This is a genomic window from Shewanella sp. 10B (assembly GCF_023475885.1).
Taxonomy (GTDB): Bacteria; Pseudomonadota; Gammaproteobacteria; order Enterobacterales; family Shewanellaceae; genus Shewanella; species Shewanella mangrovisoli.
Genome location: NZ_JAMDJO010000008.1, coordinates 57,672 through 115,342, shown reverse-complemented (window position 1 = coordinate 115,342; position 57,671 = coordinate 57,672). Strand labels below are relative to the sequence as shown.

The 57,671-nt window shown below is 45.7% G+C and carries 55 protein-coding genes and 2 pseudogenes (2 of these 57 cut by a window edge); 54 read left to right on the top strand and 3 right to left on the bottom strand.

The window, feature by feature from the left end:
• From M0415_RS19020 to M0415_RS18820, 42 genes are all read left to right on the top strand, one after another.
• Positions 1-500, top strand: the final stretch of a protein-coding gene (locus M0415_RS19020; protein WP_088212006.1) for a flagellar basal body P-ring protein FlgI. The gene continues 592 nt to the left of window position 1, outside the view; the window shows 500 of its 1,092 coding nt (coding positions 593-1,092); its start codon lies off the left edge, out of view; the stop codon is at positions 498-500.
• 17 nt (positions 501-517) lie between these two features.
• Complete coding sequence (gene flgJ / locus M0415_RS19015; protein ID WP_249554524.1) at positions 518-1,672, top strand: flagellar assembly peptidoglycan hydrolase FlgJ; 1,155 nt, start codon at positions 518-520, stop codon at positions 1,670-1,672.
• A gap of 40 nt (positions 1,673-1,712) precedes the next feature.
• Positions 1,713-3,638, top strand: coding sequence for a flagellar hook-associated protein FlgK (flgK, locus tag M0415_RS19010; RefSeq protein WP_249554525.1), 1,926 nt, complete (start codon positions 1,713-1,715; stop codon positions 3,636-3,638).
• An 11-nt stretch (positions 3,639-3,649) separates the two neighbouring features.
• Positions 3,650-4,861, top strand: coding sequence for a flagellar hook-associated protein FlgL (gene flgL / locus M0415_RS19005; RefSeq protein WP_088212003.1), 1,212 nt, complete (start codon positions 3,650-3,652; stop codon positions 4,859-4,861).
• A gap of 94 nt (positions 4,862-4,955) precedes the next feature.
• Positions 4,956-5,777 carry a flagellin N-terminal helical domain-containing protein gene (locus M0415_RS19000; RefSeq protein ID WP_088212002.1) on the top strand — a complete coding sequence of 274 codons (822 nt, stop codon included), beginning with the start codon at positions 4,956-4,958 and terminating at the stop codon, positions 5,775-5,777.
• A 260-nt stretch (positions 5,778-6,037) separates the two neighbouring features.
• The gene (locus M0415_RS18995; protein ID WP_088212001.1) at positions 6,038-6,856 is read left to right on the top strand and encodes a flagellin N-terminal helical domain-containing protein; all 819 of its coding nucleotides are present in this window, start codon (positions 6,038-6,040) and stop codon (positions 6,854-6,856) included.
• 131 nt (positions 6,857-6,987) lie between these two features.
• Positions 6,988-7,374, top strand: coding sequence for a flagellar protein FlaG (locus M0415_RS18990; RefSeq protein WP_088212000.1), 387 nt, complete (start codon positions 6,988-6,990; stop codon positions 7,372-7,374).
• A 42-nt stretch (positions 7,375-7,416) separates the two neighbouring features.
• Entirely contained in the window at positions 7,417-8,787 is a 1,371-nt protein-coding gene (gene fliD, locus M0415_RS18985; RefSeq protein WP_088211999.1) for a flagellar filament capping protein FliD, read from the top strand.
• A 29-nt stretch (positions 8,788-8,816) separates the two neighbouring features.
• The gene (locus tag M0415_RS18980) at positions 8,817-9,137 is read left to right on the top strand and encodes a flagella biosynthesis chaperone for FliD, FliT (RefSeq protein WP_088211998.1); all 321 of its coding nucleotides are present in this window, start codon (positions 8,817-8,819) and stop codon (positions 9,135-9,137) included.
• A 6-nt stretch (positions 9,138-9,143) separates the two neighbouring features.
• Positions 9,144-9,554, top strand: coding sequence for a flagellar export chaperone FliS (gene fliS / locus M0415_RS18975; RefSeq protein ID WP_088211997.1), 411 nt, complete (start codon positions 9,144-9,146; stop codon positions 9,552-9,554).
• A gap of 288 nt (positions 9,555-9,842) precedes the next feature.
• The gene (locus tag M0415_RS18970) at positions 9,843-11,240 is read left to right on the top strand and encodes a sigma-54 dependent transcriptional regulator (protein WP_502957289.1); all 1,398 of its coding nucleotides are present in this window, start codon (positions 9,843-9,845) and stop codon (positions 11,238-11,240) included.
• Entirely contained in the window at positions 11,218-11,274 is a 57-nt protein-coding gene (locus tag M0415_RS21545) for a hypothetical protein (protein WP_502957290.1), read from the top strand. The genes M0415_RS18970 and M0415_RS21545 overlap by 23 nt, the downstream gene beginning before the upstream one ends.
• A 108-nt stretch (positions 11,275-11,382) precedes the next feature.
• On the top strand, positions 11,383-12,465 hold the full coding sequence (locus M0415_RS18965) for a sensor histidine kinase (protein ID WP_088211995.1): 1,083 nt from the start codon (positions 11,383-11,385) through the stop codon (positions 12,463-12,465).
• Entirely contained in the window at positions 12,458-13,798 is a 1,341-nt protein-coding gene (locus M0415_RS18960; protein WP_088211994.1) for a sigma-54-dependent transcriptional regulator, read from the top strand. Before M0415_RS18965 ends, M0415_RS18960 begins: the two co-directional genes overlap by 8 nt.
• Positions 13,799-13,975: 177 nt before the next feature.
• Complete coding sequence (gene fliE, locus M0415_RS18955) at positions 13,976-14,314, top strand: flagellar hook-basal body complex protein FliE (protein WP_011625692.1); 339 nt, start codon at positions 13,976-13,978, stop codon at positions 14,312-14,314.
• 45 nt (positions 14,315-14,359) lie between these two features.
• Positions 14,360-16,045 carry a flagellar basal-body MS-ring/collar protein FliF gene (gene fliF, locus M0415_RS18950; RefSeq protein ID WP_176399950.1) on the top strand — a complete coding sequence of 562 codons (1,686 nt, stop codon included), beginning with the start codon at positions 14,360-14,362 and terminating at the stop codon, positions 16,043-16,045.
• Positions 16,038-17,084, top strand: a complete 1,047-nt coding sequence (gene fliG / locus M0415_RS18945; protein ID WP_088211992.1) for a flagellar motor switch protein FliG — start codon at positions 16,038-16,040, stop codon at positions 17,082-17,084. Before fliF ends, fliG begins: the two co-directional genes overlap by 8 nt.
• Positions 17,071-18,018: a flagellar assembly protein FliH gene (gene fliH / locus M0415_RS18940; RefSeq protein ID WP_088212101.1), complete on the top strand. Its 948-nt coding sequence runs from the start codon at positions 17,071-17,073 to the stop codon at positions 18,016-18,018. The genes fliG and fliH overlap by 14 nt, the downstream gene beginning before the upstream one ends.
• On the top strand, positions 17,987-19,324 hold the full coding sequence (gene fliI, locus M0415_RS18935; RefSeq protein ID WP_088211991.1) for a flagellar protein export ATPase FliI: 1,338 nt from the start codon (positions 17,987-17,989) through the stop codon (positions 19,322-19,324). The genes fliH and fliI overlap by 32 nt, the downstream gene beginning before the upstream one ends.
• Before the next feature lie 11 nt (positions 19,325-19,335).
• Positions 19,336-19,782 carry a flagellar export protein FliJ gene (fliJ, locus tag M0415_RS18930; RefSeq protein ID WP_088211990.1) on the top strand — a complete coding sequence of 149 codons (447 nt, stop codon included), beginning with the start codon at positions 19,336-19,338 and terminating at the stop codon, positions 19,780-19,782.
• 159 nt (positions 19,783-19,941) lie between these two features.
• Positions 19,942-21,693, top strand: coding sequence for a flagellar hook-length control protein FliK (locus tag M0415_RS18925; RefSeq protein WP_088211989.1), 1,752 nt, complete (start codon positions 19,942-19,944; stop codon positions 21,691-21,693).
• Between the two features lie 82 nt (positions 21,694-21,775).
• Positions 21,776-22,300: a flagellar basal body-associated protein FliL gene (fliL, locus tag M0415_RS18920; protein WP_088211988.1), complete on the top strand. Its 525-nt coding sequence runs from the start codon at positions 21,776-21,778 to the stop codon at positions 22,298-22,300.
• A gap of 40 nt (positions 22,301-22,340) precedes the next feature.
• Positions 22,341-23,372 (top strand): flagellar motor switch protein FliM, encoded by a 1,032-nt coding sequence (gene fliM / locus M0415_RS18915; RefSeq protein ID WP_011716423.1) that lies wholly within the window; start codon positions 22,341-22,343, stop codon positions 23,370-23,372.
• Between the two features lie 12 nt (positions 23,373-23,384).
• Complete coding sequence (gene fliN, locus M0415_RS18910; protein WP_011716424.1) at positions 23,385-23,759, top strand: flagellar motor switch protein FliN; 375 nt, start codon at positions 23,385-23,387, stop codon at positions 23,757-23,759.
• A gap of 33 nt (positions 23,760-23,792) precedes the next feature.
• Positions 23,793-24,200 carry a flagellar biosynthetic protein FliO gene (gene fliO / locus M0415_RS18905; protein WP_088211987.1) on the top strand — a complete coding sequence of 136 codons (408 nt, stop codon included), beginning with the start codon at positions 23,793-23,795 and terminating at the stop codon, positions 24,198-24,200.
• The gene (gene fliP, locus M0415_RS18900) at positions 24,197-24,943 is read left to right on the top strand and encodes a flagellar type III secretion system pore protein FliP (RefSeq protein ID WP_011622079.1); all 747 of its coding nucleotides are present in this window, start codon (positions 24,197-24,199) and stop codon (positions 24,941-24,943) included. The genes fliO and fliP overlap by 4 nt, the downstream gene beginning before the upstream one ends.
• A gap of 17 nt (positions 24,944-24,960) precedes the next feature.
• A complete protein-coding gene (gene fliQ, locus M0415_RS18895) occupies positions 24,961-25,230 on the top strand; it encodes a flagellar biosynthesis protein FliQ (RefSeq protein ID WP_011622080.1) in 270 nt (89 codons plus the stop codon).
• 4 nt (positions 25,231-25,234) lie between these two features.
• Positions 25,235-26,032: a flagellar biosynthetic protein FliR gene (gene fliR, locus M0415_RS18890; RefSeq protein ID WP_088211986.1), complete on the top strand. Its 798-nt coding sequence runs from the start codon at positions 25,235-25,237 to the stop codon at positions 26,030-26,032.
• A gap of 17 nt (positions 26,033-26,049) precedes the next feature.
• Positions 26,050-27,180: a flagellar biosynthesis protein FlhB gene (gene flhB, locus M0415_RS18885; protein ID WP_088211985.1), complete on the top strand. Its 1,131-nt coding sequence runs from the start codon at positions 26,050-26,052 to the stop codon at positions 27,178-27,180.
• A 118-nt stretch (positions 27,181-27,298) separates the two neighbouring features.
• Positions 27,299-29,398 carry a flagellar biosynthesis protein FlhA gene (gene flhA / locus M0415_RS18880; protein ID WP_088211984.1) on the top strand — a complete coding sequence of 700 codons (2,100 nt, stop codon included), beginning with the start codon at positions 27,299-27,301 and terminating at the stop codon, positions 29,396-29,398.
• A gap of 11 nt (positions 29,399-29,409) precedes the next feature.
• On the top strand, positions 29,410-30,786 hold the full coding sequence (flhF, locus tag M0415_RS18875) for a flagellar biosynthesis GTPase FlhF (RefSeq protein WP_011622084.1): 1,377 nt from the start codon (positions 29,410-29,412) through the stop codon (positions 30,784-30,786).
• A gap of 4 nt (positions 30,787-30,790) precedes the next feature.
• Positions 30,791-31,672: a MinD/ParA family protein gene (locus tag M0415_RS18870; protein WP_011622085.1), complete on the top strand. Its 882-nt coding sequence runs from the start codon at positions 30,791-30,793 to the stop codon at positions 31,670-31,672.
• Positions 31,665-32,378 (top strand): RNA polymerase sigma factor FliA, encoded by a 714-nt coding sequence (locus M0415_RS18865; RefSeq protein WP_011622086.1) that lies wholly within the window; start codon positions 31,665-31,667, stop codon positions 32,376-32,378. The genes M0415_RS18870 and M0415_RS18865 overlap by 8 nt, the downstream gene beginning before the upstream one ends.
• Positions 32,379-32,425: 47 nt before the next feature.
• On the top strand, positions 32,426-32,809 hold the full coding sequence (gene cheY / locus M0415_RS18860) for a chemotaxis response regulator CheY (protein WP_007649667.1): 384 nt from the start codon (positions 32,426-32,428) through the stop codon (positions 32,807-32,809).
• Positions 32,810-32,822: 13 nt separating this feature from the next.
• Positions 32,823-33,560 carry a protein phosphatase CheZ gene (locus tag M0415_RS18855; protein ID WP_011622087.1) on the top strand — a complete coding sequence of 246 codons (738 nt, stop codon included), beginning with the start codon at positions 32,823-32,825 and terminating at the stop codon, positions 33,558-33,560.
• A 15-nt stretch (positions 33,561-33,575) separates the two neighbouring features.
• Positions 33,576-35,843, top strand: a complete 2,268-nt coding sequence (locus tag M0415_RS18850) for a chemotaxis protein CheA (RefSeq protein WP_088211983.1) — start codon at positions 33,576-33,578, stop codon at positions 35,841-35,843.
• 18 nt (positions 35,844-35,861) lie between these two features.
• Entirely contained in the window at positions 35,862-36,980 is a 1,119-nt protein-coding gene (locus tag M0415_RS18845; RefSeq protein WP_088211982.1) for a protein-glutamate methylesterase/protein-glutamine glutaminase, read from the top strand.
• A gap of 13 nt (positions 36,981-36,993) precedes the next feature.
• Complete coding sequence (locus M0415_RS18840) at positions 36,994-37,506, top strand: membrane anchored protein in chemotaxis locus (protein ID WP_441347617.1); 513 nt, start codon at positions 36,994-36,996, stop codon at positions 37,504-37,506.
• A 62-nt stretch (positions 37,507-37,568) separates the two neighbouring features.
• Positions 37,569-38,360 carry a ParA family protein gene (locus tag M0415_RS18835; protein ID WP_088211980.1) on the top strand — a complete coding sequence of 264 codons (792 nt, stop codon included), beginning with the start codon at positions 37,569-37,571 and terminating at the stop codon, positions 38,358-38,360.
• On the top strand, positions 38,344-39,351 hold the full coding sequence (locus tag M0415_RS18830) for a chemotaxis protein CheW (RefSeq protein ID WP_088211979.1): 1,008 nt from the start codon (positions 38,344-38,346) through the stop codon (positions 39,349-39,351). The genes M0415_RS18835 and M0415_RS18830 overlap by 17 nt, the downstream gene beginning before the upstream one ends.
• 7 nt (positions 39,352-39,358) lie before the next feature.
• Positions 39,359-39,853: a chemotaxis protein CheW gene (locus M0415_RS18825; protein ID WP_011073088.1), complete on the top strand. Its 495-nt coding sequence runs from the start codon at positions 39,359-39,361 to the stop codon at positions 39,851-39,853.
• Positions 39,854-40,007: 154 nt separating this feature from the next.
• The gene (locus M0415_RS18820; protein WP_011622093.1) at positions 40,008-40,406 is read left to right on the top strand and encodes a DUF2802 domain-containing protein; all 399 of its coding nucleotides are present in this window, start codon (positions 40,008-40,010) and stop codon (positions 40,404-40,406) included.
• Positions 40,407-40,431: 25 nt separating this feature from the next.
• Here the strand turns inward: M0415_RS18820 and M0415_RS18815 are convergent, their stop codons facing one another.
• Both M0415_RS18815 and M0415_RS18810 read right to left on the bottom strand, forming a co-directional pair.
• The gene (locus tag M0415_RS18815) at positions 40,432-40,743 is read right to left on the bottom strand and encodes an EscU/YscU/HrcU family type III secretion system export apparatus switch protein (RefSeq protein WP_374918424.1); all 312 of its coding nucleotides are present in this window, start codon (positions 40,741-40,743) and stop codon (positions 40,432-40,434) included.
• A gap of 12 nt (positions 40,744-40,755) precedes the next feature.
• A complete protein-coding gene (locus M0415_RS18810; RefSeq protein WP_088211978.1) occupies positions 40,756-42,849 on the bottom strand; it encodes a flagellar hook-length control protein FliK in 2,094 nt (697 codons plus the stop codon).
• A 221-nt stretch (positions 42,850-43,070) separates the two neighbouring features.
• On the opposite strand from M0415_RS18810, the gene M0415_RS18805 reads away from it, so the two are divergent.
• Both M0415_RS18805 and M0415_RS18800 read left to right on the top strand, forming a co-directional pair.
• The gene (locus M0415_RS18805; protein ID WP_086903716.1) at positions 43,071-43,856 is read left to right on the top strand and encodes an MlaA family lipoprotein; all 786 of its coding nucleotides are present in this window, start codon (positions 43,071-43,073) and stop codon (positions 43,854-43,856) included.
• 122 nt (positions 43,857-43,978) lie between these two features.
• A complete protein-coding gene (locus M0415_RS18800; protein WP_249554528.1) occupies positions 43,979-45,082 on the top strand; it encodes a response regulator in 1,104 nt (367 codons plus the stop codon).
• 192 nt (positions 45,083-45,274) lie between these two features.
• Here the strand turns inward: M0415_RS18800 and M0415_RS18795 are convergent, their stop codons facing one another.
• Complete coding sequence (locus tag M0415_RS18795) at positions 45,275-46,744, bottom strand: peptide MFS transporter (RefSeq protein WP_249554530.1); 1,470 nt, start codon at positions 46,742-46,744, stop codon at positions 45,275-45,277.
• Positions 46,745-47,216: 472 nt separating this feature from the next.
• On the opposite strand from M0415_RS18795, the gene rfaH reads away from it, so the two are divergent.
• The 10 genes and pseudogenes from rfaH to M0415_RS18745 all read left to right on the top strand — a co-directional run.
• The gene (gene rfaH / locus M0415_RS18790; RefSeq protein ID WP_011622099.1) at positions 47,217-47,717 is read left to right on the top strand and encodes a transcription/translation regulatory transformer protein RfaH; all 501 of its coding nucleotides are present in this window, start codon (positions 47,217-47,219) and stop codon (positions 47,715-47,717) included.
• 782 nt (positions 47,718-48,499) lie between these two features.
• A complete protein-coding gene (locus M0415_RS18785; RefSeq protein WP_249554533.1) occupies positions 48,500-51,013 on the top strand; it encodes an SLBB domain-containing protein in 2,514 nt (837 codons plus the stop codon).
• A gap of 140 nt (positions 51,014-51,153) precedes the next feature.
• Positions 51,154-51,587, top strand: a pseudogene (locus tag M0415_RS18780) (four helix bundle protein).
• Between the two features lie 202 nt (positions 51,588-51,789).
• Positions 51,790-52,764 (top strand): Wzz/FepE/Etk N-terminal domain-containing protein, encoded by a 975-nt coding sequence (locus tag M0415_RS18775; RefSeq protein ID WP_249554536.1) that lies wholly within the window; start codon positions 51,790-51,792, stop codon positions 52,762-52,764.
• Between the two features lie 191 nt (positions 52,765-52,955).
• Positions 52,956-54,311 carry a flippase gene (locus M0415_RS18770; RefSeq protein WP_249554538.1) on the top strand — a complete coding sequence of 452 codons (1,356 nt, stop codon included), beginning with the start codon at positions 52,956-52,958 and terminating at the stop codon, positions 54,309-54,311.
• Between the two features lie 170 nt (positions 54,312-54,481).
• Positions 54,482-54,720 (top strand): annotated as a pseudogene (locus tag M0415_RS18765) (ISAs1-like element ISSpu13 family transposase); the annotation flags it as partial.
• A 362-nt stretch (positions 54,721-55,082) separates the two neighbouring features.
• Positions 55,083-56,021, top strand: coding sequence for a glycosyltransferase family 2 protein (locus tag M0415_RS18760; RefSeq protein ID WP_249554540.1), 939 nt, complete (start codon positions 55,083-55,085; stop codon positions 56,019-56,021).
• Complete coding sequence (locus M0415_RS21475) at positions 56,002-56,685, top strand: CatB-related O-acetyltransferase (protein WP_283771405.1); 684 nt, start codon at positions 56,002-56,004, stop codon at positions 56,683-56,685. The genes M0415_RS18760 and M0415_RS21475 overlap by 20 nt, the downstream gene beginning before the upstream one ends.
• The gene (locus M0415_RS18750) at positions 56,654-57,403 is read left to right on the top strand and encodes a glycosyltransferase (protein ID WP_249554547.1); all 750 of its coding nucleotides are present in this window, start codon (positions 56,654-56,656) and stop codon (positions 57,401-57,403) included. Before M0415_RS21475 ends, M0415_RS18750 begins: the two co-directional genes overlap by 32 nt.
• Positions 57,400-57,671: the 5' portion of a glycosyltransferase gene (locus tag M0415_RS18745; protein WP_249554548.1), read on the top strand. 736 nt of this gene lie beyond the right edge of the window; 272 of the gene's 1,008 nt are visible here — the first part of the coding sequence; its start codon is at positions 57,400-57,402; the stop codon falls past the right edge of the window. The genes M0415_RS18750 and M0415_RS18745 overlap by 4 nt, the downstream gene beginning before the upstream one ends.

Sequence of the window (57,671 nt, the reverse complement as noted above, 5' to 3'; positions counted from 1 at the left end):
GTATGGCCGATGCAATCAATGACTTGCTTGGCCCCGATATGGCGCGGCCATTGGATGCGACCTCTGTGCAGGTCAGTGCGCCAAGGGATGTGTCACAACGGGTATCTTTTTTAGCCACGCTCGAGAATATCGAAGTGGAGCCTGCTGAAGAGTCTGCCAAAGTGATCGTGAACTCCCGTACAGGCACCATTGTGGTTGGGCAGAACGTCAAGTTATTGCCAGCCGCGGTAACACATGGTGGCTTGACTGTGACTATCGCCGAAGCGACTCAGGTATCTCAACCCAATGCGTTAGCGAATGGTCAAACAACGGTGACCAGCAACAGCACTATCAATGCGAGCGAAAGCAATCGCCGTATGTTTATGTTCAATCCTGGCACGACCTTAGATGAGTTAGTGCGAGCCGTAAACTTGGTGGGCGCGGCCCCTTCAGATGTACTTGCTATCCTCGAAGCGTTAAAAGTGGCAGGTGCTTTGCATGGTGAACTTATCATCATCTAATTTCTGTCGGGAAAATCATGGAAAAGCTTTCAAGTTCATCACATTTTCTTGATCTGGGCGGGCTCGACTCCCTGCGCGCCCAGGCTCAGAAAGATGAGAAGGGCGCCTTGAAAAAAGTCGCCCAACAATTTGAAGGCGTGTTCGTGCAAATGCTGATGAAGAGCATGCGTGATGCTAACGCAGTATTTGAATCCGACAGCCCCCTCAACAGCCAATACACTAAGTTTTATGAGCAAATGCGGGATCAGCAGTTATCCGTCGATTTATCGGATAAAGGTGTGCTGGGACTTGCAGACATGATGGTGCAGCAATTATCCCCCGAGTCGAGCCAGTTTACACCCGCATCCGTGTTGCGTAATGACGGCGGCATGAAGCTGCAACATGATGCGAAAGCGTTCAACATTCCCGCGCAAAGCTCATCAACTACAGACACCCAAAGCGCTGCTGCGCCAGTCGTTGCAGCCCAAGGCGTGCCAGTCTCGATTGCGCGCCCAAGTGTTGAGATGGATAACGCCGATGGCGTGACGTCTTCTTTAGATATTGATAGACCCGAGCGTTTGTTGGCCATAGATACGCCAAGGCCTACTTGGTCAGAACAGCCCTTATCGCCAATCGAACCTGTGATCAGCGGCCAAATCTTGCCGACGGCGGCATTTAGGGAGACGCAAAAGACCCTTAAGTTTGGTAGTCGGGAAGAGTTTTTGGCGACGCTCTACCCCCATGCGGAAAAAGCCGCCAAAGCCCTTGGCACTAAACCCGAAGTGTTATTGGCACAATCGGCCCTTGAGACGGGCTGGGGTCAAAAAATTGTCCGCGGCAATAATGGCGCGCCTAGCCATAACCTGTTCAACATTAAAGCCGACCGTCGTTGGCAAGGTGATAAGGCTAACGTGAGTACCTTGGAATTTGAGCAGGGTATTGCCGTTAGACAAAAAGCCGATTTTAGGGTGTATGCCGATTTCGAGCACAGTTTTAACGATTTCGTATCCTTTATTGCTGACGGTGAACGTTATCAAGATGCCAAGAAAGTGGCGGCGTCACCGACTCAGTTTATTCGTGCATTGCAGGATGCTGGCTATGCCACCGATCCTAAATATGCTGAAAAAGTCATTAAAGTCATGCAGTCCATCAGTGAAGAGCTGAAATCGATACTGCCAGGAGAAGACAAATGATCATTCTTCATAGGATGTTAGTGTTGGGGAGTATCGGCTGATGGCTATCGATCTATTAAATATCGCCCGTACCGGCGTGCTCGCATCTCAGTCGCAACTGGGCGTGACCAGTAATAACATCGCCAACGCCAATACCGCGGGTTATCACAGACAAGTGGCGACACAAACCACCTTAGAGTCTCAACGTCTTGGCAATAGTTTCTATGGCACAGGTACTTATGTTTCTGACGTTAAACGTATTTATAACGACTACGCCGCGCGTGAATTACGTATTGGCCAAACCACGCTGAGTGCGGCCGAAGCGAGCTATGGCAAGCTGAGCGAACTTGACCAAGTCTTCTCGCAAATCGGCAAAGTGGTGCCGCAGAGTTTGAACGATCTATTTTCTGGCCTTAACAGTTTAGCGGACTTACCTGCTGATTTAGGTATCCGTAGCTCGACCTTAAACGATGCCAAACAATTGGCAAACAGTTTGAACCAGATGCAGTCGACGCTAAACGGACAACTCAGTCAAACCAATGATCAAATTACTGGCATGACCAAGCGTATTAATGAGATCAGCACTGAACTTGCCAATCTTAACCTCGAGTTGATGAAGTCACCCAACCAAGACGCCATGTTACTGGACAAGCAAGATGCACTGGTGCAGGAGCTGAGTCAGTACGCGCAGGTGAATGTGATCCCCTTAGAAAATGGCGCCAAGAGTATTATGCTCGGCGGCTCTATTATGTTGGTTTCGGGCGAAGTCGCTATGTCAATGAGTACAGCGACAGGCGATCCATTCCCCAACGAATTACAGTTGATGTCGACTATTGGCTCGCAGAGTGTAAAGGCTGATCCGAGTAAGTTAGGTGGCCAGCTCGGTGCACTATTTGAGTATCGGGAGCAAACTTTAGTGCCTGCGAGTTTAGAACTCGACCAACTGGCACTCGGGGTTGCCGATAATTTTAACAAGTTGCAGGCCCAAGGATTCGACCTTAACGGCCAAGTGGGCGGCAATATCTTTAAGGATATCAACGATCCTCTGATGTCTCTGGGTCGTGTTGGTGGATTATCAGGTAACACTGGCAATGCAACTTTAGGTGTGAATATTGACGATACCAGCGCCTTATCGGGTGGCTCATACGAGCTGTCTTTTACAGCGCCAGCCACCTATGAACTCAGAGATACACAAACTGGCGCTATTACGCCACTGACTTTAAACGGCACTAAGCTCGAAGGCGGCGCGGGATTCTCGATTGATATTAAAGCCGGAGCCATGGCTTCGGGTGACCGATTTGCTATTCGACCCACAGCAGGTGCGGCGAATGGTATTGAAGTGGTGATGACAGATCCGAAAGGCATTGCCGCGGCTGCGCCCAAAATCACCCCTGATGCGGCAAACTCAGGCAATACTCAAGTGAAGGTAACGCAAATTACCAACCGTAATGCGGCAAACTTCCCGACAACGGGTAGCGAATTAACGATTCAATTAGATACCACTGCCGTACCGCCAACCTTTGAGGCCTTCGATGCCAATGGCACATCCCTTGGCGCGCCAGCGGCGTACACACCACCGAGCATTAGTGCGTTTGGCTTTACCTTTGAAGTCGATAGCAGTGCGGCGGCCGCGGGTGACAAGTTTACCTTCGATTTATCCTTTGCCGAAGGGGATAACACTAACGCCTTGGCAATGGCCAAACTCAGTGAAACCAAAGTGATGAATGGCGGTAAATCAACGCTTGCCGATGTGTTTGAACAGACCAAGCAAGATATTGGTAGTCAAACCAAGGCGGCGAGCGTGCGAGTCGATTCCGCCGAGGCCATTTATCAACAAGCTTATGCAAGAGTCGAGAGCGAATCGGGCGTGAACTTAGATGAAGAAGCGGCCAACTTGATGCGTTTTCAACAGGCCTATCAAGCGTCTGCGCGGATCATGTCAACCGCTCAGCAAATTTTTGACACCCTACTGACCTCAGTGCGTTAGGAGAAGTGACGATGAGACTATCAAGTGCGCAGCTCTTTAATCAAAGCATTAGTAGTGTGCTGCAAAAACAAACAGCCACGAGCAAAATTTTAGAGCAACTCAGCAGTGGCAAAAAGGTGAGTACTTCAGGGGATGACCCTGTTGCGGCTTTAGGTATCGATAACCTGAATCAACGCAATGCCTTAGTCGATCAATTTATGAAGAATATCGACTATGCCAATAACCGTCTCGCGGTGACCGAAAGCAAACTAGGCAGTGCCGAAGATTTAACGGCATCTATTCGTGAACAAGTGATGCGTGCAGTGAACGGCACCTTATCCGACTCAGAGCGGCAAATGATTGCCGATGAGATGAAAGATAGCCTCGAAGAGTTGCTTTCTATTGCCAATAGTAAGGATGAATCAGGCAATTATCTGTTTTCAGGATATAGCACAGACAAACAACCTTTTGCTTTTGATAATTCTACGCCGCCAAAGATCGTTTACAGCGGTGATTCTGGCGTGCGTGATAGCTTAGTTCAGTCCGGTGTGGCCCTCGGCACCAATGTACCTGGCGATCTCGCGTTTATGAAAGCGCCTAATGGGGTTGGCGATTATAGCGTCAATTATTTGGCCAGCCAGCAAGGTGGATTTAACGTTGATACAGCCAAAATAGTCGATCAGTCAACTTATGTTGCTGATACTTATACCTTTAATTTCTCTGACAATGGTTCTGGTGGTGTCAATCTACAGGTACTTGATTCTGCAAACAATCCTGTTGCAAACGTCGCTAACTTCGATGCCACTAACCCTGTAAGTTTTAATGGTATTGAAGTCAAGATCGACGGTAAACCCAGTGCTGGCGATAGTTTCAGCATGGCGCCACAGGCTGAAATCAGTATTTTCGATACGATCAATAATGCGATCGCTTTGATCGAAGATCCCAGTTCTGCAAATACACCTCAAGGTAAGGCGAAGTTGGCACAGATATTGAATAATATCGATAGTGGCGTCAATCAGATCAGTTCTGCCAGAAGTGTGGCGGGTAATAATCTGAAAGTCGTCGAGCGTTACAAGGATACTCATACAGAAGAGAAGGTGGTGAATACTTCAGCCCTTTCACTACTGGAAGATCTGGATTATGCGTCAGCGATTACGGAATTTGAAAAGCAGCAGCTTGCATTGAACGCAGTCTCTAACGTGTTTAGTAAGGTGGGTTCTGTTTCCCTGTTTGACTTTATTTAACAGAAAGCAAAGACCTAACCCTCTGTAAGATAAATTGTTAAAAATTTAGCCAAGCTCCAAGCCTTGGCAGTATAACTAGGAAGAGGAACTCAACATGGCTATTACCGTTAATACTAACGTGACTTCAATGAAGGCACAGAAAAATTTAAATACCTCCAATAGTGGTTTATCTACCTCTATGGAACGTCTATCGAGCGGTCTGCGTATTAACAGTGCTAAAGATGACGCGGCTGGTTTAGCAATTTCTAACCGTTTAAACAGCCAAGTACGTGGTCTGGAAGTCGGTATGCGTAACGCCAACGATGCAATTTCTATCGCACAGATTGCAGAAGGTGCAATGCAAGAACAAACCAACATGTTACAGCGTATGAGGGACTTAACTATTCAAGGAACGAATGGTGCCAATAGTACTGCTGATTTAGCTTCGATATCTGCAGAGATTTCACAATTGGCTAATGAAATTGAACAAATTGGTAAAACAACTGCTTTTGGTAATACAAAACTATTAAGTGGTGGATTTGCTGCTGGGAAGACGTTTCAAGTTGGGCATCAAAATGGTGAAAATATTAAAATCTCTGTAGGAAAAGTAGACGCAACTTCGTTATCGGTTCTTACATTATCTGCCGGTACATCTGCAGCCCGTAGTACAGCGTTAACTAAGATTGATGCTGCAATTAAAACTATCGATGGTCAGCGAGGTAAGTTAGGTGCAATTCAGAACCGCCTAGCGCACAATATTAGTAATAGCGCTAATACTCAAGCAAACGTAGCTGATGCAAAGAGCCGTATTGTGGATGTCGATTTTGCGAAAGAAACGTCAGTTATGACTAAGAATCAGGTATTACAACAGACCGGATCTGCGATGCTTGCTCAAGCTAACCAACTGCCGCAAGTGGCGTTGTCACTATTGGGCTAAGCTTAAGTTAGTGTATTTTTGTCGAGTACTTTTGCCTACTTTTTCTAGTTCTAGCCAAGGTTAGAAAAGTAGGCAAAGTTTTGTAATGGTAAATTTTTATCTATATGAAAAAAAAGATTTTTTATATAGATAAAAATTTTTGAAAAATAATTCTAAAGATAAAAAAGGTGCGGCCGTTAAATATACTGTAACCACTAAGACCCGCCTGGCTTATGTAGACAGGCAAGTTTAGACAAGCCAGGTATAAAGAGGAAACGATCATGGCCATTACAGTAAACACAAACGTTACATCTTTAAAAGCACAGAAAAACCTAAATACTTCAGCTAGCGGTTTGGCCACTTCAATGGAACGTTTATCCAGTGGTCTTCGCATCAACGGCGCAAAAGATGATGCTGCTGGTCTCGCTATTTCTAACCGTCTAAATAGCCAAGTTCGTGGTCTCGAAGTTGGCATGCGTAATGCGAATGATGCAATATCGATTGCGCAAATCGCTGAAGGCGCGATGCAAGAACAAACTAATATGTTGCAACGGATGCGTGATCTAACTATTCAAGGAACGAACGGTGCGAATAGTACTGCAGATTTAGCTTCAATCACAGCAGAGCTTACTCAGTTAGCTAATGAGATTGAAGAAATTGGTAAAACTACTGCGTTCGGTAATACCAAGCTATTGAGTGGTGGTTTTGGTTCAGGGAAGAAATTTCAAGTTGGCGCTCAAAATGGTGAAACCATCAGTATCTCTGTATCTAAAACTGACGCAACAGCATTATCGGTTAAGACGCTATCAGCGGGAACTTCTGCTGCTCGCAGTACTGCATTAACTAAGATCGATGCAGCGATAAAATCTATTGACACTCAACGTGGTAAGTTAGGTGCTATTCAAAACCGTTTAGCTCACAACATTAGCAACAGTGCTAACACTCAAGCTAACGTAGCCGATGCTAAGAGTCGTATTGTAGACGTCGACTTTGCCAAAGAAACGTCTCAAATGACTAAGAACCAAGTGTTGCAACAAACAGGCTCAGCAATGTTGGCGCAAGCTAACCAATTACCTCAAGTAGCCTTATCACTACTTTAATAACACACTGAAGTATAAGGTTATAAGGGAGGTTCGGTGACGGATCTCCCTTTGCCGCATAAATGGTCATTAAAGTTATAGTGTTTGTTTAGCTGTTATAAGACAAATGCTCCTGATGGTGAGGTATAGCTATGGATATCAATATAGCCAGTACATCAGCTCCGCTTCAAAGCAGGGTTGATTTAGCTCAAGTACCACTGAAAGCACCGACGGCGGATGTTGAAGTAAAAAGTGATGCTGCCGTATCCGTGGTTGAACAGTCTACAGAGCAAAGTGCTACAGAAAATGAACAAGAGCCAGGAAAGTTAACCCAAGTCGCGACTGAGCTTTCTGATATGATGTCAATGATGCGTAAAGGCTTGGCATTTAAAGTGGATGAAAACTCGGGGCAAGCAGTAGTAACAGTCCTAGATAGAGATACAGGTGATGTCATTAGACAGATGCCTAGTGAGGAAGCGCTTAAATTAGCTGAGAAACTGTCAGAAGTGACAGGTCTTCTAATGAAAACCGAGGCTTAAAGCTCGCACAGTAATTTACCCGTTGATGAGTGAGAGGTTTGTATGGCATTAACAGCGACAGGTATGGGTTCTGGTTTAGATATCACTAATATCGTAAAAGTGCTAGTCGATGCAGAGAAAACACCCAAAGAAGCGATGTTTAATAAAACTGAAGACAGCATTAAAGCTAAAGTTTCTGCGATGGGAACATTAAAAAGTGCACTGTCTACTTTTCAGGATGCCGTAAAAAAGCTTCAAACAGGCGATGCATTAAATCAACGGAAAATTTCTGTTAGTAGCGACTCTTTCCTAAGTGCTACAGCTGATAAAACGGCCCAAACGGGTAGCTATGGGATTAAAGTTGAGCAATTGGCTGTCAATCATAAGATAGCGGGAACCAATGTTACCGATCCCACTCTGTCTGTGGGTGAGGGAAGTTTAGCTTTTGATATTAATGGCGAAAGTTTTTCGGTCGACATTGCCGCAACAGACTCCTTAGCTGCTATAGCCAAAAAAGTGAATGAAGCTTCGGATAATGTTGGTGTCACAGCTACAGTGATTACCAGTGATGCAGGCAGTCGCTTAGTGTTTAGTTCAAATAAAACCGGTGAAGATAACCAGATAAACCTCACTGCCACGGATACGTCTGGCACAGGGCTCACAGATATGTTTGGTACTGGTAATACAACTACACTGCAAGATGCTAAAAATGCCGTGCTTTATATTGATAATCAAAAAGTTACTTCGCAAACCAATGAAGTGAAAAATGCGATTACGGGTGTGACATTGAATTTAACAGATGCCGATGTTGCTAAAACCACAACGGTAAAAATCGAACAAGATAACGACGCTGTTAAAACCAATGTGCAAGCCTTTGTTGACGCTTATAATAGTTTAGCGACAGCAATTGATAAAATGTCTTCTTACGATAAAGACAAGAAGACTGCAGCAGCACTGCAAGGTGATTCAATGATCCGTTCCATTGAATCTCAACTTCGAAGTATTGCCAGTGAGCGAATTCCTACTGAGGATGGTGGTTCCATCGCACTTTATGATATTGGTATTAAAACGGATAGATATGGAAAAATGTCTATTGATGATACTAAGCTGACTAAAGCGCTTTCTGAAGATATGCCTAACATCGAAGCATTGTTTTCAACGCCAGAACAAGGGCTTGCAAACCGTTTTTATGATCTTGCTGATAGCTATGTTAAATCTCGCGGTTTGATTGCCGATCGGGAAACAAGTTATACCAATCAACAGAATCGCTTAGATGACCAACGTGAAGCTTTTTCGCTTAAAATGGACCAGCTGACTGCTCGCTTAACTAAACAGTTTAATGCTATGGACCTTGTAGTTGGTCAACTAAATCAACAGAGTAGCGGTTTAGTTGATCGTCTAAACTCATTACCTGGCGCGGTTAAAAAGAGCTAAATCGATTTATGTAAGTTAAGGGGGCGTTTGTGAAGCAACTCGATGAGCTGAATGTGGCACTGGAGCAAGTGCTAGAACAGTTAAGACGAATTCCTGCAGAAGATGTTCGAACCGATGACTTGGTCTCAAACTTGCTAAGCATGGTAGAAGAGCGTCAACTTTTACTCAATGTATTAGTCGCCGATACCAATATGACGGATGCTAATTATCTTCATAGTCAGCTTGCTCATACTCAGGCCTTTTCAAAAAAGGCGAGTATTATCATGGCTGACAGGCAAGCATTATTACATGCAAGCAGTAAGAATAAGCGCCAGATAAGTGTTTATGAGACTATAGATTCAAATAGGTAGGTGTTTATGAGAGGGTCACTGCAATCATATCGTAAGGTTTCACTAGAAAGTGAAATTACCGTTGCTTCCCCACATCGAATCATTCAGTTAATGTTTGCTGGTGCGTTACAACGTTTAGCACAGAGTCGCTATGCAATTGAACAAAACGACTTACCAAGTAAAGGCATTTACATTAACAAGGCCATTGGTATTATTACTGGATTAAATAACAGCTTGGATATGGATGCAGGCGGGCAAATTGCTAAAAATCTCAGCGATCTTTATGATTTTATGCTGCGTAAGATTTCCGAAGCTAACCTCAATAATGATGTAAAAGCGATTGATGATGTGTGCGATATTTTACGTACCATCAAAGAAGGCTGGGATGCCATTCCTGCCGATAAACACAATATGTCTTCGCATTCAGAAGCTCGTTAATTGTGTTATAGATCAACAGGAAAAAGGACGCACAGAGTGCGTCTTTTTTTTGGCTTTCGTCAATTTATTGACATAATTGACTAGAATCATGGGATAAATGAACTAAAATCAATTCAGTTTGGCATAATCCGCATTCGAAGCTTGCTTCTCGACTGCTGATAATACAATATTCATCACAGTAGTGATGGTGGCACAGATTGTTACATTGAATTTGTTAAGCTTTTACAGCAACTAATCATAAATAATTAATGCGAATTGATACCTAATTAGCGCTTTACGGCCTACTGAATGATGCAAACAGATCAACGAATTTTACTTGTCGGAACCCCATCAGAGCGATTAAATCGCCTGTGTTGCATTTTTGAATTTTTGGGCGAGCAAATCGAGATTGTCGCCATCGAAAAATTAAGCACTAGCCTCCAAGATACCCGTTATCGCGCTTTGGTGATCAGCACAGAGACTGTGTCCGTTGACGAATTAAAGTCGATCGCGAATCAGTATCCATGGCAACCTATCTTGTCCTTTGGCAATGTGGGCGAGTTACAGGCTGCAAATATCCTAGGTCAAATCGAAGAGCCATTAAACTATCCGCAACTCACTGAGCTGCTGCATTTTTGCCAAGTGTATGGCCAGGTTAAGCGTCCACAAGTCCCAACGAGTGCGAATCAAACCAAATTATTCCGTAGTTTAGTGGGCCGCAGTGAAGGCATCGCGAATGTTCGTCATTTGATCAGTCAGGTTGCGACGTCTGATGCGACGGTGTTGGTGCTCGGGCAGTCAGGCACGGGTAAGGAAGTGGTTGCTCGTAATATCCATTACTTGTCTGAACGTCGTGATGGTCCCTTTATTCCGGTTAACTGTGGCGCGATTCCGCCAGAACTACTCGAAAGCGAATTGTTCGGTCATGAGAAGGGCTCTTTTACGGGGGCTATTAGCTCACGTAAGGGCCGTTTCGAGCTTGCCGAAGGTGGCACACTGTTTCTCGATGAGATCGGTGATATGCCTTTGCAGATGCAGGTCAAGTTACTGCGTGTGTTGCAGGAGCGTGTTTTTGAGCGTGTTGGTGGCACTAAGACTATTAATGCCGATGTCCGCGTTGTAGCTGCAACCCACAGAGATCTTGAAAGTATGATCACGGGTAATGAGTTCCGTGAAGATCTGTATTATCGTCTCAACGTCTTTCCGATCGAGATGCCAGCACTAAGCGATCGCAAGGATGACGTTCCCTTACTGTTGCAAGAGCTGGTAAGCCGAGTCTATAACGAAGGCCGTGGCAAAGTTCGCTTTACTCAACGGGCGATTGAATCGTTAAAAGAACACGCTTGGTCGGGTAACGTGCGAGAACTGTCTAACCTTGTCGAGCGTTTAACGATTTTATATCCGGGCGGGTTAGTCGATGTGAATGACTTGCCTATTAAGTATCGTCATATCGATGTGCCCGAATACAGTATCGAACTCAGTGAAGAACAACAGGAGCGTGATGCATTAGCATCCATCTTCACCAGTGAAGAGCCGGTTGAAATCCCTGAAACCCGTTTCCCGAGCGAGTTACCGCCGGAAGGGGTCAACCTTAAGGATCTGTTGGCTGAGCTTGAAATCGACATGATACGCCAAGCGTTAGAACAACAGGATAACGTGGTTGCGCGCCGCCGAGATGCTAGGTATTCGCCGCACGACCTTAGTTGAGAAAATGCGTAAGTACGGAATGACGAAAGAATAGTCATATTCCAGTTGTTTATCCTATTGTTTTACCTATCTAAATTCATTTCTTAATTTGGCATAGAATCTGCAAGCACTCCGTCAGAAGCAATTTTTTGACGGAGTGACTATGTCAGCCCATCCACTAGCGCAACTTGAAACATTCAAGCACACTAGCAAACAATGGAACCAACTGCGTGAGGCCGCCAATATGTCCAATCGAATGGAGCATATTTTACAGGCTATGCCCTCTGGCGTGGTGATTTTGAACGGTGATGGTATTGTCACCGATGCAAACCCTGTTGCCGTGGAATTGCTGGAGCAGTCGTTATGCGGCGTGCGCTGGATTGATGTGATCCATACGGCGTTTGCACCGCAGGACGATGACGGCCATGAGGTGTCATTACGTAATGGCCGCCGAGTCAAATTAGCTATTACCCCATTAACGCCGGAACCAGGCCAATTAATTGTGCTGACGGATCTGACCGAAACCCGTCTACTGCAAAAAAATCTGTCCCATCTGCAGCGCTTATCAGCCCTCGGAAAAATGGTCGCGACGCTGGCGCATCAGGTGCGTACGCCACTGTCGGCTGCACTGCTCTATGCTGCGAATCTGGCCAGTCCCAAATTATCTGAATCTGCTAAGGCAAAATTTCAGCAAAAATTAGTCGATAGACTCAATGAGCTTGAACGCCAAGTTAACGATATGCTGTTGATGGCTAAAGGGCGGCAGGATGAATTGGGCGAGTTAGTTAACCTTGATGAGGTGATTAATACTGTTATGGCGAACTGTGAGCCGATTGTGGCTCAGCGCGGCGCAGCATTGACCGTCACCAATGCGTCCAATGGCCTAATGCTGGCGAATGTGAACGCGCTCAGTTCCGCCGTGAATAATCTGGTGATGAATAGCCTTGAAGCCGGAGCAACGCAGATCCAAATCGTCGCTAATGATATCGGCGAGCAGCTAGCCCTCAATGTGGTCGACAATGGTAAAGGGCTGGATGCCAAGATGCAACAAAAAGTGTTGGAGCCTTTCTTTACCACCAAAGCGCAAGGAACGGGCCTAGGCTTAGCCGTTGTGCAGTCGGTGGTGCGCAATCATGGCGGACAAATCCAATTGAGTTGTATGCCTAATAAAGGTTGTACTGTGTCGCTGACGTTCCCGCAGGCGAAATCGGCGACTGTATTGCCGCTGGAGAAACCCTATGTCTGAAGCCAAATTACTCTTAGTCGAAGACGATGCATCCCTGCGTGAGGCTTTGCTCGATACCTTGATGTTGGCGCAATACGACTGTATCGATGTGGCCTCCGGCGAGGAAGCCATTATCGCCTTGAAGCAACATCAGTTTGATTTAGTGATCAGCGATGTGCAGATGCAGGGTATTGGCGGCTTAGGCTTATTAAATTACTTACAGCAGCATCACCCTAAGCTGCCAGTGTTATTGATGACGGCATATGCCACCATTGGCAGTGCGGTGAGTGCAATTAAATTGGGCGCCGTCGATTATTTGGCTAAGCCCTTTGCTCCAGAGGTGTTGCTCAACCAAGTTTCCCGCTATTTACCGCTCAAACAAAATAGTGATAAGCCAGTCGTTGCCGATGAAAAGAGTCTCGCGCTCTTGTCTCTGGCGCAGCGAGTGGCGGCATCCGATGCCTCAGTGATGATCCTTGGGCCAAGCGGCTCAGGTAAAGAAGTGTTAGCCCGTTATATTCATCAGCACAGCAGCCGTGCCGATCAAGCATTTGTGGCCATTAACTGTGCGGCTATCCCCGAGAATATGCTTGAGGCGACCTTATTTGGTTATGAAAAGGGCGCCTTTACCGGTGCTTATCAGGCGTGTCCTGGTAAATTTGAGCAGGCGCAGGGCGGCACCTTATTACTCGATGAAATTTCAGAGATGGATTTGGGACTTCAGGCCAAACTGCTGCGTGTGCTGCAAGAGCGTGAAGTAGAGCGTTTAGGCGGTCGCAAAACCATTAAGTTAGATGTTCGGGTGCTTGCCACCTCGAATCGCGATTTAAAGGCCGTCGTTGCTGCGGGGCAATTTCGGGAGGATCTCTATTATCGTATTAACGTGTTTCCACTGACATGGCCAGCTTTGAATCAACGCCCTGCGGATATTTTGCCCTTAGCTCGGCATTTGCTAGCCAAGCACGCGAAGGCGCTCAATGTGCTTGATTTGCCTGAGTTTGATGAGGCAGCTTGTCGTCGTTTACTCAGCCACCGCTGGCCGGGGAATGTGCGCGAGTTGGATAACGTTGTCCAACGCGCGTTAATTTTACGTGCTGGAGCTGTGATTAGCGCCAACGATATTATTATCGATGCCCAAGATGTGCCTCTGTTATCCGATGAAGCCGAATTCGCCAGTGAGCCTGAAGGTTTAGGTGAAGAGTTGAAGGCGCAGGAGCATGTGATCATTCTCGAAACCCTAGCGCAATGCCAGGGTAGCCGTAAGTTGGTTGCCGAGAAACTCGGGATCAGTGCGCGTACTTTAAGATACAAGATGGCCAGAATGCGCGATATGGGGATTCAATTGCCCAACTAAGTCGGTTTTTGCAACCTAACTTGCACCTTTGCCACTGGGTTACCCTGTGGCAATTTCATATCTGACGATTCCCTCAATTCTTTTTAGCACGGCTAAGTGAAAACTTGGCCGTGCTTTTGCATATCCTGTTTATCTAGAGAGTTTAATCGTCAATAACTCGACGATGGGGAGCACGACATGCAAATTGGCGCGAATTCATTACTGCAAGAAATGCAGTCACTTCAAGGTGAAATTAAACCTTCTTTTGGGATTTCACCCAATAACATTGTGCAGCAAGTGAATAACACCAGCGGTGCTGACTTTGGACAACTCCTCTCCCAAGCCATTGGCAATGTTAGTGGTTTGCAATCAACCTCATCGAATCTTGCGACCCGACTCGAAATGGGTGACACCACTGTGAGCCTTTCTGATACAGTTATCGCCCGCGAAAAGGCCAGTGTTGCCTTTGAAGCCACAGTCCAAGTGCGCAATAAGCTCGTTGAAGCTTATAAAGAAATAATGAGCATGCCTGTTTAGGCCAGTGAATAACGCAATTAGCAGGTACGAATCGTGAGCACAGAAATGATTGTCGGATCAAACGCCGGCGCAGTGGACCAAGGGGTCCAACAGGAAAATAAATCCGGCGTGCTGGGGAGTCTCGGTGGCGTCGATATGATGCGTCAAATCACCATGATTTTAGCCCTTGCCATTTGTTTGGCATTAGCCGTGTTCGTCATGATCTGGGCACAGGAACCTGAGTATCGTCCATTGGGTAAAATGGAGACTCAGGAAATGGTGCAAGTGCTCGATGTACTCGATAAAAACAAGATCAAATATCAAATCGATGTCGACGTTGTTAAGGTGCCCGAAGACAAATATCAAGAAGTTAAAATGATGCTGAGCCGTGCGGGTATCGATAGTGCCGCAGCCTCAAGCAAAGACTTCTTGACCCAAGACAGTGGTTTTGGCGTGAGCCAACGCATGGAGCAGGCTCGTCTCAAGCATAGCCAAGAAGAAAATCTCGCCCGCGCAATCGAACAATTACAAAGTGTTAGCCGCGCCAAGGTGATTTTAGCGCTCCCGAAAGAAAACGTGTTTGCCCGCAATACCTCGCAACCCAGTGCGACCGTTGTCATTAACACTCGCCGTGGTGGTTTAGGCCAAGGTGAAGTCGATGCGATTGTGGATATCGTCGCTTCTGCGGTTCAGGGCTTAGAGCCATCTCGCGTCACAGTTACAGATTCTAATGGCCGTTTACTCAATTCAGGCAGTCAAGATGGTGTGTCTGCAAGGGCACGCCGTGAGCTTGAACTAGTACAACAAAAAGAAGCCGAATACCGCACTAAAATTGACTCCATTCTGACGCCCATCCTTGGTCCTGATAACTTCACTTCCCAAGTTGATGTGAGCATGGATTTCACCGCGGTCGAGCAAACGGCAAAACGTTTTAACCCCGATTTACCGTCGCTGCGCAGCGAAATGACGGTCGAGAATAATTCGACTGGCGGTTCGACTGGTGGTATTCCTGGCGCGTTATCGAACCAGCCACCGATGGAGTCTAATATTCCACAGGAAGCGGCTAAGGCGACTGAAAGCGTAACGGCGGGTAACTCGCACCGCGAAGCAACCCGTAATTTTGAATTAGACACCACTATCAGCCATACCCGTCAGCAAATTGGCGTTGTGCGCCGCGTCAGTGTATCGGTTGCCGTGGACTTTAAACCGGGCGCCGCCGGTGAAAATGGCCAAGTGGCGCGCGTTGCTCGTACCGAGCAAGAGCTCACCAATATCCGCCGTTTACTGGAAGGTGCGGTAGGTTTTAGCGCCCAGCGTGGTGATGTTTTAGAGGTGGTCACTGTTCCCTTTATGGATCAATTGGTTGAAGATGTTCCTGCGCCTGAGCTTTGGGAGCAACCTTGGTTCTGGCGTGCGGTCAAGTTAGGTGTTGGTGCCTTAGTGATCTTAGTGCTCATTCTTGCTGTAGTGCGTCCAATGTTGAAACGCTTAATCTATCCTGACAATGTGAACATGCCAGAAGATTCAAGACTGGGTAATGAGCTGGCCGAGATTGAAGACCAATACGCCGCCGATACCTTAGGGATGCTCAATACCAAAGAAGCAGAGTATAGTTATGCCGACGATGGCTCAATTCTTATCCCTAATCTGCATAAAGATGATGATATGATTAAAGCTATCCGTGCGCTTGTGGCCAATGAGCCCGAGCTTTCTACCCAAGTCGTGAAAAACTGGTTACAAGACAATGGCTGAGAATAAATCAAAAGACGCCGCTGAAACTTCTGGCTTTAATGTAAAGGATCTCAGCGGTATCGAAAAAACGGCAATTTTACTGTTAAGTTTGAGTGAAGCCGATGCCGCCTCCATTTTAAAGCACTTAGAACCTAAACAAGTGCAAAAGGTGGGGATGGCGATGGCGGCCATGGAAGACTTTGGGCAGGAAAAAGTCATCGGGGTGCATAAGCTGTTTCTCGATGATATTCAAAAGTATTCTTCTATTGGTTTTAACAGTGAAGAGTTCGTCCGTAAGGCGTTAACCGCGGCTTTAGGTGAAGACAAAGCCGGTAATTTGATTGAACAAATTATCATGGGCAGCGGCGCCAAAGGCTTAGACTCACTCAAATGGATGGATGCGCGCCAAGTGGCAACTATCATCCAAAACGAACATCCTCAGATCCAAACCATTGTTTTATCGTATTTAGAGCCAGATCAAGCGGCGGAGATTTTCGGCCAGTTCCCTGAGAACACGCGCTTAGACTTAATGATGCGTATTGCTAACCTTGAAGAAGTGCAGCCTGCGGCATTGCAGGAATTGAACGATATCATGGAGAAACAATTCGCCGGCCAAGGTGGCGCACAGGCGGCGAAGATGGGCGGTTTAAAAGCGGCTGCCAACATCATGAACTACCTCGATACCGGTATCGAAAGCCAGTTGATGGAAACCATGCGCGAAACCGACGAGGAAATGGCGCAGCAAATCCAAGACTTAATGTTCGTGTTCGAAAACCTGATCGATGTAGACGACCGCGGTATCCAAACCTTGCTGCGTGAAGTGCAGCAGGATGTGTTGATGAAGGCACTTAAAGGTACCGACGATCAACTTAAAGATAAAATTCTGGGCAATATGTCAAAACGGGCCGCCGAATTGCTGCGTGACGATTTAGAGGCCATGGGCCCGATCCGGATCAGCGAAGTGGAGATTGCTCAAAAAGAAATTCTGTCAATTGCACGTCGTTTAAGTGACAGCGGTGAAATCATGTTAGGCGGCGGTGGTGGCGATGAGTTCCTCTAATCGGAGTGACAATAGCGACAATAAATTGTCCCACAGGGTCGTCAGCGACGCCGATATTGAGTTCAGTCATTGGTCATTACCCGATGTCACCGAAGCCGAGGAAGAGGGTGTCTCCAACCTGTTTGGTTATGCAGGGCAACTATCGCCGAAGGCCGTGGCCGTTGAAACGGTTGCTCCACCAACCTTGGCCGAGATTGAAGACATTCGCGCTCAAGCCGAGGAGGAAGGCTTTAACGAAGGCAAGACCCAAGGTTATGCCGAAGGGCTAGAGCAGGGCAGACTCGAAGGATTAGAGCAAGGCCATACCGAGGGCCTAGCCCAAGGGCATGAGCAGGGGCTCGAAGCTGGGCTTGCCGAAGCGAAGGCATTAGTCACTCGCTTCGAAGGACTGCTGAGTCAGTTTGAAAAGCCATTGCAATTACTCGATGGCGATATTGAACATTCTTTAATGACGCTAACCATGGCGCTGGCTAAATCTGTGATTGGTCATGAACTTAAAACCCATCCAGAGCAAATTTTATCTGCACTGCGTTTAGGGGTTGAATCATTGCCGATCAAGGAGCAAAGCGTCAGTATTCGTCTCCATCCCGACGATGTCACTTTAGTCGAGAAGCTATATTCCAGTACTCAATTGAACCTTAATCAGTGGCAATTAGAGGCGGATCCTACCCTCTCTGTCGGCGACTGCATCATTAGTAGCCAACGCTCGTTGGTGGATTTAACCCTATCCTCGCGCATTGATGCGGTATTTGAATCCTTACGTAATCAACAATCCCATTTGAGTCATCAGCAGCAACAGCGCCAAGCGGTCCTCGATGAGGAAAACGCCGCAAAAGTTGCCTCGACTACCGAGCTAGGTGACGAGGCGCAAAGTAGCCAGCCACAACATGATGGAGAGCAAGATGCAAAATCGCCGCCATCAACTGCTGAATAAGCTGAATCATTGCATCGATAAAGTCCCGCCATTCCGTGCTGTCGCCAGTGGCCAACTGGTGCGCGTGGTTGGCTTAACCTTAGAAGCTAGTGGTTGTCGCGCCCCCGTTGGCAGCTTGTGTTCTATCGAAACCATGGCGGGAGAGTTGATCGCCGAAGTTGTTGGCTTCGACGATGAACTGCTGTATCTGATGCCGATTGAGGAATTGCGCGGTGTGTTACCCGGCGCACGGGTTATTCCCCTCGGTGAGCAGGCGGGGCTCAATGTGGGCTTATCCCTGTTGGGGCGCGTACTCGACGGTAATGGTGTGCCATTAGATGGTCTTGGCGCTTTATCGACTGAGCAACAGGCGCCGAGGCACAGTAACGCCATCAATCCACTTTCTCGCCGAGCGATCACCGAACCACTCGATGTGGGCGTACGCGCCATCAATGCCATGCTCACCGTTGGTAAGGGCCAACGTATGGGCCTATTTGCAGGCTCTGGCGTGGGTAAGAGTGTGCTACTCGGCATGATGACGCGAGGCTCTACCGCTGACATTATTGTGGTGGGATTAGTGGGGGAGCGTGGTCGCGAAGTTAAAGAATTTATTGAAGAAATCCTTGGTGAAAAGGGCAGAGCACGCTCGGTTGTGGTGGCGGCGCCCGCCGATACTTCACCATTAATGCGCCTTCGCGCCTGTGAAACCTCTACTCGTATTGCCGAGTATTTTCGGGATTTAGGCTATAACGTATTGTTATTAATGGACAGTTTGACTCGTTATGCCCAGGCGCAGCGGGAGATTGCCCTAGCCGTAGGTGAGCCACCGGCGACGAAAGGTTATCCACCTTCGGTATTTGCGAAATTGCCACGTTTGGTTGAGCGGGCAGGCAATGGTGGTCCCGGGCAAGGTTCTATAACCGCATTTTATACTGTACTGACCGAGGGCGATGACCAACAGGATCCTATTGCCGATGCATCTCGGGCTATCCTCGACGGCCATATTGTGCTCTCCCGTGCATTAGCTGATTCCGGGCACTATCCCGCAATCGATATTGAGGCTTCCATTAGCCGTGTGGCCCCAATGGTGATTTCGAACGAGCACTTAGAAGCCATGCGCCGCGTCAAACAGACCTATTCCCTTTACCAGCAGAATAAGGACCTGATTTCGATCGGGGCTTATGCCCAAGGCAGCGATCCGCGAATCGATAACGCCATACGCCTGCAACCTGCGATGAATGCCTTCTTACGCCAAACCATGCGTGATGCCTTTAGTTTTGCCGATAGCCAAGTCATGCTTGGGCAACTCGCGGCGCAATGTAAATAATCGAGACTGTTATGGCGAATGCCGATCCTTTATTGCTGGTGTTAAAATTAGCCCTCGATGCAGAGGAACAGGCTGCGTTGTTGCTAAAGTCGGCACAATTAGAGTGTCAAAAGCGTCAAAATCAGTTGGATGCACTCAACAATTATCGCTTGGACTACATGAAGCAGATGCAGTCTCAGCAGGGACAAGCCATCAGCGCCAGCCATTATCACCAATTCCACCGTTTTATCCGCCAAATCGATGAGGCCATTGCGCAGCAAAATCGTGTGGTCGCCGATGGGGAGAAGCAAAAAAATTATCGTCAGCAGCATTGGCTCGAGAAGCAGAAGAAACGTAAGGCAGTAGAACTACTCTTAGAGAATAAAGAGAAAAAACGCCAAGCACTTGAGTTGAAGAAAGAGCAAAAGATGACAGATGAATTTGCCTCTCAGCAGTTTTTTCGCCGCAATAAACCCTAACCCAAGCTAGCCATTGCTTGTTTAAGTTGTTTCTTCAATCAGTAAGCTCCATTTGTTGGCATTTTATTTGCTAGCTTTATGCAAGATATGGCCAAAGCCGCATAAATTGACGTTTGCCCGCATGTTTTTATGTCTTGGGGTGAATGTTTAGGAGCTGATATGCAACAAATGAACAACATCCTATTAGCGTCAAGCGCGAAAAACAGCGCTAGCTCGAGTAAAGCATTGACTCAAGATGCTAATAGTGAAGACTTTTCTGCAGCGTTGGCTTCAGTTACATCCGTATCATCCCCCTCGACTAAAACCCCTATATCTCAGGATGTGGCCGTCAAATCTGCTAAAGCGGAAGCCAGCACTGACGATACCAATACCGATGATGAAGCCGATATCAGCTTGATTTTCGCCCAGATTGGTATGGCAAATGAGATGAAGAAAGCGGCAGCTCCGGGCGAGTCTTTGCCGCTTGAGGCCGATATCACGGCAACGGTGGACGCAGACTCTACATCTTCATTATTAGTCGATGACCCATCTCAGACCGACAGTTCTATTGTTGACGGCACTTTTTCCGATGAAATGGCTAAGTTTGTCGAGGTCTCCAACATAAGCATTGGCAATACAAAAGTGGATGTGAGTTCTGAAACACCAGACTCTGAGTCAGTCACCTCAAAGGCGACCGGACAAAATACTGCGCAAGTCACCGCAAAGTTTATACAGCAGCAAGCCTCACAACAGAACGCGGCTGATGTTGCTGCTACTGAGAGTGTAGAACCACAGATCCCAGCTGTTGATGTTGATGCTTTGGTTGCGGCCGCGACAGTGGCGGAAACGGATACTCAAGGTGCTTTAGTTGATGATTCGCTTTTGATTGATGATGCTGCGCTACTTTCAGGTCTGCGCAGCGAAAAGTTCGTTAAACCGCCCGAAAATCATATTTTACCCATTGAGGGTGAACCTTTGTTAGGGGCAAAAGAGCCTGGTACAACAGAGCTTGGTGCAACAATTGGCGCTAAGGCAATAAATGTGTCGACGCAGCCAGCAGATAAAGCTCTAGCACCCCAAAGTATGGTGTCCCAAGTCGTTGATAATCAAACACCAATTAAAGCGGCCAATGCCTCTGCGAGTGATGTATTAACGACGAATGCAGCCACAGCCGCTAATGCTAACGATCTTAATACCTTAGGCACTAATGCCGCGACTAATGTATCAGGTACCACAGCCATAGATCCGAGTCTTACTGCCGACAACCCATCCCGCGCCGAGATTTCAGCAGGCTTTTTGCTAAAAGACGCTAAGCTAGCGGTTACTCTCGATGCGCAGCAAGATAGCCAAGTTGCTGCTTTAAGTCCTGGCAGCGAAGAGGCGGGCAGCGAGTTTAAGCCTGTGGAGTTTAAAGCAGTATCTTCACTGCATTCTTTGGCAACGCCAGCAACCCAGCGTCAAGATATTCCGCAAGTGCAGCTTTCCTTGCGCCAAGGTGTAGAAACTCAAAACCAAATGCAGGAGATGATCCAGCGCTTTTCACCTGTGATGAAGCAGCAATTGGTGACTATGGTAAGCCAGGGTATCCAACAGGCGGAAATCCGTTTAGATCCGCCAGAACTTGGGCATATGTTGGTTAAAGTGCAAGTCCATGGCGACCAGACACAAGTGCAGTTCCATGTCACACAATCGCAAACCCGCGATGTGGTCGAACAAGCCATTCCCCGCCTGCGTGAATTATTACAGGAACAAGGCATGCAATTGGCCGACAGTCATGTTTCTCAAGGTGACCAAGGTCAACGCCGTGAGGGGGGATTTGGTGAAGCGGGTGGTTCGAGTGGTGGAAATGTGGATGATTTCTCGGCAGAAGAGCTAGATTTAGGTTTAAATCAAGCAACTAGTTTAAATTCAGGTATAGATTATTACGCTTAAGAAGGTAACCTATAGTAATAATGCGGATTATAATCCGCATCCTAATCCATTCCCGCATTTAGCCAATTAAAGAGTATATAAAATGGCCAAGGAAGAATCACTAGAACTTGAAAGCACCGAAGCGCCTAAAAGTAAGAAGAAGTTTATTTTTATCGGTGCGGGCGTCTTAGTGGCACTATTAATAGGTGGTGCGCTGTGGTTTTTCCTCGGTAGCAGTGATGAAGCCCCTGCAGCAGCGGCCGAAGGGACTGCGCCTACTGAGGCAACCACTCCTGCCGCCGATGCGGCAATGGCGGCCTACGTACCAATGCCACGACCCTTTTTATTTAATCTCCCTGGGCCAGATCGCGCTCGTCTCGTTGAAATTAAAGTGCAATTGATGGTTAGAGGCCAAGACGATGATGTTTTGACTCAAAAGCATATTCCGTTGATTGAAGATGCGCTGTTAACCACCTTTAGTGGCGCCGATGTACAAAAATTGAGTACTCAGGCGGGTAAAGATGAATTGCGGCAATTAGCGCTGCTGAGCGTGCAAAATACCTTGCAATCCGTGACCGGACGTAAAGTGGTTGAGAAAGTACTCTTTACCGGTTTTGTAATGCAATAACCTTTTATCTTCAGCACCTTAAAGAGGCGAAGACAATACTGTGAGTGATTTATTAAGCCAAGACGAAATTGATGCGCTCTTACACGGAGTCGATGACGTCGAAGAGGATAATGAGCTTGATGCCGCGGGGCTGGAAGCTCGCTCCTACGACTTTTCCTCCCAAGACCGTATCGTGCGTGGCCGTATGCCCACGCTCGAGATTGTGAATGAGCGTTTTGCCCGTCACCTGCGGATCAGCATGTTCAACATGATGCGTCGTGCGGCCGAAGTGTCGATTAACGGCGTGCAAATGCTGAAATTTGGTGAGTACGTACACACCTTATTCGTCCCGACCAGCTTGAACATGGTGCGCTTTCATCCCTTAAAAGGTACGGCACTGATCACCATGGAAGCGCGTTTAGTGTTTATTCTGGTGGACAACTTTTTTGGCGGCGATGGCCGTTTCCATGCCAAGATTGAAGGGCGGGAATTTACCCCGACCGAACGTCGCATCGTGCAACTTTTGCTTAAGATTATCTTTGAAGACTATAAAGATGCGTGGGCGCCGGTGATGGATGTGGAGTTTGATTATTTAGACTCCGAAGTCAACCCCGCTATGGCGAACATCGTCAGTCCCACTGAAGTGGTGGTGATTAACTCCTTCCATATCGAAGTGGATGGCGGCGGCGGTGACTTCCATATCACTATGCCGTATTCGATGATTGAACCTATCCGTGAACTACTCGATGCCGGTGTGCAGAGTGATAAACAAGACACGGACATGCGTTGGTCACAGGCGCTGCATGACGAAATTATGGATGTGAAAGTCGGATTTGATGCCAGTGTGGTTGAGCATGAACTCACACTCAAAGACGTCATGAACTTCAAGGCCGGGGATATTATTCCAATCGAGCTGCCTGAATACATTATGATGAAAATCGAAGACTTACCGACGTATCGCTGTAAAATGGGGCGTTCACGCGATAATCTAGCACTTAAAATTTACGAAAAAATCCCACGTCCTGAAACGGTCAAATCCGAACTGCAATTAGTGACACGTAAAGGCAAAGCCAGAGACATATCCGAATTATAAAGGTGAAGTGAGATGAGTACAGATGATGATTGGGCAGCAGCCATGGCCGAGCAGGCATTGGAAGAGGCTAATGCCATTGACCTTGACGAGCTGGTAGACGAGTCGCAGCCAATTAGTAAGGCCGAAGCCGCCAAACTAGACACTATTTTAGATATCCCTGTGACGATCTCGATGGAGGTCGGTCGCAGCTATATCAGCATTCGTAACCTGCTGCAGTTGAACCAAGGTTCTGTCGTAGAGTTGGACAGGGTCGCGGGTGAGCCGCTAGATGTGATGGTCAATGGCACGCTTATCGCCCATGGCGAAGTGGTTGTGGTTAACGATAAGTTTGGTATCCGCCTAACGGATGTGATCAGTCAAACTGAGCGGATTAAAAAGCTTAAGTAATTCACCGATAAACACGAAGCCTGAAGGAGCGAGATGAGCACATCGGTAATTCTCAGTCTAGTAGCAGCGACTCAGGCGAGTGTTGCTGGCGTTGCTAACGAAAGTACCGCGACAGCAACGAAAGTGGCAGAACCCTCGCAAATGGCCGCCGCAGCGAGCATGCTTGGCGGTCTTATTTTAGTGTTATTGCTTATCTTCGCCTTAGCCTACCTGCTGCGGCGATTTAATTTAGTGCCGACTAATCACAGTGTACTGAAAACCCTCGCGGTAACATCGCTTGGGCAGAAGGAGCGTTTGGTACTCGTTCAGGTTGGTGAACAGCAGTATTTGTTGGGCGTTAGCGGGCAACAGGTTAATTTAATTGATAAATTAGCTGAGCCTATCGAAATTGAGTCCACTTCCTTTGCGGACAAGCTACGGCAGGCGAAATTAAAACAATGATGAAGTACATACTCACCTTAATTGGGGTCAGTACCCTGTTGTTTGCCGCATCGGTGGGCGCGGCCGATGGTGTATTGCCTGCGGTAACCGTAAAAACCGCCGCCGATGGTTCGACCGAATATTCGGTGACCATGCAAATCCTGTTACTAATGACTTCGCTGAGCTTTATCCCTGCGATGGTCATTATGTTGACCTCTTTTACTCGCATCATAGTGGTGCTGTCGATTTTGCGCCAAGCCATTGGTTTACAACAGACACCCTCTAACCAAGTTTTGATTGGTATGAGCCTGTTTATGACCTTTTTCATTATGGCGCCGGTGTTCGACAAAATTTATGACCAAGGGGTCAAGCCTTATATTGATGAGCAGCTCACGCTGCAACAGGCCTTCGATAAGGGCAAAGAGCCATTACGTGCATTCATGTTAGGGCAAGTGCGTACCACAGATCTGAAAACCTTTATCGATATCTCGGGGTATCAAAACATTAATTCCCCAGAAGAAGCGCCAATGAGCGTGTTGGTGCCAGCTTTTATTACCAGTGAACTGAAAACCGCCTTTCAAATTGGGTTTATGTTGTTTGTGCCATTCTTAGTGCTCGATCTCGTGGTGGCCAGTATCTTGATGGCCATGGGTATGATGATGCTCTCGCCGATGATTGTCTCTTTACCCTTTAAGATCATGTTGTTTGTGCTTGTCGACGGCTGGGGCCTAGTAATGGGCACACTCGCCAATAGCTTTGGTTAGACGAGCGGAGATTCGCGATGACGCCAGAAGCCCTAATCGATATTTTCCGTGAGGCCTTAGCCGTGATAGTCATGATGGTTTCGGCCATCGTACTGCCAGGGCTGGGTATTGGCTTAATTGTGGCGGTGTTTCAAGCTGCGACCTCAATTAACGAACAGACTTTAAGCTTTTTACCTCGACTGATAGTGACCTTACTGGCCTTGATGGTCATGGGACACTGGTTAGTGCAAACCCTGATGGATTTCTTTATCGAAATGGTTAACCGCATTCCCCAAGTGGTGGGTTAAGTCCATGGAGCTGCTGCTCGACACCTTAATGCAAACCATCGCCTCTTACATGTGGCCATTGTTTCGCGTGACCAGCATGTTGATGGTCATGGTGGTGTTTGGGGCTACAACAACTCCGACTCGTGTACGTTTACTGTTAGCCGTTGCCATCACGCTTACCATTGCGCCAGTTTTGCCGCCCGTAAAGGATGCCGAACTCTTTTCCTTAAGCGCTGTTTTTATTACCGCCCAGCAAATTATTATTGGTGTCGCCATGGGTTTTGTGACCCAAATGGTGATGCAAACCTTTGTGTTAACGGGCCAGATCATTGGTATGCAAACCAGTTTAGGTTTTGCCTCTATGGTCGACCCTGGATCTGGTCAACAAACACCAGTGATAGGTAATTTCTTCTTGTTACTCGCGACGTTGATTTTTCTCGCCGTCGATGGACACCTGTTGATGATCCGCATGCTCGTCGCCAGTTTTGAGACCTTACCGATTTCGAATCAAGGATTAACCTTAACAAGTTATCGCTCGCTAGCGGAATGGGGCTCCTATATGTTTGGCGCGGCACTGACTATGTCGCTCTCGGCGATTATTGCCTTACTACTCGTTAACTTATCCTTTGGGGTCATGACCCGCGCCGCGCCGCAGCTGAACATTTTCTCGATAGGTTTCCCCATCACTATGATTGGTGGACTGCTGATTTTATGGTTGACCTTGACTCCCGTAATGGCCCATTTCGAAGAAGTCTGGGCGTCGGCACAGCTTTTGCTGTGTGATATTTTAGGGCTTCAGTGCCAAGCCAATGGCATATTCTAACCGGATAGGAACGCGTAATGGCTGAAGAAAGTAGCGGCGAACGCAGCGAGGAACCCACCGGGAGGCGCCTCGAACAGGCGCGAGAAAAAGGGCAGGTAGCCCGTTCAAAAGAGTTAGGTACTGCGACCGTGTTACTCTCGGCGGCGACTGGCTTATATATGCTCGGACCTGGAATTGCGAAAGCCTTATCCAACGTATTCGAGCGTGTATTTACCATGGAGCGCGCTGCGATTTTCGATACGAACCAGATGTTTAATGTATGGGGCGTCGTGGGGAGCGAGATTGGCTGGCCGTTACTCAAGATTATGTTACTGATTGTGGTGGTGGCATTTATCGGTAACGTATCCCTTGGCGGGATGAATTTCTCCACCCAAGCCATGATGCCTAAAGCCAGTAAGATGAGCCCGATTGCAGGCTTTAAGCGGATGTTTGGTGTGCAGGCCTTGGTTGAATTAACCAAAGGGATTGCTAAGTTCTCCGTGGTAGCAATCGCGGCTTATTTGCTACTCAGTCATTATTTTAACGATATTCTGCTCCTGTCTGCCGATCATCTCCCCGGTAACGTCCATCATGCGCTGGATTTATTGGTGTGGATGTTCATTCTGCTTTGCTCCTCCGTCTTAGTCATAGTGGTCATCGATGTGCCGTTTCAGATCTGGAACCACAACAAACAGCTGAAAATGACTAAGCAGGAAGTCAAAGACGAGTATAAAGATACCGAAGGTAAACCCGAGGTCAAAGGGCGAGTACGGCAAATGCAGCGTGAGTTAGCGCAGCGGCGCATGATGGCCGAAGTGCCCAATGCGGATGTGATTGTGGTGAACCCTGAGCATTATGCGGTGGCCATTAAATACGATGTGAAGCGCTCTGCAGCGCCTTTTGTGATCGCTAAAGGCGTCGACGAAGTGGCGTTTAAAATCCGCGAGGTGGCAAGGGCACATAACATTGCGATTGTCTCTGCACCACCGCTTGCGCGGGCCATTTATCACACCACTAAACTTGAGCAGCAGATCCCTGAGGGCCTATTTACTGCGGTGGCACAGGTACTGGCTTATGTGTTCCAGTTACGCCAGTACCAAAAAGGTCGTGGTCGTAAACCTATTCCAATCCCTGCTAATCAACCCATTCCTGACGAGCTGAAGCACTAGTTAAGTGTTAGGTTAACGAAGAGATAGTTCACAGAGATAAAACCATAACTTGAACTGTTAGCGGTTGGCGCGCTTTTTGCTTCCAGGCTGTTATACGTCAAAGTTTAGGTATCTGTGAATGGATGTTAAAGCCTCCCTAGGCCAAGTAAAACAGTTGAAACTGAGCTCTTTCAAGGGCATAGGTACGCCAATGCTAGTGCTTGCGGCATTGGCTATGATTGTATTGCCTATCCCGCCATTTCTACTCGACGTTTTATTCTCCTTTAACATTGCCTTGGCTTTGATTGTTCTTCTTGTCGCGATTTATACCGACAGACCCTTAGACTTTGCTGCTTTTCCAACTGTTTTATTAGTCGCGACATTGCTGCGACTCGCACTTAACGTGGCATCGACCCGTGTAGTATTACTCGAAGGTCACAATGGTGGTGATGCCGCCGGTAAGGTGATTGAGGCCTTCGGCTCCGTGGTCATTGGCGGTAACTATGCAGTGGGTCTAGTTGTATTTATAATCTTGATTATTATCAACTTTGCCGTTGTGACTAAAGGTGCTGGCCGTATTGCCGAGGTGAGTGCTCGCTTTACCTTAGATGCGATGCCCGGTAAGCAAATGGCCATCGATGCCGACTTGAACGCAGGTATTATTAATCAGGATCAAGCCAGAACCAGACGCGCCGAGGTGACCCGCGAAGCCGACTTCTATGGCGCGATGGACGGTGCGTCTAAGTTTGTAAAGGGCGATGCGATTGCCGGTATCATGATCTTGGTTATCAACATTCTCGGTGGGTTTATTATCGGGATTGTGCAGCACGGTTTGACATTCTCCCAAGCCGTTGAAATTTATACCCTGTTAACCATTGGTGACGGTCTCGTCGCACAAATCCCCGGCCTGTTGTTGTCAATTGCTGCGGCGTTGATGGTGACCCGTCAAAATGAATCTGGCGATATGGGCCAGATGTTGATTAGTCAGATGTTTGACAGTCACAAGTCACTCAGTATTGCGGCTGGCGTACTCTTTGTCATGGGTATTGTGCCAGGCATGCCACACATGGCGTTTTTAAGCTTTGCCGTGATCACAGGTGGTGCCGCTTACTTTATATTTAAACGTAATGAAGCCAAACGTGCCAAAGCCCTTGAGCAAGTCAAAACGGGCCCAACTGAAAGAGCCGAAAGAGAACCTAAAGAACTTAGCTGGGACGATGTGCACCACGTTGACACTATCGGTCTGGAAGTGGGTTATCGTTTGATCCCATTGGTCGATAAGGGGCAAGGTGGTGAATTACTGAGCCGGATCAAAGGAGTACGTAAAAAACTTTCTCAAGAACTGGGCTTCTTGGTGCCTGCGGTACATATTCGTGACAACCTCGATTTATCACCCAATGCCTACCGCATCTCGTTAATGGGCGTGGTGGTTGGAGAGGCGGATATTCGCCATGACTGCGAACTCGCCATCAACCCTGGTCAAGTTTATGGCAAGCTCGATGGTATCGAAACGCGTGATCCTGCCTTTGGTCTCGAAGCGGTTTGGATTGCCCCAGAGCTGCGTGAACATGCACAAACCTTAGGTTATACCGTGGTGGATGCCGCGACAGTGGTGGCAACCCATATCAGCCAAATATTGACGAATAACGCGGCGAAACTCTTAGGCTACGAAGAAGTGCAACAACTGATGGATATGCTTGCCAAGCATTCGCCTAAGCTGGTGGATGGCTTTATTCCTGATGTGATGCCGCTCGGAAATGTCGTAAAAGTGATGCAAAACCTATTAAATGAAGGAGTTTCTGTCAGAGACTTGCGTACCATAGTGCAAACTTTGTTAGAATACGGCACTAAGAGTAACGATACTGAAGTATTAACGGCCGCGGTGCGTATCGCATTGAAGCGCATGATAGTTCAAGAGATCTCCGGTCCTGAACTCGAAATACCTGTCATAACTTTGGCGCCAGAGTTGGAACAGATGTTGCATCAGTCGATGCAGGCAACCGGTGGCGATGGTCCTAATATCGAGCCCGGTCTTGCGGAGCGTATGCAGCAATCCTTAGCGGATGCCGCTCAAAAGCAAGAAATGGTTGGTCAGCCGGCTATTTTGCTAACGTCAGGTATGTTACGTGCGACACTGTCTCGCTTTGTTAAATATACTATTCCTAATCTCAGAGTGATTTCTTACCAAGAAATCCCCGATGAAAAGCAAATACGCATAGTGTCTGCCGTCGGCCAGTAGAGGACGCATAAGTGAAGATTAAACGTTTTTTTGCCAAAGACATGCGTGCTGCACTGGCCCAAGTGAAGGACACGCTCGGCTCCGATGCCGTGATTATGTCAAATAAAAAAGTGAACGGTGGCATTGAGATTGTGGCTGCCGTTGACTATGACGAGCCCAAAGCGAAGGCGCCTGCTGCGGCTCCGACCTTTATGGATGTGAGTGATGACTTAGTTTCGCTCGGTGCTAAAGCGCCGATTCGCGCTGAAACTAAGTTAAAACCATCGGCGCCAGCGGACTCTCTCCAAGCATTGCTCGAGAAGCAACAAAGCCGTTTAAACCAACAGCTCACCCATCAACAGCAAGACGCCGAACTGCCTGCGTGGGCTAAAGGATTACAAGCACCTGTGGCACCTAAAGCTGAGCGTCGCGATATGGGCAATCCCTTCGATAAGAAACCGCAGAGCTCGCCAAAACAAAATGCGGATCTCGAAGCCATGCGCGATGAATTATCATCCTTACGTAATTTGTTGACCCATCAGGTTTCAGCATTGATGACTGAGCATAAAAAACGTATCGACCCTGTCGGTGCCATGCTGGAGTCAAAGTTGCTGGAAGCCGAGTTTTCTCCAGCTGTCGCGAACAAGTTAGCGGCGCTCAGTCAACACTATACCCCTGCAGAATTAGTTCGTGCACTGCCACAAAGTCTAGCGAATATGCTTGATAACCAAGGTGATGATATCGTTAAGCAAGGTGGTGTTGTAGCGCTGGTTGGCCCAACGGGTGTAGGCAAAACCACTTCTTTAGCGAAATTAGCGGCTCGTTTCGCCGCCCATCATGGTGCGGATCAAGTGGCTTTGATTACCACAGACCATTATCGTATTGGCGCCTATGAGCAATTGGCCACCTATGGCAAAATTATGGGTTGTCCAGTCAAACAAGCCCATGACCTTGCTGAACTGGAGCAAATTCTGTATCAGTTCAGAAATCGCAAGCTAGTATTGATAGATACCGCGGGTATGGGTCAACGAGATATGCGGCTTTACCAGCAACTTGATAATTTAACTGCAAATAGCAGAATACCTATCCGCAGTTATCTGGTACTGTCTGCCACAGGACAGCGCCGCGTGCTGCAAGATGCTGTAAATCACTTTAAACGCATTCCCTTATCTGGTGTTGTACTCACAAAACTCGATGAATCCGTGTCTTTAGCGGGCGCATTAAGTGTGTTGATCCAAAGTGGGTTGCCATTAAGTTATGTTACGGATGGGCAGCGAGTGCCCGAAGATATGAAAGTCGCCGATACCTTACTGCTCGCTGAGCAGGCATTAGCGGCCTTAGAAAACACTGAAGAACAATCGTTACCAGACACAGCGTGGTCAGATAATATGACCTGTGCATTTGAGTAGAGTTATGACCCTGGATCAAGCAAGTGGTTTACGTATGATGAATCAACCCTATAACGAAAAAGTGAAAGTAATCGCGGTTACGGGTGGTAAAGGTGGCGTGGGTAAAACCAGTGTGTCCATCAATACCGCTGTAGCATTAGCCGAAAAGGGCAAGCGTGTCTTAGTGCTTGATGCCGACTTAGGCTTGGCAAACGTCGATGTCATGTTAGGGATCCGTGCTGAACGTAACCTTTCCCATGTACTCTCAGGCGATGCTGAGCTGGATGATATTATTGTCCGTGGTCCCAAGGGCATAGGCATTGTCCCCGCGACCTCGGGTACTCAAGGCATGGTAGAATTGAGCCCCGCACAACATGCAGGTTTAATTCGTGCTTTCAGTGAGATGCGTACCCAGTTTGATATTCTCATCGTGGATACTGCCGCGGGGATTTCAGACATGGTGCTCAGTTTCTCCCGTGCGTCACAGGATGTACTAGTCGTGGTATGTGACGAGCCAACCTCCATCACTGACGCTTATGCGTTGATCAAAATTCTCAGCCGTGAACACGGTGTTTTCCGCTTTAAAATTGTTGCGAATATGGTGCGCAGTTTACGCGAAGGTATGGAATTGTTTGCTAAACTCAGTAAAGTGACCGACAGATTCTTGGACGTGGCACTTGAACTGGTTGCGACCATTCCGTTTGATGAAAACCTTCGCAAATCAGTGCGTAAACAAAAGTTAGTGGTTGAGGCTTATCCTAAGTCTCCAGCTGCGATAGCGTACCATGGCCTAGCGAATAAAATTATGAGCTGGCCAGTACCACAGCAACCTGGTGGGCATTTGGAGTTTTTCGTTGAGCGTTTAGTTCAGCGACCAGATTTTCAAGAGGAAAAAACGAGTGAATAAAGCCGCAGCGTATACTTGTTTAGACAGTAAAACGTCAATCGTTGAACAGTATGCACCGTTGGTTAAAAGAATTGCACATCACTTGCTCGCCAGATTACCTGCCTCAGTGCAGCTCGATGACTTGCTTCAAGCGGGGATGATGGGGTTGTTAGAAGCATCATCCAAGTTTGATGGTGGCAAAGGTGCAAAGTTTGAAACCTTCGCCGGCATACGGATCCGTGGCGCCATGTTGGATGAGATCCGTCGTGGCGATTGGGTTCCCCGTTCCGTTCATCGTAATAATCGTCGAGTTGCTCAAGCCATTGATGAGTTAGAGCAAGTGTTGGGTCGTGATGCACGCGACACAGAAATTGCAGAAAAACTTGATATGACGCTCGATGAGTACCATCATATTCTTAACGATGTTTCTGTTGGTAAAATCATAGGGATAGAAGACTTAGGCGTATCACAGGATATACTCACTCCGAGCGATAATGTGAGTGATGGTACATTTGAAGCACTAGCAGAGACCCAGTTTCATTCAGCACTAGTAGAGGCGATAAAATTATTGCCCGAAAGAGATGCGCTAGTGCTATCGTTATACTACGATGAAGCATTGAATTTAAAAGAAATTGGCGCCATTCTTGAGGTGAGCGAGTCGCGAGTTAGCCAGATATTAAGTCAGGCAATGTTGCGACTCAAAGGCAAACTCAAGCATTGGACATAAGTATAATTATTTATTGAGCACAGAATGTCAGCTCACCGGAGGAAACCTTGGACAAGAATATGAAGATTCTCATCGTTGATGACTTTTCGACAATGAGACGTATCATCAAGAACTTGTTGCGAGACTTGGGATTTAACAATACCCAAGAAGCAGACGACGGCTCAACCGCGTTGCCTATGCTACAGAAGGGCGACTTTGATTTTGTCGTGACAGACTGGAATATGCCAGGTATGCAGGGTATTGATTTGCTTAAGGCTATTAGAGCTGATGATTCCCTAAAACATTTGCCCGTGTTAATGGTTACCGCCGAAGCAAAACGTGAACAAATTATTGCTGCCGCACAAGCCGGTGTTAACGGCTATGTGGTTAAGCCTTTTACCGCAGCAACACTAAAAGAGAAGTTAGATAAAATATTCGAACGACTCGCTTAAGCAAGGATGAGCTATGAAGTCACAAACATCAGGGCTCATTACGCTCGAGAAGGCTCAGCGTTTAGTTGAATTATTAAGCGCGAATGAACAAGCTCAAGCAGATGATTTATTTAGGGAACTCGCGGCTCCACTCCAAAGGGAGCTCTTTGATGAAGTTGGCAAATTGACTAGACAACTTCATAGCGCATTAATGGATTTCCAAGTTGACAATCGTTTGGTTGAACTCGCGAATACCGAAATTCCCGATGCTAAGGAACGGCTAAGTTATGTCATTGACATGACAGAACAAGCCGCGAATAAAACCATGGATGCGGTAGAAGAGTGCTTGCCGCTCGCAAATGCATTAACGGCGAATATTCAGCAAGTGATGCCATCTTGGGATAAGTTGATGCGGCGTGAAATAGCCCTGAGCGATTTTAAAGCGCTTTGCCACAATGTGCAGCATTTGATGTCACGTAGCGAATTGGATTCCAACCGCTTACGCGAATTGCTCAACCAGATTTTGATGGCGCAGGATTTTCAGGACCTGACTGGACAGATGATCCGGCGGGTGATCGATCTAGTGATGGAAGTTGAAAGTAATCTGGTGTCTATGCTGACAGTATTTGGTGAGCAACCCGTGATTGAGAGTCAGATTACTCAGAAAAATAATATTGAAGCTGAAGGACCGATAATGAATGCCGAGCTTCGTCAAGACGTCGTTACCGGTCAAGATGAAGTCGATGATCTGCTATCGAGTCTGGGTTTCTAACTGGGAGTCAATTTGATGGCCTTTGATGTAGATGAAGAGATACTCCAGGACTTTTTAATTGAAGCGGGCGAAATTCTTGAGTTGCTGCAAGAGCAACTGGTCGCGCTTGAAAACAATCCTGATGATACTAACTTGCTAAATGCCATTTTCAGGGGGTTTCATACTGTAAAAGGCGGTGCGGGTTTCCTTAGTCTCACTCCCATGGTGGATGTCTGTCACGAAGCAGAAAACACCTTCGATTTATTACGCACTGGCAAGCGCAGTGTCTCCGCCGAGTTAATGGACATCATTCTTCAAGCTGTCGATGCGATTAACACTATGTTTGCTCAAACCCAACAAGGTGAGCAACAAGACCCTGCAGATCCTGCATTATTGGCTAAATTAAAAATGCTGAGCTCAGGAGAGCCGCTTCCTTCCGAATCAGGCCAAAGTCATGCCGAAGCTGAGTCACTGCCTGAACCAGAACCTGAGCCCGAACCTGTCATAGAAACTGTGGTTGAAGTCGCCGCAGTTGAAGAAATGCCGATTGAGAAGTCAGAGCTTTCAGATTCCAGTATCGATGAAATAGATGAAGCGGAGTTTGAAGCATTACTCGATGCGCTGCACGGCGCCGGAAAAGGTCCCGGAGTTTCTGCTCCACAAGCCGATGCTGCCCCTGCTGTGCAAAATAAGCCTCAAGCGACATCTGCAAGCGCAAGCGATGATATCACCGATGATGAGTTTGAAGCGCTGCTCGATGAGCTGCACGGTTCTGGTAAGTTTAAAGGTAAAGTGGAAGAGCCTGCCAAGCCAAAAGCTGAAGCAGTTGTCGCTGCACCAAAGCCTGCCGCACCTGCTGTTGATTCGGACGAAATCACTGAGGATGAGTTCGAGCGTCTCCTCGATGAATTACATGGCAAAGGCGGCGCGCCAGCAAAAACCACTGCCAAAGTCGAATCTTCGAAAGCAAGTACCAGTGCCTCTGCGCCTTCAACGCCAGCCGCTCCTAAAGCCAGTGTTGCTGCACCAGCAACACCTCCTGCGGTAAAAGCCAAAACTGATGTGGCGGTTGCTGAAAAAGCCCCTGCTAAAGCAGCGGCAGCAGCCTCTGCTAACGTACCTCAAGGCGAGACAACTGTTCGCGTCGATACCGCGAGACTCGACCAAATCATGAACATGGTCGGTGAGTTAGTGTTAGTGCGTAACCGCTTATTGAGTTTAGGCATTAGTCGTGATGACGAAGAAATGTCTAAGGCGCTAGCGAATTTAGACTTGGTGACAGCAGATTTGCAGGGCGCTGTGATGAAAACGCGCATGCAACCCATCAAGAAAGTCTTTGGTCGTTTCCCTCGGGTTGTACGCGATTTAGCCCGTACTCTGAATAAAGAAATTGATTTAGTCCTCGTGGGCGAAGAGACCGACCTCGATAAAAACTTAGTTGAGGCGCTCGCTGATCCGTTAGTGCACTTAGTGCGAAACTCGGTAGATCACGGTATTGAGATGCCCAATGACCGTGAGGCCAGCGGCAAGCCGAGAACGGGGACCATTACCCTGTCTGCAAGCCAAGAGGGTGACCATATTCTGCTGAAAATCGAAGACGATGGCGCAGGTATGGATCCTGAAAAGTTAAAGCAAATTGCTATCAAGCGTGGGGTACTCGATGAGGATACCGCGGCGCGGATGACCGACAGTGAAGCTTATAACCTGATTTTTGCGCCTGGTTTCTCGACTAAAGTCGAGATTTCAGATATTTCCGGCCGCGGTGTTGGGATGGACGTGGTGAAAACCCGTATTACCCAGCTTAACGGTACGGTGCATATCGACTCGATGAAAGGCAAGGGCACCATACTTGAGATTAAAGTGCCGCTGACCTTGGCGATTATGCCGACCTTAATGGTGGACGTTGCCAAGCAGGTGTTTGCATTGCCTTTATCCAGTGTGAATGAGATTTTCCATCTCGATCTCACCAAGACCAATATTGTCGATGGGCAGCTTACTGTCATTGTCCGCAACAAGGCCGTACCGCTGTTCTATCTGGAGCAGTGGTTACATCGCAATAGAACCAGCTTTAAACATGGCGACAAAAAACACGGTCATGTGGTGATTGTACAGCTGGGAATGATGCAAATTGGTTTTGTTGTCGATGCTTTAATTGGGCAAGAAGAAGTGGTGATTAAACCTCTAGGGGCATTGTTGCATGGCACGCCGGGTATGGCGGGGGCGACAATCACATCCGACGGTGGTATTGCGCTCATCTTGGATGTTCCCGGATTATTAAAGCACTATGCGAAAAATAAAAGTTAGTTTCCAATAAGGAATGGAATGGCCATTAAAGTATTAGTCGTTGATGACTCAAGTTTTTTTAGACGACGTGTTAGTGAAATAGTCAATCAAGATCCTGAACTGGAAGTGATCGCAACGGCCTCTAACGGGGCCGAAGCGGTGAAGATGGCTGCCGAACTTAATCCGCAAGTCATTACAATGGACATTGAAATGCCTGTAATGGATGGTATTACTGCTGTCCGTGAGATTATGGCGAAGTGTCCAACGCCTATCTTGATGTTTTCTTCATTGACCCATGATGGTGCCAAGGCCACGCTTGATGCCCTTGATGCGGGGGCGCTTGATTTTCTACCTAAGCGATTCGAAGATATCGCGACCAATAAAGATGACGCTATTTTGCTATTGCAGCAAAGAGTCAAGGCTTTAGGTCGTCGCCGGATTTTCCGTCCTGTGGTACGTCCTACCACACCAACGCCGCCACCTCGTTCGAGTGCGAGTTCAGTATTAGGTGGGGTATCGACACATACGCAGCCTGCACCAGTTCGTTCTTCACATGCTGCATCTATTCGTCCAAGTGGTAAACAATATAAGTTATTGCTGATAGGCACATCGACGGGCGGGCCTGTTGCTTTGCAGAAAATTTTGACTCAGTTCCCCGCAAATTATCCGCATCCTATTTTGCTTATCCAGCATATGCCAGCGGCCTTTACGCCAGCCTTTGCGAATCGTTTAAATGGTTTGTGTAAGATTGAAGTCAAAGAAGCGGTGAATGGTGATGTATTGCGTCCAGGATGCGCGTATTTAGCGCCTGGCGGGATGCAAATGATGGTTGAGCGGACAGGTGTCACGGGCCGTGTCAAAGTGTTGGCAGGAAGCGCTGAGATGAATTACAAGCCCTGTGTTGATATCACCTTTGCTTCTGCCTCAAAAGCCTTTGGCGGTGATGTGCTGGCGGTAGTGTTGACAGGAATGGGAGCCGACGGCCGCGAAGGTGCGCGTATGCTGAAATCCGCGGGCGCGACCATTTGGGCACAGGATGAAGCGAGTTGTGTGGTTTATGGTATGCCGCAGGCGGTGGCCAGTGCCGGTATCGCTACTCAGTCTATTTCGCTGGACAATATGGCTGAGTCGATTTTAAAAGAGTCTGCGCGTGGCTAAGTCCAAGACACAGATAAGCACAAATATGCTGCTTATCATTGTGTTAATGGCAATCGCTATATTGTGCCTAGCCGCGTTAAGTCTCGATTATCATCGAAAAATCATGGCATTACGCGATGATGTAAAGCGATTAGAATCGACACAGATTTTGCTTATGGTACCGGATGAACAAGCTCAGGCGATTGCGTCTTGGCTCGCTTCCCATCCGGATCAAACCAAAGCGATGTTAAAGCTGGCTTCACCCGGAGAGCAAAAGGCGGTGACTTTAGGCCCCGAGACTTTTTCGGCACCCGAAACGAAAATTCCGCCAACGCTCGAGAAACCAGCTGATGATAAACCGTTGCAGCAAGCCACGGTAGATCCTGTGCCTGAATTATTGCGGCCAGAGACCTCATCTGTCCTATCGACGGCAGCGCAATCTCAATCGAATAATGTGCCTGTGGTGATTTCAGAAAATGCCGATGGGGTGAAAGTGATTAGTTTGCCTAATGGTGGCATTAGAGTCACCACGAGGGAAGGCGAGTAATGTTTGTGTTACGCAAACCTGCATATGAATAGCCGAGAATCAACATTAAAGAGGTCAGTTCTTTGAAAGTCTGGACCATTGCGAACCAAAAAGGTGGGGTTGGAAAAACCACTTCAGTAGCCAGTTTAGCCGGCGCGCTCGCTAAACGGGGTAAACGTGTACTGATGATTGATACCGATCCCCATGCATCGCTTGGTTATTACCTTGGCATTGACTCTGAAGAGGTTCCTGGTTCGCTATTTGACGTGTTTGTGGCACATAAGGGTTTGACGACTGACTTAGTGAAGTCCCACATAGTGCCCACCTTAGTCGATGGCTTAGATTTACTGCCCGCTACGATGGCGTTAGCCACGTTAGACCGAGCGCTCGGACATCAAGAGGGCATGGGGTTGGTGCTGCGTAATTTATTGGCACTGGTTGCCGATGAATACGATGTGGCGATTGTGGACTGCCCACCCGTGTTAGGGGTATTAATGGTGAACGCACTGGCGGCCAGTCAACACATAGTGATCCCCGTGCAAACCGAGTTTTTGGCCATTAAAGGGCTCGAACGCATGGTGAAAACCATGGAAATCATGGGACGCTCAAAGAAAACCCGTTATAGCTATACCGTCGTACCCACTATGTACGATAAACGTACCAAGGCATCACCTGCAGCCTTGCAGGTGCTGAGTGAACAATATGGCGACAGCCTTTGGCGAGATGTGATCCCCGTAGATACTAAGTTTAGAGACGCCAGTTTGGCACATTTACCCGCTTCCCATTATGCAAGCGGCAGTCGTGGCGTAAAAGCTTACGAGCGATTATTGGATTTTCTTTTAGCTGGGGAGTTTGGTCATGTCAAAATCGGTTGATGAAACTGTTTTTGATTTTTTTGAATTATTGCTGCATGAAGAAGACAGTAAAACTGTAGCTTCCCCAAATGCGCCTCGAAACGAGGCTGCGGTTCCGTTGGCAGGGAAAAAAAATGAAGCACAATTGCTCGATGATGCCATTTTAGCCGAGCACAGTCAGGCTAAAGTGCACGCGAGCGTGACCATTGCTGCCGAAGTGCAGCCGCAGAAGGCAAAGTCTGCCAGCAGTGTACCTCACCTTGAGGAGCCAACGCCTTTAGTTAATAAACAGGCCTTGGAAAAACTCCTTGCGCCGGTATTAAAGACGGTTGCGGACAAGCCAGCTGAGGCCATGGCCGAGGTTGCACCTGAAGTGGTTCAAGTTCAAGAGGTGGCTCATGACGAGAATACTTCGTCTGGCGCAACGCAAAACGACGCTAACGTAACCATTGAGCAGCCATCCGCAGTCGTAGATGACGAGATAATCATTGAGACAACACCCGAGACTCAGGTGGGGTTTGCCCCTCCAAGTATCACAAAAGACCTACAAGAAGTACTCGATGATGAGTTTCAAGTACTATTCTTTAAAGTGGCAGGGTTAACCTTAGCAGTGCCTTTAGTGAGTCTTGGTGGGATCGTTAAGGTTGAGCGAATTAATCATATTATCGGTCGCCCTTCTTGGTTTTTAGGAGTGCAAACCCATAGGGAAGAGCAGTTAAATCTGGTTGATACCTGTGCATGGGTGATGCCAGAAAAATACACGGATAAACTGGCGCAATCGGTAAATTATCAATATCTTGTATTATTAGAAGGCAGTAATTGGGGATTAGCTTGTGAGTCTCTCGTTAATGCAGTAAAAATTAATAAATCGCAAGTAAACTGGCGCAGCAAAGCGGGGAAACGTCCTTGGTTAGCTGGTGTAGTGAAAGAACAAATGTGTGGCATTTTGCACGTACAAGCCTTAGTTGAAATGCTTGATGCGGGTTTAGGCTGTCAGGACTCCATTGGTTGAGGTAAACATGAAAGATACAAGAAATGTCGCGGCCGTGGCTGCAAGTAAAGATGATGCAGTATTGCAATGGGTTACCTTTAAGTTAGACAACGAAACTTATGGTATCAATGTGATGCAGGTGCAAGAGGTGCTACGTTACACCGAGATTGCCCCTGTGCCTGGCGCACCCCATTACGTTTTAGGGATCATTAACCTGCGCGGCAATGTGGTGACTGTTATCGATACTCGCTCACGTTTTGGCCTGCAATCGGCGGAAGTGGATGATTCGACTCGTATCGTGATTATCGAAGCAGAGAAACAAGTGATCGGTATTTTGGTGGATAGTGTGGCCGAAGTGGTTTATCTGCGCCGTTCTGAAATTGATAATGCGCCGAATGTCGGCACTGAAGAAAGCGCCAAGTTTATCCAAGGCGTGAGCAATCGCGATAACGAGCTACTGATCCTCGTCGACTTAGACAAGTTATTATCCGATGAAGAATGGGCTGAGTTAAATCAGCTCTAAGCTTCCATGATGAGACGACAGATTAGCTAATCTGTCGTCCTTGCTTTTCACGATGCAAACGGTTTATTTCGCTATTGTTTAACCATTATGATTGCCGTTTGGTGAAGCCGTTGTATTGTTGATTTCAGTTTATAGTGATGCGTAAGGATGATTAATGGGCGATGAATTTTTAATCGCAGCCTTAGTTTATGTGATTGCGTGTTTAGGGTTAGTCCTTTATCTCCAAAAACAATTGAGTAAGTTGCGCAGTAAAGTTGAAGCGTTAACCGTGCTGGTCAAAGAAGGCGATCGCCAACGTGAGTCCTTTAAACGCGAGTTGCAGGAGCTTCGCAGTGGTACTATTGGCATGGGGCGACGTGTTATCGAGCTTGAGAAGCGCTTACATCAACAATCCGAGCGTATCGAAGAGTCGACGCAGCAGGATCCTCAAGCCAAACTCTATACCCGAGCGATGAAAATGGTCGCCTTAGGCGCGGGGGTGGACGAACTGATTAAAGAGTGTGAGTTACCTAAAGCTGAGGCTGAGCTGTTAATTCGCCTTCATCGAAAATAGGCTGCAAAGTCGCACATTCCTTATTTTAGGCTTTCTCTACAATTTTCTTGTGCATGTTATTCCACTGCTCAGGAAATTTGCCATCCAACATGTACACAAAGGCAATCAGTTCTGCGATCAGCAGATACAGTTCTTTCGGAATTTCCTCACCTAATTCGAGCAATCTTAAAAAATTACTCAGGTGGGGATCTTGATGAATATAAACGCCTGATGCTTTTGCGAGCGCAATAATTTCATCTGCAACCAATCCTTCCCCTGATGCCACGACTTTAGGTGCATGTTTCCCATCGTAACTCAAGGCGACGGCTTGCTGGGTTTTGGGTTCTTCATTCATCATTCATTCTCGATTTTAAGCACGTGTTTTCACTAAAAAATGATCGCCCGGGAGCAGTGTCGCTGGCACTTGGGCAATTTGCGTGGAAAGCTCCCCAGGCGTAAAGCCTAGCTGGGATAATTTTTGGCCTAAGGGTGCTAAAAAATTATCGACGCGATTGAGCAGTTGTTGGCTATTACCTTTAAATTGAATATCTAACACTTGCTGATGGAAGCGTGCCGAAATTAGCAGCGGCCCCTGTGCAAGATTAAACTTCAATTGCAGATGCCAACCTTTGTGCTTTTGTTGTTCGTCATCATTGGCATCTCGTTCAAATTTTCCTTCGAGCTGTTCATGCCGTTGATTGATCCCATAGGGCAGGGCAAAAAACCATACCAGATTGCCGTTGTTTTCGCCGCTTGCCTGCTGATAAAGGTGTAAGCTCGAGGCCAGTTGGCCCATGCTTTCAAGCCCTCCGGCTTTACTCAATTGTCCAAGCTGATTGGTCGATAAACCCGTTTTAGCCTGTAATTGCTCTAGGTAATCTGCCAGCTTCTGGCTGACCGTATTGTTGCTATTATTGGCCCTAAACCCCAACAATAGTTGAAATAGCGAGGTAATCGCATTGGCATTCATAAACACGGCGGGTTGACTAAGCTGTGGCGCGGCAAGGTTTAAGGCTGAAAGTCCAAGCATAGCGTCCTTTAATTCGCTCAGTTCACTTAATTGCCCTAATGTTGGCGGGCTTAGATGGGGCAAATGTTTTAATAACTCCGCCGCGAGATTTGCTCCGCCGCGCGCGAGCATTTGTTCTAACGGCAAGGCACCGGCTTTGGTAAAAGCTTTCTGTAGCACCTCATTGACACTGATTTGTGCCTCGGTGGACTTATTGATTTTTTCGCCTAATTGAGCCTCCATCGCCTGTGGTTTGAGACTCAGTGGTAGCTCGTTACCGACTAAGCCAGTTTTAGTGGAACTTGTAGGGGGGAGATCCTGTTGAGCCTTTGCCGCTAAAAGCGAGTTGCGACTGCTATCGAGATTACTCGCCCCCGATGCCATAGTTTTAGCTTCTAATGGTTTTAATTCTAGTGGCTTAGATTCAAGGGGTTTTGATTCAAAAGGTTTAGATTCAAAAGGCTTTGATTCAAAGGCCTTGGATTCTAACGTCTTAGCATCAAGCACTTGTGCTTTTTGCTGATTTTGGGAAGTTTCTTGCGATTGCGCCGTGGTATTTAACGTTTGATTTACAACAGTCAGCTTAGGTTCAGTATTGGCTTGTAGACTGGTTTGAGGGTTAGCGGCCGATACATTGACTTTGCTGTTTGGCATATCTGTTGCGGAAGAAGGAGCTAGCATATTGGCAGCTTTATTCTCCGAGGACACAGGTGCTTGAGTACTAGGCTTTACTGTATTTGATGGCTCGGCCTGTGGTGCAATTCCTTCAAGTTTACGTAAAAATGCAGCAATTATCTGAGCAGGCTCAGTTTTAGTGATGACCACATTAGCTGCTTGTTTATCAATAATGGGAAGTTGAGTTTCATTTATTGGCGCGCCAATGTGGATTTCAAGTTTGCTCAGTATTGGGGTCAGGACTAAAATAGGCCTTCCTTGCGAGAGGCTTATTTTAGCTTGATATTCTCCAGTGCTGAGTCGAGTACCTGGATCCTGTGGCACCACAGTCCCGTTAGCAAATTGAAATTCTTTCGTTGTAACAGTGACATTGGGTAGAGGATATCCCAGCGGCCTTGCCGCTAGGGTATAGAGCTTATCCAGGGAGATACCATTTTGCTGCGCAAGTTGCGCTATCGCTTCGGGCAATTTTAGGGTTAGTGTCGCCCCTAGCGTCAGTAATTGTGCGTTAGCGACTGTGCTATTGGCACTGGTGCTGGCTGTGGCTTCTGGGGTGATTGGATTCACTAAGAAACTACTCGCTACAATCAAGGCTTGTCTTTGCTGTGCATTAACAAGCTTTAAATTATATTCTGTACCGTTTAGAATAATACTATCGCCCTCGGGGAAGACTTGCACTTCAGCTGGAAGGGGACGTGAGTTTACGCTCACGGCCTCGTTTGAAGAGGCTGGAGCGATTAATTGCGCATTGGCGGTATTAATAAGTGGAATTGACTCCATGTAAGGCCCTTGTTGGTGTATCTAACGGCACGCTATTTTGAAAAATTAACAATTGACCAAAATGTTTTGCCAAGTATGCTTATGCGCTTTGTAAAAACAACGACAGTTTCTCTGTCATACTAGAGTATGCCACTCAGGTGAATAATCTTTTATCGTCACTTGTCCTTGGTCACTTTAGCAAAACTCGATATCTAAGCAGTACATTTATTTAAGAGAGCAATATGAAGTTGAAATGGCTAGGGGTACTTTTAGGATTTGCATTACTGCCTAAGGTGTATGGGGCAGAGGCGACTGTACCTGAGACTACTCCAAAGGATACGGCTTCAGCAGTAAAGATTACTTACGATGATCCGCGTGATCCCTTTGAGGGATTTAACCGTGCAATGTGGGATTTCAACTATCTGTATTTAGACCGGTATATTTATCGTCCTGTCGCACATGGATACAACGATTATCTGCCATTGCCCGCCAAAACGGGGATAAACAACTTCGTACAGAATTTGGAAGAACCGAGTAGCCTAGTTAACAACGCCTTACAGGGTAAATGGGGCTGGGCGGCAAATGCTGGTGGCCGTTTTACGGTGAACACCACAATCGGTTTACTCGGGGTATTCGATGTGGCCGATATGATGGGGATGCCACGCAAGCAAGATGAATTTAACGAAGTGCTAGGCTACTACGGCGTGCCAAACGGACCGTACTTTATGGCTCCCTTTGCCGGCCCCTATGTGGTGCGAGAACTCGCATCGGATTGGGTTGATGGTCTATACTTTCCACTATCTGAGCTAACAGTGTGGCAATCCATTGTTAAATGGGGACTTAAGAGTCTTCATGCGAGAGCATCGGCGATTGACCAAGAAAGGCTTGTTGATAATGCGCTCGATCCCTATACCTTTGTGAAAGATGCGTACTTACAACACATGGACTATAAAGTCTATGATGGCAATGTTCCTCAAAAACAAGAAGATGATGAGTTGCTCGATCAGTACATGCAGGAACTTGAGTAAGCTTATGCGCTGTACTTGGCTGTAAATCCTTTTTTGCAGCCAAGCCCTTGCCGTATTGAATGATTCTTCCGATGTCATGATGGAGTTATTGCTATCGCAATGAATGTTATTCGGGAATCTTTATGGCGTTAAATGATGTTTCTATTCTTTTGGTCGAAGACGACCCGGTCTTTAGGCAAATCGTCGCCACTTTTCTTATTGGGCGCGGTGCCGAAGTTGTGCAGGCCTGCGATGGTGAGCAGGGACTGTCCATTTTTAAGCAACAACGTTTCGATATTATTCTTGCCGATCTCAGCATGCCTAAACTCGGTGGACTCGATATGCTCAAGGAAATGAGTAAATTAGAGCCGCTGGTGCCATCAATTGTGGTCTCTGGCAATAACGTAATGGCGGATGTTGTCGAAGCCCTGCGTGTTGGTGCCTGTGATTATCTTGTAAAACCCGTCCCCGATTTATTTATCATCGAACAAGCGATAAAACAGGGATTGCAACGACACTATTCCGATGATGTGACTCAAGCCGAATTTGATGCTTTATCTAATCAAGAACTCAAGGATAACTTGGTTCTGTTAGAACAAAGTGTCGAGGCAGCTAAGCAAGTTCAGCAGCAGCTGTTTCCTGCTTCTAACATCAGCTATCCCACGGCCAAAGTGGATTACAGTTTATTTAAGAGTAGCGATATCAGCAGTTACTTTATTGATTCCACTATGGTGGGCAGTGACTACCTCATCATGTACATGGCCCATCTCTATCCCGAAGATAATAGAGCGGCTTTTGCCTGTGTATTGCTGCGCAGTTTTGTTAACCAAAAGCTCAAAAGTTATCGTAGTGGCCAAAGCAAGACCATTATCGAGCCCTTCAATATGTTGAGTTATTTGAACGAGCGTTTAGTCAAATCTGGCCTCGATATCACAGTCGATATTATTTATGTCGCTATCGAATTAACACGCTATCGCGCCGCGATTGCACAAGCGGGTAAGGGGCTTAGGTGCTATTTGCGTAATGATGAAGGTTTGAGTCCATTAGCACTTTCTGAGAGCTTGCAATTGGGGATGTTAGATTGGGGTAAACCGAGCATTCAGTTTCGCACTATATTGCCGCAGGAGCAGCTCTGTATCGCGACCAGTGAGCCTGAACACAAGCAGCAACTCTTAGAAAACCAATTTAAAGGCCTTGTATATGATCCGCAGTTACCCGCGGGTGGCTTTATGCAATTAAGCCTATAACGGTGGCTTAATTCACTATGCTGCGACAGTGACTTTGTGCGTATCTTCGATAACGAATGTGAAGGTTGGCGATATCGACTGTTAATCTAAAATGTAATCGGAAATTAGCTCGATGGCTTAAGTTAATCATCTAAGTGACAAATAAAAAACGCTGCCATGGCAGCGTTTTTTATTGATTGAACCTAACGCAAATTAACGTTTGATCGCTTCATGCTCACCGGTAACGGCGATTTCATCTTCTAACGCTTCGGCTTCGTTGTGATGCTTGCTTTCTGCACCATGCATCCAATCCACAAGTTTGTCGGCCATGAAGTATAAGACCACACCAGAAAGTGCTGCAGTAATCGCGATACCCGAGAAAATGGCCATTGCATTGGCGAGTTGTTCTTCTTTTTCACCGCCGTGGCCGATGAATGAACCCACTACGCCACCAATCTTGTTAGCTGCAGCAACGAACAGGAACCAAGAACCCATCATTAATGAAGCTATACGTAATGGGGCTAGCTTAGTCACCATAGATAAACCAATCGGTGATAAGCAAAGCTCACCCATGGTGTGGAAGAAATAAGCACCGACTAACCACCACATGCTTGATTTCGCTGAAGCATCGCCACCCATCTCAACAACGGCACCGATCATGAATAAGAAGCCAACGGCTAATAGCACTAAGCCTAAAGCAAACTTAACAGGCGAGTTTGGTTCATTCTTACCTAAGCGTACCCAAATCGAGGCTACAACAGGTGCGAAAATCACGATAAACATCGCGTTTAATGATTGGAACCAAGTGGTAGGTACTTCCCAAGTACCGATCATACGGTCGGTAAAGTCGTTAGTGAACAGGTTCATCAGGCCGCCAGCTTGCTCAAAGCCTGCCCAGAAGATGATAGTGAATAGACCCATCACCATGATGACTTTAATACGATCACGCTCAACTTTAGTGAGAGGTTCTTTACGTACTTCGCCTTTTTCAGCAGCTTTTTCACGCTCAAGTTTAGCGGCTGGAGTTCTACCAATATTACCGAGTAATTTTTGTGCAAACAGAAGTTGGATGATTAACGACAGGATCATACCAATGCCCGCACAGATAAAGCCGGCTTGGAAGTTACCATCATAAGCTGCGACAACAGAGCCTACGATAATACCGGAGAGGAAAGCACCAACGTTGATCCCCATATAGAAGATGGTGAACGCACCGTCACGGCGATGGTCGCCTTCTTCGTATAGGTCACCTACCATAGTGGAAATATTGGGTTTAAAGAGACCGTTACCTAGGATTAAAGTACCTAAGCCGACATAGAAGACTTCAGTTTCCATGCCAGGTACCCACGCATGAGGAGTACCAAGAATAAATTGACCTGCGGCCATTAACGTACCGCCAATCATGATGGCGCGGCGTTGACCTAAAAAGGTGTCAGCTAACCAACCGCCGAGTAAAGGCGTTAAGTAAACCAAACCTGTAAATGTTCCGTAGAGCGAAATCGCATCGGCTTGCGACCATCCTAAACCGTGCCCCCCTTCACTCTGAACTTTATCGACTAAATACAGCACCAGAATGGCGCGCATTGCATAATAACTAAAACGTTCCCAAAGTTCGGTTGTAAAAAGTAGGAATAGGCCCTTGGGATGACCAAGCATCGTCCCCTGTGGTTTTGCTACGCTCATGAAGTTTCCACCTTAAGCTCGTGATTGCCTGTGGCGCCCCTGTTACAGGATGATGTCACCACAGAAAAATGGTTGTTGCTCTTCTCATTTATCCGCTAAGAATTCGTTGATTAACCCAAGCTTTACGGCAAGGGTAACTTGTAGAATTTCTACGGCTTACGTATGAGTTATTGTTACGTTGTTATAATAAAAGTAATATTTTTAGCGTTAAATGGAATAATTTCGCTAAAATCCCATCTTATATACCCTTTAAAAGTAACTAAAGTCAATTTTGGCTTGCTAACTGGTGAGATTATCTGCAACTTAGCGCTGATGTGGGTTAATGCTGATTTTACTAATATATCCAGCCTTGCTCAGATACCGAGCGATGACTCTATTGAGTCAAAAAACTGCTTCCATCCATCTTCACAACTTTGCTATGATTGCCAGCCGTGAATGGACATCACTTAACATAGGGTAGTGAGATTAGTAGATGAAGGCATGGTACCTTTTGTATTGTAAACCTCGTAGTGAAGCGAGGGCACAACAGAACTTAGCACTTCAAAATTTAGAAACATACTTACCAATGGTTTCTGAAGAAAAATCTCAACGCGGGCAGAAGCGGATCTGTCGTGTACCTCTATTCCCAAATTATCTGTTCATCAATTTCGACCCAAGCCAAACCAGTGTTAAGCAGGTCAACTCTACTCGCGGCGTGAGCCGAATCGTCAATTGTCAGGAAAAAATGACGCCTATAGACGATCGTATTATTCACGCTATTCGCATGAAAGAATTAACGCCTTCCCAAGCGGTTTTAGACCACGAACTAGAACTAAAAACCGGGGAAAAAATTCGCTTTAAAGATGGGCCATTTATTGATTTAGAAGGCATTTTTCAAGAAAAATGCCCAAACAAACGTTGCCAAGTTTTATTTAATATCATGGGGCAAATCAAAACCTTAACAGTTCCAATGCAATCTGTTGAGCGCGTGTGATTTATTAACTATTTCACTTTGCTGGTTTAGGATTTTAACCTAGAGACGTGTAAGAAATTTGCTATAAGTTGAGTTTATAAAATTTAAACAAGATTAGGATTAAAATAAAAATTTTGTTTTTAATCAATATTTTGCTGGCTATTTTTGAATTTACGTTGTTTGTTAAAAGAAAAAGTGCATAAAAAGCAACCAGGCAAGGTGTGGTAGCCATTAATTAAACAAACTGCGTAGTGGTTTAGCAGTACAATCTGCCACTGCTTAAGCCGCTAGAACTTAGTTTTTACAATAAACGTTTTATTTGATTTTATGCTGTAGCAAGTTCTGACCTTAGGTTTCTAACAGGCATTATTTCTCTGTTATTCGAAGACCGAAAGCATGAACCTGGTACTTAAATCTTAAGTCTCAACATGGGTAAGTGATAAAGTTCGATATACCTTGAGATATAGCTTTAACCTATTAAAAAATCTAATTTTTCGCAATGCGAAGGGCAATATAGAGGCCGCAATCTATGGGCGGTAGCGTGTCCGAATGACATCGAATGAATGGTTTTATTCGCTCAGCGGATGCCAAAGGGGTCGATAGCGTGTCAGGTTTCGATGAACGATATCCATGCGCTGTTGTTTGGATGGTCTTCGGCCTCTAGGGCACAATCCAAAGCGCCGCTCTGCAAAGCTCGCAAGTTAGCTTTAGAGCCTAGACCTTAGAAGTACAATCTTCTCGCAGGGCAAAGCCCGATCAGCTTTTAATGTTTTCCATCATCTTTACCCAATCGGAGATATCTGGTGTTACAACAATTCAAAAAATACATCAAAGCGGTTCCCAAAACCGCAATATTAGTTGGCATCACTGCCACGATATTGATGGGCACACAGGCGCAAGCTATTACGCCCTCTCCGCAGATGATAGAGCAATTCAAACAACTACCTAAGTCAGAGCAAGAACGTTTAGCTCGCCAATACGGTATTGATCCGTCAATGATCACGGGGGCCTCAACTACTGCTACTGCTGTTGAAAACCCAACTGTAGTTACGCCACGAACGGAAAGTGGTAATAACGTCATCGATCAATCTGAGGACGATAAACTTAACCAGGCAACCAAAACGGAAGCTAAGGTTGAATCGATTGAAAGCAAAAAAGAAGATCAGCTAAAACGCTTTGGCTATGACTTATTTGCTGGTTCTCCAAGTACGTTTGCTCCCGTCTCTGATGTACCAGTGCCTGCTGAATATATGATGGGCCCCGGTGATACCTTAAATGTGCAGTTTTTTGGTAAAGAAAATAATCAGTTCACATTAACCGTCGGCCGTGATGGCGCGGTTCAATTTCCTAACTTGGGGCCTATTTCACTAGTAGGCTTAACCTTTGCTGAAACACGCGAGTTATTACAGCAAAAGATCAGCCAAAGCATGATAGGTATTGAGTCCAATATCACTATGGGTGAATTGCGTTCAATCCGGATTTTTGTTGCCGGTGACGCTTACAAGCCAGGCTCCTATACTGTATCGAGTTTATCCACTATAACCCAAGCCTTGTTTATCTCGGGTGGTGTGAACGAAATTGGTAGCTTGCGTGATATCCAATTAAAGCGCTCTGGTAAAACTATTGGCCGTTTAGACTTGTATGATTTATTGCTTCGCGGCGATGCTTCGGGCGATATGCGATTACAATCCGGTGATGTGGTCTTTGTTCCATCTACAGGGGGCACAGTGAGTGTCATTGGCGAAGTGCGCCGCCCTGCCATTTACGAACTTAAAAATAATGAGACCATGGCCGATGTGATTAATATGGCCAGTGGCTTAAACCCAGGAGCTTATCCAAAAGCCAGTACTATCGAACGTTATAGTCGTGAAGCGGTAAAAACCGTGGTAAGCGTTGATTTAACAGAAAGCTCAGGCTTAAGTACGTTAGCAAAAAATGGCGACTTGCTTAATGTGCGCTCAGCTTCAAGCCGTATTGATAATGCTATTACGGTCTCTGGTGCAGTAATCCGCCCTGGTAAATATCAATGGACAAATGGTCTAACAGTTGCCGATTTATTGCCTTCAATTTGGGGGGATTTAACCATCTCCGCCGACTTGGATTACAGTCTACTCGTTCGAGAAATCAACCAACGTGGCGATATCGAAGTCGAGCGTATCAACCTCGGGCGTGCCATCGGTGAACCAAAATCGCATTATAATCTTGCGCTAAAGCCACGAGATTCAGTCATCGTATTTGACTATGCAGATCGTGAGGAGCTGCTTAAGCCCATTATTAAAAAGTTAAAAGAGCAAAGCCGTTTTGGTGATGCAGCGAAGCTAGTTAATATCAATGGTAATGTGCGTTTTCCTGGCCAGTATCCAATAACGGTTAATGCCGATGTTAAAGATTTACTTATAGCTGCAGGCGGGCTAGAAGAAGGTGCATATACCTTATCTGCAGAGCTCACTCGCCAACAAGTGTCTGAGCAAAACGGTGTCACAGTAGAACATGTGCAGCTTAGTTTAGACCGCGTTATGCAAAATGATCCGGCTGCCAATATCAAACTGCAAAGCCGTGACATATTAACCGTACGTACGTTGCCAGACTGGCAAGAAACTCGCTGGGTCACCATTAAAGGTGAAGTCAAATTCCCCGGTACTTACAGTATCCAGCGCGGCGAAACCTTAAAACAAGTGCTTGCTCGTGCAGGGGGGATGACGAGTGATGCTGCACCCCGCAGTGCAGTCTTTTTACGCAAATCTATTCAAGAGAAAGAACAGCAAGAGCTTGCTAAGCTTGCCGATGAGTTGCGCCGTGAGATTGCAGCAAAAGCCTTAACCAAAGACACGCCTACCGTTGGTTATAACGATGCACAAATGATGTTAAATCAGTTGGAAAACGTTAAAACGGTTGGTCGTTTAGTTGTCGATATCAATGCGATTGAATTAGGTATCGAAAGTGCCGATTTAATGCTAGAAGATGCAGATGCACTCTACATTCCACCTGCTAACCAGACGGTTTCTGTTATGGGCCAAGTGCAACACCCAAGCACTCATCGCTTTAAAACTGGTCTAACCTACGAACAGTATTTAGCGTTATCCGGTGGGGCACGTAAACGCGCTGACGAATCACGCACTTATATATTAAAAGCTGATGGCTCGGTACAAATGCCTGAATCTTCATTGTGGTTTACTGGCGGTAGCTCAATGGAACCTGGTGACACCATAGTTGTACCATTAGATACCGAATACAAAGATAACCTCACGCTATGGACTCAAGTAACGAGCATTATCTACAACACCGCCGTCGCAGTATCCGCAATATCGGGGATATAGGAGATAGAACGCCACTGCGTGGCTCTAGAATCTAGAAGTCGCGTAGCGACGTGCTCTTTCTAGCAGGGCGCAGCCCGCTCTGGTTTTTCTAGAAGTCGTGCTCTGCTTTTCCTCGATTCTCGCGACTGAAAGGAGCCCTCATGCGATTCGAACAACTGGATGTTTGGAAAAGAGCTTCGAGATTATCTTGTCAAATATATCAAGTGACAGAATCAGTAAGTAATTGGGGTTTTAAAGATCAAATAACCCGTTCAGGATTATCTGTCCCTTCAAATATTGCTGACAAAAGTGCAGGAGCAACTTTTGAACGATGTGACTTTAGCATCGGCCTCGAAGAGGTGAGGTACATGGATGTACCGAGTAAGGTGAAGAGCGTGAAACACTAAAAGATCAAATTCGCTTTTTGTACTATGCCAAAGGCTCTCTAGGAGAGCTAGTCACCCAACTTTATATAGGTATTGAAGTGGGATATTTGGCAAAGGAACCCGCGTTACTTATGGTTCAAGAAGCAAAAGAATTAGCCAAAATCTTAGGTGCAATTATCAAACAAAAGCAAAGTAAGAGTAAAAGCTAAGAAGAACGCAGCAAAGAGCACTGCTCTAGAACGGCCTTCGGCCTCTAGAACGCCACTACGTGGCTTTAGAATCTAGAAGTCGCGAAGCGACGCTCTGCTCTTTCTATAAGGGCGCAGCCCGCTCTGCTTTAAGCTTTTTGCCTTTATAGAAGCGCAGCGCTCTCACCGCGCAGCGTACTAGAATCTAGAATCTGAAGAACAAATGAATACACAAATTACTCAAAATCCAAACACATACCAATCCGACGCCAGATTTCCTCAAGCGCAAGACGACGAAATCGATCTTCGTGAGCTTTTTGCCGTCATCTGGCAAGGCAAATGGCTCATTATTGCCATAACCGCTGTTTTTGCCATTGCCTCTGTCGCCTTTGCTATTTTACAGCCCAATATTTATAAATCCGAAGCCCTCCTTGCGCCAGCATCAGAGGAACAGGGCGGTGGCTTAAGTGCCTTGGCGTCGCAGTTTGGTGGTTTAGCGAGCCTTGCTGGGGTTAACCTCGGCGGTAAAGGTGGTACTGATAAAACCCAGCTTGCGATTGAAGTATTAAAATCCCGCCAATTTACCAGTGAGTTTATTCAAAAGCACAACATACTTGCTGATTTAATGGCCGCAAAAAAATGGGTTCAGGATACGGATAAAATTATCTACGACCCTGAGCTATATAACGAGCAAACCAATACTTGGGTGCGCGATGTCGAACCTCCATTTAAGCCTGAACCGTCAATGCAAGAGGCCTATAAAGTATTTAGTAAAATCATCGCAGTTAATAAAGATAAAGAATCTGGCATGGTGACTATTTCAGTAGAGCATTTATCCCCAACGGTTGCCGAGCAATGGGTCAATTGGTTGATTCAAGATATTAATAAGGTGATGAAGGAGCGTGATGTAGCAGAAGCTAATCGCAGTAGCGATTTTTTAAATAAGCAAATCGCCCTAACCAATGTCGCCGATATTAAGACAATTCTTTATAAGTTGGTTGAAGAGCAAGCAAAAACCATCATGTTTGCCGAAGTGCGTGATGAATACGTATTTAAAACTATCGATCCCGCATTAGCGCCTGAGGAAAAGGCCAAACCTAAACGCGCATTAATATGCGTTTTAGGCACCATGCTCGGCGGTATGTTGGGGGTGATGTTAGTGCTGGTAAGGCATTTTATGAGAAAAGATCAAAACTAGAGATTAAAAAAATGGGCCCATTGGGACCGTTTTCGAAAATAAGCCTAATTCAATTAATTACAATGAGATAGTTGATCTAAACTGTCTCAAAATGGCTAAAATCTGTCTCAGTTGGGTAAAAAAGCTGAGATAAAAAAGCCCAAAATCTCATTTTTCCAATTGATACACTTCATTAAAATCAGGGAATCCGCTTGTCAGGTCCACATAAAACCCCACCGCTATGGTTAAAAATACTGCCTAATAAATTATCTGAGCGTTTGTCTGGCAACCACAGTTTACTTGCAGCTATTAATAACAGTGGTTGGTTGATGTTCGATAAGTTGATCAGGTTATTACTCGGCTTACTAGTAAGTGCATGGGTGGCTCGTTATCTTGGTCCTGCGCAATTTGGTGAACTAGCCTATGTTTTAGCTTACTTGGCATTCTTCCAAGCTGTGGCCTTGCTAGGGATGGATGGCATTATTGTGCGTGATATTGCCAAAGATAAAACTAAGGCAGGTGAGATACTCGGTACAGCATTCATTCTACGGTTAACGGTTGGTATTTGCTGTTGGTTAATTTCCATCGCAATGATGGGCATTTTTAATGGATGGCAAGATCGTAGCGTATATATTACCGCCCTTGCTGGGGCTAGTTTGGTATTTCAAGCAGCTGATACTATTGATTTGTGGTTTCAGAGCCAAAGCCAGAGCAAGCGAACCGTTATTGCAAAATTAACCGCCTATTTAGTTTCAAATGGCTTGAAAATTGCCCTAATTCTAAATAATGCGCCACTGTTAGCATTTGCGTTAGTCATGGCAGTTGAAGGTTTGCTTGCCGCAATTGCCTTAATTTACGCGTATCATCAATTTACCTGTCAACAACCGTGGCATTTATTGAGCAAACAAGCAAAAAAACTACTTAAGGAATCATGGCCTTTTATTTTAAGTGGTCTATCAATTATTGTTTATATGCGCATAGATCAGATAATGATAAAGGAGATGCTGGGTGACGTCGAATTGGGTGTGTATGCTGCAGTTTTACCTTTAGCAATGCTTTGGACATTTATCCCGATGACACTTTCAGTAAGCTTGGCGCCAATGGTGGCGAAGGCAAAACAACAAAGTCAACAAGCTTACTGGACATGTCTTAGCAATATTTTCCGAGGGTTTGCATTATTAGGTTGGTTAATATGCCTACCTATATTTTTCTTATCGCAATATGTCGTTGATTTTTTGTTTGGAACTGCTTACGCAAGTGGTGCGATGGTATTGTCTATTGTGATTTTTGCTAATTTGTTTATAAATATGGGAATAGCGCAGAGCTTGTGGATCTTAAATGAAGGTAAATCTAAATTGAGCTTATATAAGACATTTGTTGGTGCTTTAGTTTGTTTAATTGCTAATTTATTATTGATACCTGAGTTAGGTATTGCCGGGGCCGCAGTTAGTGCTGTATTGGCACAGTTTAGTTCTACTATATTAGCTAATGTACTGCTGAGCCCTTTTATATTTTTCTTGCAAATAAAGAGTTTGTTTTTATTGAAATGTAATCATAAGAATGTTTGATTACTTTAGCTTTCTTTAGGTGTGTAAGTGGTGTTTTTACGATTTGAACGTATGATGTTAAGATTATTATTGCTCGCACAATATAATTTTTTACTGAAGGCTACACTCATAATTCAGCCAGAGCCTAGCCGCGCAGCAGGGGCAGGGCGTCATCGTAAAAAACTAGGTAAAAAACCAGTATAGATAATCATTTTATGCCAGCAGTGCATTGCTAACACCAGAAGCCTTTTGTGCAGAGATTAGAGCCTATTGGCAAACTGAGAATAATCAATATTGGCTTTTAGATACACTATTTCTTCAAGAAAAAGATCAAAAAATGTATGATGAAGATGGCGCCAGTATCTTGGCCATTTTACGCTGCTAAGTCTTAAATCTTGTGTAGTTACACCCACCTAAAACCAGCCTAGCTTAAAAATTTAACCGAGCATGCTGGAGCGATGAATTCAAGTAGTAGGTAATTTGGTGGGGTATTGGTCAAAAAATATAATCAGCCCTTGGCCGTGCAGCAACAAGTGCTTTTACAATATTACTGTTGCTGCAAACAAAACCGGCTGATTTATAAGGTTTACCTAAAATTAATTTAGGCAACAAAGCATGTGTTGAGAAAAAATGGCTGTTTTTATTAATTATTCAATGGCGTCTAATGCTATAAACTTAACTAATAGACTTTTATTTCAATAATGTTTGATGAACTTTAACTTATGTTTAATCATAATTGTTGCATGTATTTATGTCTTAAGATTGCCACATCTACAAAAAAGAGTAACCGCATTGAAATTTAACACCAATAACTTATCCCCAGTAGTAGTGTTTGCTTATAATAGACCTGAACATTTAAGGTCAACTTTGTTCAGTTTGAAAGAGAATATATTGGCAATATCTACGGATGTTTATGTTTTTGTTGATCACCCTAAAAATGAGAAAGATATTTCTAATGTCAGTGCTGTTATCGCTGTAGTAGAAGAATTTAAAAGTAATTTTAAAACATTCAGCGTTACCTGCAGAACAGAGAATTATGGATTAGCGAAAAACATAAGTGAAGGTGTTTCTGAAATAGTGCGGGTAAATGGAAAGGTTATTGTACTTGAGGATGACCTGTTGCTAAGTAAATATTTCTTAGTCTACATGAATGCAGCGTTAAGATTGTATGAGCATAATGATAAAGTAATGCACATATCAGGCTCATCATATCCAATAATTAATAAGCTACTGAATTCAAACACTTATTTTTTACGAGTTCCCTTATGTTGGGGGTGGGCTACTTGGGATGATAGGTGGGCTAGATTTAATAATGATATTGAAAACAATCAGTTATCGAAGGCAGAGAAAAACATTATCGATTTTGGTGGCGCATACAGATATTCAGAGCAATTTGAGCAAAACAAAAATGGTATAAAGAAAACATGGTTTATATTTTGGTATTTGACTTTAATTAGGCATGGGGGTTTAGCTCTGTTTCCTAAGTATAGTTTAGTGAATAACATTGGCCATGATGGCAGTGGTGAAAACTGTATAGAAAGCCAAGATTATAGTGTGGATTTGGCGGATAGTTATAAGGAAATTACTGAAGAGCCAGTTAAAGAAAGTTTCTTTATAATTCTTCTTCATTTGCATTTTTTTTTGAAATCAAAACCGAGCTTGTTATATAAAATTAATATGATTAAGCGTGTTTTGTTAAGAGGTGTTAGTAATGGCTGGTATAAAAGATAGGCTTTATTGGCTGTTTAGAAATAAGTTTATAAAATTAAATTTGATTGGCTTTTATGCCTCACCTTTAAGTTACGTATCTAAAGACTCAACCTTAAGTAACTATGTTAAGCTTCATGGAAGAAGTGAAATATATGGTTCAACAGTTGGAAAGGCTACATACTTGTCTAGTGCAATAATATCCAATTGTTCAATCGGTGCATTTTGTAGTATAGGCCCAGGTAGTAGGGTAGGGGGGCTTGGTGAACACCCTACGCAGTTCGTCTCTACACATCCGGCGTTTTATTCAAATTTGAAACAAAGTGGTATAACTTATATTTCTGGAGAGAATGAAATTCCATTTGTTGAAAATTCACCTGTAAATATAGGGAATGATGTTTGGATTGGTGCGAGGGCATTGATACTAGATGGTGTTAATATTGGTCATGGCGCAATTATAGCCGCTGGTGCGGTGGTGACTAAAGATATACCACCGTATGCAGTTGTTGGAGGAGTACCTGCAAAGTTGATTAAGTACAGATTTCATCCGGAAGTAGTCGATAGTTTGTTGGGTTTGAAATGGTGGGATTGGAGTGATGATGAGTTAAGAGAGAAGTGTTATTTATTCAATTTCCCTGAAAAAATGGTTGAAAAGTATGATATCGATAGTAACAGTTACTTACAATAATTCTAAAGGCTTAGAAAAAACACTCAAATCAATTCAGAAACAGACTGATAATGCTTATGAATTAATCGTGATTGATGGTGGTTCAAAAGATAATACGGCTTCTATTTTAGAGAGTTACCATAATATAATATCATTTTCACTGAGTGAAAATGATAGTGGTATCTATGATGCAATGAATAAAGGCGTGAAATTTTGTACAAGTCCATTTGTGATATTTATGAATGCAGGTGATTGTTTTTTTGACTCAAGTTCTGTGCAAAAAATAAATAGGGAAGTTAAGCAGGGTGATTCAATTTACGTTGCAGATTGTATCTGTAGAACTTCATATGGCTTAGAAAAAAAAATAATGGCTAAACCTTTGGCTAGTTATTCAATGCCTACAAGTCATCAATCAATTATTTTTCCTACTAGATTTGTTAATTACGATTTGCAATTCAAAATATGTTCTGATTTTGATCTTTATAGTAGGTTGAAAAAAGAATTTGCCGTGCATAATTTAAATTTCTACCTTTCATTGACTGAAGGTGGAGGGGTTTCATCTAAATATAAATATCGCTCACATAGAGAGAAGTTTAGAATAAATAGAGTTCATAAAAATTTTTTTGTATCTAGTGTCTTATTTTTATATGAAATTGCTTTGAGTTTCTTTAAGGACATATTTATTTTTGTTGTAGGCAGGGATTCATTATCTGTTATATGCAAAAGGCTATTTAAATGAAACTTGTATTTTTGAAGATTCTGTCTAATAAAAATTGGTCTGATGCAATTGATTGCTTAGCTCAAGAGTTTTCAGTACTTTGTCATGAACATGATATTGAGTTCAAGTTAATTGAGTTAAGTGGTGTGAGTTTAAGAAATATATTCTTAATTGCTCATGTTGAACAGCGAAAAGATATAATTTACGTTGTTAATCACAGTATGTGCTTGTGGAATCTTTTGTTTGCAAAATTGTTAACTTGTCGTGTAAGGGGGGGGAGGGTTTATTC

Bases quoted from the DNA above. Each gene is read 5' to 3' on its own strand.
- flgJ (WP_249554524.1), top strand. From the start codon at position 518: ATGGAAAAGCTTTCAAGTTCATCACATTTTCTTGATCTGGGCGGGCTC.
- flgK (WP_249554525.1), top strand. From the start codon at position 1,713: ATGGCTATCGATCTATTAAATATCGCCCGTACCGGCGTGCTCGCATCT.
- flgL (WP_088212003.1), top strand. From the start codon at position 3,650: ATGAGACTATCAAGTGCGCAGCTCTTTAATCAAAGCATTAGTAGTGTG.
- M0415_RS19000 (WP_088212002.1), top strand. From the start codon at position 4,956: ATGGCTATTACCGTTAATACTAACGTGACTTCAATGAAGGCACAGAAA.
- M0415_RS18995 (WP_088212001.1), top strand. From the start codon at position 6,038: ATGGCCATTACAGTAAACACAAACGTTACATCTTTAAAAGCACAGAAA.
- M0415_RS18990 (WP_088212000.1), top strand. From the start codon at position 6,988: ATGGATATCAATATAGCCAGTACATCAGCTCCGCTTCAAAGCAGGGTT.
- fliD (WP_088211999.1), top strand. From the start codon at position 7,417: ATGGCATTAACAGCGACAGGTATGGGTTCTGGTTTAGATATCACTAAT.
- fliS (WP_088211997.1), top strand. From the start codon at position 9,144: ATGAGAGGGTCACTGCAATCATATCGTAAGGTTTCACTAGAAAGTGAA.
- M0415_RS18970 (WP_502957289.1), top strand. From the start codon at position 9,843: ATGATGCAAACAGATCAACGAATTTTACTTGTCGGAACCCCATCAGAG.
- M0415_RS18965 (WP_088211995.1), top strand. From the start codon at position 11,383: ATGTCAGCCCATCCACTAGCGCAACTTGAAACATTCAAGCACACTAGC.
- M0415_RS18960 (WP_088211994.1), top strand. From the start codon at position 12,458: ATGTCTGAAGCCAAATTACTCTTAGTCGAAGACGATGCATCCCTGCGT.
- fliE (WP_011625692.1), top strand. From the start codon at position 13,976: ATGCAAATTGGCGCGAATTCATTACTGCAAGAAATGCAGTCACTTCAA.
- fliF (WP_176399950.1), top strand. From the start codon at position 14,360: ATGATTGTCGGATCAAACGCCGGCGCAGTGGACCAAGGGGTCCAACAG.
- fliG (WP_088211992.1), top strand. From the start codon at position 16,038: ATGGCTGAGAATAAATCAAAAGACGCCGCTGAAACTTCTGGCTTTAAT.
- fliH (WP_088212101.1), top strand. From the start codon at position 17,071: ATGAGTTCCTCTAATCGGAGTGACAATAGCGACAATAAATTGTCCCAC.
- fliI (WP_088211991.1), top strand. From the start codon at position 17,987: ATGCAAAATCGCCGCCATCAACTGCTGAATAAGCTGAATCATTGCATC.
- fliJ (WP_088211990.1), top strand. From the start codon at position 19,336: ATGGCGAATGCCGATCCTTTATTGCTGGTGTTAAAATTAGCCCTCGAT.
- M0415_RS18925 (WP_088211989.1), top strand. From the start codon at position 19,942: ATGCAACAAATGAACAACATCCTATTAGCGTCAAGCGCGAAAAACAGC.
- fliL (WP_088211988.1), top strand. From the start codon at position 21,776: ATGGCCAAGGAAGAATCACTAGAACTTGAAAGCACCGAAGCGCCTAAA.
- fliN (WP_011716424.1), top strand. From the start codon at position 23,385: ATGAGTACAGATGATGATTGGGCAGCAGCCATGGCCGAGCAGGCATTG.
- fliO (WP_088211987.1), top strand. From the start codon at position 23,793: ATGAGCACATCGGTAATTCTCAGTCTAGTAGCAGCGACTCAGGCGAGT.
- fliP (WP_011622079.1), top strand. From the start codon at position 24,197: ATGATGAAGTACATACTCACCTTAATTGGGGTCAGTACCCTGTTGTTT.
- fliQ (WP_011622080.1), top strand. From the start codon at position 24,961: ATGACGCCAGAAGCCCTAATCGATATTTTCCGTGAGGCCTTAGCCGTG.
- fliR (WP_088211986.1), top strand. From the start codon at position 25,235: ATGGAGCTGCTGCTCGACACCTTAATGCAAACCATCGCCTCTTACATG.
- flhB (WP_088211985.1), top strand. From the start codon at position 26,050: ATGGCTGAAGAAAGTAGCGGCGAACGCAGCGAGGAACCCACCGGGAGG.
- flhA (WP_088211984.1), top strand. From the start codon at position 27,299: ATGGATGTTAAAGCCTCCCTAGGCCAAGTAAAACAGTTGAAACTGAGC.
- M0415_RS18870 (WP_011622085.1), top strand. From the start codon at position 30,791: ATGACCCTGGATCAAGCAAGTGGTTTACGTATGATGAATCAACCCTAT.
- M0415_RS18855 (WP_011622087.1), top strand. From the start codon at position 32,823: ATGAAGTCACAAACATCAGGGCTCATTACGCTCGAGAAGGCTCAGCGT.
- M0415_RS18850 (WP_088211983.1), top strand. From the start codon at position 33,576: ATGGCCTTTGATGTAGATGAAGAGATACTCCAGGACTTTTTAATTGAA.
- M0415_RS18845 (WP_088211982.1), top strand. From the start codon at position 35,862: ATGGCCATTAAAGTATTAGTCGTTGATGACTCAAGTTTTTTTAGACGA.
- M0415_RS18830 (WP_088211979.1), top strand. From the start codon at position 38,344: ATGTCAAAATCGGTTGATGAAACTGTTTTTGATTTTTTTGAATTATTG.
- M0415_RS18825 (WP_011073088.1), top strand. From the start codon at position 39,359: ATGAAAGATACAAGAAATGTCGCGGCCGTGGCTGCAAGTAAAGATGAT.
- M0415_RS18820 (WP_011622093.1), top strand. From the start codon at position 40,008: ATGGGCGATGAATTTTTAATCGCAGCCTTAGTTTATGTGATTGCGTGT.
- M0415_RS18815 (WP_374918424.1), bottom strand. From the start codon at position 40,743: ATGATGAATGAAGAACCCAAAACCCAGCAAGCCGTCGCCTTGAGTTAC.
- M0415_RS18810 (WP_088211978.1), bottom strand. From the start codon at position 42,849: ATGGAGTCAATTCCACTTATTAATACCGCCAATGCGCAATTAATCGCT.
- M0415_RS18805 (WP_086903716.1), top strand. From the start codon at position 43,071: ATGAAGTTGAAATGGCTAGGGGTACTTTTAGGATTTGCATTACTGCCT.
- M0415_RS18800 (WP_249554528.1), top strand. From the start codon at position 43,979: ATGGCGTTAAATGATGTTTCTATTCTTTTGGTCGAAGACGACCCGGTC.
- M0415_RS18795 (WP_249554530.1), bottom strand. From the start codon at position 46,744: ATGAGCGTAGCAAAACCACAGGGGACGATGCTTGGTCATCCCAAGGGC.
- rfaH (WP_011622099.1), top strand. From the start codon at position 47,217: ATGAAGGCATGGTACCTTTTGTATTGTAAACCTCGTAGTGAAGCGAGG.
- M0415_RS18775 (WP_249554536.1), top strand. From the start codon at position 51,790: ATGAATACACAAATTACTCAAAATCCAAACACATACCAATCCGACGCC.
- M0415_RS21475 (WP_283771405.1), top strand. From the start codon at position 56,002: ATGGCTGGTATAAAAGATAGGCTTTATTGGCTGTTTAGAAATAAGTTT.
- M0415_RS18750 (WP_249554547.1), top strand. From the start codon at position 56,654: ATGATATCGATAGTAACAGTTACTTACAATAATTCTAAAGGCTTAGAA.